The 57,671-nt window shown below is 68.6% G+C and carries 50 protein-coding genes and 3 tRNA genes (1 of these 53 only partly in view); 28 read left to right on the forward strand and 25 right to left on the reverse strand.

Annotated features, from left to right (window positions below; all coding sequences use genetic code 11):
- Positions 1-419 precede the first annotated feature (419 nt).
- The 8 genes from WA675_RS13425 to WA675_RS13460 all read left to right on the forward strand — a co-directional run bounded on the left by WA675_RS13425 (position 420) and on the right by WA675_RS13460 (position 13,206).
- Positions 420-875: an NUDIX hydrolase gene (locus tag WA675_RS13425; protein ID WP_336084593.1), complete on the forward strand. Its 456-nt coding sequence runs from the start codon at positions 420-422 to the stop codon at positions 873-875.
- Positions 872-3,376, forward strand: a complete 2,505-nt coding sequence (locus tag WA675_RS13430) for a DUF6049 family protein (RefSeq protein WP_336084594.1) — start codon at positions 872-874, stop codon at positions 3,374-3,376. Before WA675_RS13425 ends, WA675_RS13430 begins: the two co-directional genes overlap by 4 nt.
- A gap of 1,499 nt (positions 3,377-4,875) precedes the next feature.
- Positions 4,876-8,661, forward strand: coding sequence for a murein biosynthesis integral membrane protein MurJ (locus WA675_RS13435; protein WP_336084595.1), 3,786 nt, complete (start codon positions 4,876-4,878; stop codon positions 8,659-8,661).
- Between the two features lie 306 nt (positions 8,662-8,967).
- Positions 8,968-9,552, forward strand: coding sequence for an RNA polymerase sigma factor SigM (gene sigM / locus WA675_RS13440; RefSeq protein WP_336084946.1), 585 nt, complete (start codon positions 8,968-8,970; stop codon positions 9,550-9,552).
- A gap of 84 nt (positions 9,553-9,636) precedes the next feature.
- Positions 9,637-10,446, forward strand: a complete 810-nt coding sequence (locus WA675_RS13445; protein ID WP_336084596.1) for a hypothetical protein — start codon at positions 9,637-9,639, stop codon at positions 10,444-10,446.
- A gap of 95 nt (positions 10,447-10,541) precedes the next feature.
- Positions 10,542-11,516: a thioredoxin-disulfide reductase gene (trxB, locus tag WA675_RS13450; RefSeq protein WP_336084597.1), complete on the forward strand. Its 975-nt coding sequence runs from the start codon at positions 10,542-10,544 to the stop codon at positions 11,514-11,516.
- 25 nt (positions 11,517-11,541) lie between these two features.
- Positions 11,542-11,874 (forward strand): thioredoxin, encoded by a 333-nt coding sequence (gene trxA / locus WA675_RS13455; RefSeq protein ID WP_336084598.1) that lies wholly within the window; start codon positions 11,542-11,544, stop codon positions 11,872-11,874.
- Between the two features lie 138 nt (positions 11,875-12,012).
- Positions 12,013-13,206 (forward strand): N-acetylmuramoyl-L-alanine amidase, encoded by a 1,194-nt coding sequence (locus tag WA675_RS13460; RefSeq protein ID WP_336084599.1) that lies wholly within the window; start codon positions 12,013-12,015, stop codon positions 13,204-13,206.
- A 63-nt stretch (positions 13,207-13,269) separates the two neighbouring features.
- On the opposite strand, the gene WA675_RS13465 is transcribed toward WA675_RS13460, so the two are convergent.
- From WA675_RS13465 to rpmH, 9 genes are all read right to left on the reverse strand, one after another.
- Positions 13,270-13,992, reverse strand: coding sequence for a GNAT family N-acetyltransferase (locus WA675_RS13465; protein ID WP_336084600.1), 723 nt, complete (start codon positions 13,990-13,992; stop codon positions 13,270-13,272).
- A 78-nt stretch (positions 13,993-14,070) separates the two neighbouring features.
- Positions 14,071-15,114 (reverse strand): ParB/RepB/Spo0J family partition protein, encoded by a 1,044-nt coding sequence (locus WA675_RS13470; RefSeq protein ID WP_336084601.1) that lies wholly within the window; start codon positions 15,112-15,114, stop codon positions 14,071-14,073.
- A 32-nt stretch (positions 15,115-15,146) separates the two neighbouring features.
- On the reverse strand, positions 15,147-16,142 hold the full coding sequence (locus tag WA675_RS13475; protein WP_336084602.1) for a ParA family protein: 996 nt from the start codon (positions 16,140-16,142) through the stop codon (positions 15,147-15,149).
- Positions 16,143-16,598: 456 nt separating this feature from the next.
- Positions 16,599-17,354: a 16S rRNA (guanine(527)-N(7))-methyltransferase RsmG gene (gene rsmG / locus WA675_RS13480; RefSeq protein WP_336084603.1), complete on the reverse strand. Its 756-nt coding sequence runs from the start codon at positions 17,352-17,354 to the stop codon at positions 16,599-16,601.
- A gap of 91 nt (positions 17,355-17,445) precedes the next feature.
- Positions 17,446-17,979: a Jag family protein gene (locus WA675_RS13485; protein WP_336084604.1), complete on the reverse strand. Its 534-nt coding sequence runs from the start codon at positions 17,977-17,979 to the stop codon at positions 17,446-17,448.
- A 24-nt stretch (positions 17,980-18,003) separates the two neighbouring features.
- Entirely contained in the window at positions 18,004-19,077 is a 1,074-nt protein-coding gene (gene yidC / locus WA675_RS13490) for a membrane protein insertase YidC (RefSeq protein ID WP_336084605.1), read from the reverse strand.
- A 4-nt stretch (positions 19,078-19,081) separates the two neighbouring features.
- Entirely contained in the window at positions 19,082-19,381 is a 300-nt protein-coding gene (yidD, locus tag WA675_RS13495) for a membrane protein insertion efficiency factor YidD (RefSeq protein ID WP_336084606.1), read from the reverse strand.
- Positions 19,381-19,797, reverse strand: a complete 417-nt coding sequence (gene rnpA / locus WA675_RS13500; RefSeq protein ID WP_336084607.1) for a ribonuclease P protein component — start codon at positions 19,795-19,797, stop codon at positions 19,381-19,383. The genes yidD and rnpA overlap by 1 nt, the downstream gene beginning before the upstream one ends.
- A 22-nt stretch (positions 19,798-19,819) precedes the next feature.
- Positions 19,820-19,963: a 50S ribosomal protein L34 gene (rpmH, locus tag WA675_RS13505; RefSeq protein ID WP_005516618.1), complete on the reverse strand. Its 144-nt coding sequence runs from the start codon at positions 19,961-19,963 to the stop codon at positions 19,820-19,822.
- A 499-nt stretch (positions 19,964-20,462) separates the two neighbouring features.
- Between rpmH and dnaA the strand changes: the two genes are divergently transcribed.
- From dnaA to WA675_RS13560, 11 genes are all read left to right on the forward strand, one after another.
- The gene (gene dnaA / locus WA675_RS13510) at positions 20,463-22,637 is read left to right on the forward strand and encodes a chromosomal replication initiator protein DnaA (protein WP_336084608.1); all 2,175 of its coding nucleotides are present in this window, start codon (positions 20,463-20,465) and stop codon (positions 22,635-22,637) included.
- 783 nt (positions 22,638-23,420) lie between these two features.
- Positions 23,421-24,590 (forward strand): DNA polymerase III subunit beta, encoded by a 1,170-nt coding sequence (dnaN, locus tag WA675_RS13515; protein WP_336084609.1) that lies wholly within the window; start codon positions 23,421-23,423, stop codon positions 24,588-24,590.
- A 24-nt stretch (positions 24,591-24,614) separates the two neighbouring features.
- Positions 24,615-25,811 carry a DNA replication/repair protein RecF gene (gene recF, locus WA675_RS13520; protein WP_336084610.1) on the forward strand — a complete coding sequence of 399 codons (1,197 nt, stop codon included), beginning with the start codon at positions 24,615-24,617 and terminating at the stop codon, positions 25,809-25,811.
- 139 nt (positions 25,812-25,950) lie between these two features.
- Entirely contained in the window at positions 25,951-26,487 is a 537-nt protein-coding gene (locus tag WA675_RS13525) for a DUF721 family protein (RefSeq protein ID WP_336084611.1), read from the forward strand.
- Positions 26,488-26,903: 416 nt separating this feature from the next.
- On the forward strand, positions 26,904-28,937 hold the full coding sequence (gyrB, locus tag WA675_RS13530; RefSeq protein WP_336084612.1) for a DNA topoisomerase (ATP-hydrolyzing) subunit B: 2,034 nt from the start codon (positions 26,904-26,906) through the stop codon (positions 28,935-28,937).
- Between the two features lie 88 nt (positions 28,938-29,025).
- Positions 29,026-31,536 carry a DNA gyrase subunit A gene (gene gyrA / locus WA675_RS13535; RefSeq protein ID WP_336084613.1) on the forward strand — a complete coding sequence of 837 codons (2,511 nt, stop codon included), beginning with the start codon at positions 29,026-29,028 and terminating at the stop codon, positions 31,534-31,536.
- Positions 31,537-31,575: 39 nt separating this feature from the next.
- Positions 31,576-32,559: a DUF3566 domain-containing protein gene (locus WA675_RS13540; protein ID WP_336084614.1), complete on the forward strand. Its 984-nt coding sequence runs from the start codon at positions 31,576-31,578 to the stop codon at positions 32,557-32,559.
- Positions 32,560-32,695: 136 nt separating this feature from the next.
- Positions 32,696-32,769, forward strand: a tRNA-Ile gene (locus tag WA675_RS13545).
- 29 nt (positions 32,770-32,798) lie between these two features.
- Entirely contained in the window at positions 32,799-32,906 is a 108-nt protein-coding gene (locus tag WA675_RS13550; RefSeq protein ID WP_278260913.1) for a DLW-39 family protein, read from the forward strand.
- A 31-nt stretch (positions 32,907-32,937) separates the two neighbouring features.
- Positions 32,938-33,010, forward strand: a tRNA-Ala gene (locus tag WA675_RS13555).
- A 5-nt stretch (positions 33,011-33,015) separates the two neighbouring features.
- Positions 33,016-33,915 carry an acyl-CoA dehydrogenase family protein gene (locus WA675_RS13560; protein ID WP_336084615.1) on the forward strand — a complete coding sequence of 300 codons (900 nt, stop codon included), beginning with the start codon at positions 33,016-33,018 and terminating at the stop codon, positions 33,913-33,915.
- Here WA675_RS13560 and WA675_RS13565 read toward each other — a convergent pair whose 3' ends face one another.
- Positions 33,916-35,490, reverse strand: coding sequence for a serine hydrolase (locus WA675_RS13565; RefSeq protein ID WP_442945621.1), 1,575 nt, complete (start codon positions 35,488-35,490; stop codon positions 33,916-33,918).
- A 615-nt stretch (positions 35,491-36,105) separates the two neighbouring features.
- On the opposite strand from WA675_RS13565, the gene WA675_RS13570 reads away from it, so the two are divergent.
- Positions 36,106-37,107, forward strand: coding sequence for an ATP-binding cassette domain-containing protein (locus WA675_RS13570; protein WP_336084616.1), 1,002 nt, complete (start codon positions 36,106-36,108; stop codon positions 37,105-37,107).
- 56 nt (positions 37,108-37,163) lie between these two features.
- Entirely contained in the window at positions 37,164-37,958 is a 795-nt protein-coding gene (locus WA675_RS13575; protein WP_336084950.1) for an ABC transporter permease, read from the forward strand.
- A gap of 4 nt (positions 37,959-37,962) precedes the next feature.
- Here the strand turns inward: WA675_RS13575 and WA675_RS13580 are convergent, their stop codons facing one another.
- Positions 37,963-38,139, reverse strand: coding sequence for a hypothetical protein (locus WA675_RS13580; protein ID WP_336084617.1), 177 nt, complete (start codon positions 38,137-38,139; stop codon positions 37,963-37,965).
- A 69-nt stretch (positions 38,140-38,208) separates the two neighbouring features.
- On the opposite strand from WA675_RS13580, the gene WA675_RS13585 reads away from it, so the two are divergent.
- The gene (locus tag WA675_RS13585; RefSeq protein WP_336084618.1) at positions 38,209-38,736 is read left to right on the forward strand and encodes a peptidylprolyl isomerase; all 528 of its coding nucleotides are present in this window, start codon (positions 38,209-38,211) and stop codon (positions 38,734-38,736) included.
- A 71-nt stretch (positions 38,737-38,807) separates the two neighbouring features.
- Here WA675_RS13585 and WA675_RS13590 read toward each other — a convergent pair whose 3' ends face one another.
- Both WA675_RS13590 and crgA read right to left on the reverse strand, forming a co-directional pair.
- Positions 38,808-39,263 carry a PH domain-containing protein gene (locus tag WA675_RS13590; RefSeq protein ID WP_336084619.1) on the reverse strand — a complete coding sequence of 152 codons (456 nt, stop codon included), beginning with the start codon at positions 39,261-39,263 and terminating at the stop codon, positions 38,808-38,810.
- A 94-nt stretch (positions 39,264-39,357) separates the two neighbouring features.
- On the reverse strand, positions 39,358-39,624 hold the full coding sequence (gene crgA / locus WA675_RS13595; RefSeq protein WP_336084620.1) for a cell division protein CrgA: 267 nt from the start codon (positions 39,622-39,624) through the stop codon (positions 39,358-39,360).
- Between the two features lie 93 nt (positions 39,625-39,717).
- Here crgA and WA675_RS13600 point away from each other — a divergent pair, with 93 nt between their 5' ends.
- The 3 genes from WA675_RS13600 (at position 39,718) to WA675_RS13610 (ending at position 41,784) form a co-directional block, all read left to right on the forward strand.
- Positions 39,718-40,380, forward strand: coding sequence for an aminodeoxychorismate/anthranilate synthase component II (locus tag WA675_RS13600; protein WP_336084621.1), 663 nt, complete (start codon positions 39,718-39,720; stop codon positions 40,378-40,380).
- A gap of 112 nt (positions 40,381-40,492) precedes the next feature.
- The gene (locus WA675_RS13605; protein WP_336084622.1) at positions 40,493-41,182 is read left to right on the forward strand and encodes a RibD family protein; all 690 of its coding nucleotides are present in this window, start codon (positions 40,493-40,495) and stop codon (positions 41,180-41,182) included.
- Positions 41,183-41,325: 143 nt separating this feature from the next.
- A complete protein-coding gene (locus tag WA675_RS13610; protein WP_336084624.1) occupies positions 41,326-41,784 on the forward strand; it encodes a deaminase in 459 nt (152 codons plus the stop codon).
- Between the two features lie 21 nt (positions 41,785-41,805).
- Here WA675_RS13610 and WA675_RS13615 read toward each other — a convergent pair whose 3' ends face one another.
- The 9 genes from WA675_RS13615 to WA675_RS13655 all read right to left on the reverse strand — a co-directional run bounded on the left by WA675_RS13615 (position 41,806) and on the right by WA675_RS13655 (position 52,623).
- Complete coding sequence (locus tag WA675_RS13615; protein WP_278260902.1) at positions 41,806-42,225, reverse strand: CBS domain-containing protein; 420 nt, start codon at positions 42,223-42,225, stop codon at positions 41,806-41,808.
- Between the two features lie 142 nt (positions 42,226-42,367).
- Entirely contained in the window at positions 42,368-42,607 is a 240-nt protein-coding gene (locus tag WA675_RS13620) for a hypothetical protein (RefSeq protein ID WP_336084625.1), read from the reverse strand.
- Positions 42,608-42,684: 77 nt separating this feature from the next.
- Positions 42,685-44,589, reverse strand: a complete 1,905-nt coding sequence (gene pknB / locus WA675_RS13625; protein ID WP_336084626.1) for a Stk1 family PASTA domain-containing Ser/Thr kinase — start codon at positions 44,587-44,589, stop codon at positions 42,685-42,687.
- Positions 44,586-46,094: a protein kinase domain-containing protein gene (locus WA675_RS13630; protein WP_336084627.1), complete on the reverse strand. Its 1,509-nt coding sequence runs from the start codon at positions 46,092-46,094 to the stop codon at positions 44,586-44,588. The genes pknB and WA675_RS13630 overlap by 4 nt, the downstream gene beginning before the upstream one ends.
- A gap of 37 nt (positions 46,095-46,131) precedes the next feature.
- Complete coding sequence (locus WA675_RS13635) at positions 46,132-47,598, reverse strand: peptidoglycan D,D-transpeptidase FtsI family protein (RefSeq protein ID WP_336084628.1); 1,467 nt, start codon at positions 47,596-47,598, stop codon at positions 46,132-46,134.
- A complete protein-coding gene (locus WA675_RS13640; RefSeq protein ID WP_336084630.1) occupies positions 47,595-49,064 on the reverse strand; it encodes an FtsW/RodA/SpoVE family cell cycle protein in 1,470 nt (489 codons plus the stop codon). Before WA675_RS13640 ends, WA675_RS13635 begins: the two co-directional genes overlap by 4 nt.
- Complete coding sequence (locus tag WA675_RS13645) at positions 49,064-50,518, reverse strand: PP2C family protein-serine/threonine phosphatase (RefSeq protein WP_336084632.1); 1,455 nt, start codon at positions 50,516-50,518, stop codon at positions 49,064-49,066. Before WA675_RS13645 ends, WA675_RS13640 begins: the two co-directional genes overlap by 1 nt.
- Entirely contained in the window at positions 50,515-50,991 is a 477-nt protein-coding gene (locus tag WA675_RS13650) for an FHA domain-containing protein FhaB/FipA (protein WP_278260896.1), read from the reverse strand. Before WA675_RS13650 ends, WA675_RS13645 begins: the two co-directional genes overlap by 4 nt.
- Positions 50,992-51,159: 168 nt before the next feature.
- Entirely contained in the window at positions 51,160-52,623 is a 1,464-nt protein-coding gene (locus WA675_RS13655) for a DUF3662 and FHA domain-containing protein (protein ID WP_336084635.1), read from the reverse strand.
- 218 nt (positions 52,624-52,841) lie between these two features.
- Between WA675_RS13655 and WA675_RS13660 the strand changes: the two genes are divergently transcribed.
- Positions 52,842-52,924: transfer RNA gene (locus WA675_RS13660), tRNA-Leu, on the forward strand.
- Between the two features lie 208 nt (positions 52,925-53,132).
- On the opposite strand, the gene WA675_RS13665 is transcribed toward WA675_RS13660, so the two are convergent.
- Complete coding sequence (locus WA675_RS13665; protein ID WP_336084636.1) at positions 53,133-54,968, reverse strand: hypothetical protein; 1,836 nt, start codon at positions 54,966-54,968, stop codon at positions 53,133-53,135.
- A complete protein-coding gene (locus WA675_RS13670; protein WP_336084637.1) occupies positions 54,965-55,858 on the reverse strand; it encodes a hypothetical protein in 894 nt (297 codons plus the stop codon). The genes WA675_RS13665 and WA675_RS13670 overlap by 4 nt, the downstream gene beginning before the upstream one ends.
- Before the next feature lie 102 nt (positions 55,859-55,960).
- Between WA675_RS13670 and WA675_RS13675 the strand changes: the two genes are divergently transcribed.
- Complete coding sequence (locus WA675_RS13675; RefSeq protein WP_336084638.1) at positions 55,961-56,290, forward strand: helix-turn-helix domain-containing protein; 330 nt, start codon at positions 55,961-55,963, stop codon at positions 56,288-56,290.
- Between the two features lie 210 nt (positions 56,291-56,500).
- Here the strand turns inward: WA675_RS13675 and WA675_RS13680 are convergent, their stop codons facing one another.
- On the reverse strand, positions 56,501-57,208 hold the full coding sequence (locus WA675_RS13680) for a hypothetical protein (protein WP_336084639.1): 708 nt from the start codon (positions 57,206-57,208) through the stop codon (positions 56,501-56,503).
- 353 nt (positions 57,209-57,561) lie between these two features.
- On the opposite strand from WA675_RS13680, the gene WA675_RS13685 reads away from it, so the two are divergent.
- A protein-coding gene (locus WA675_RS13685; protein ID WP_336084640.1) for a DUF3800 domain-containing protein crosses the window boundary here: on the forward strand, positions 57,562-57,671 show its beginning. 655 nt of this gene lie beyond the right edge of the window; only the first 110 of its 765 coding nucleotides appear in the window; it begins with the start codon at positions 57,562-57,564; the stop codon falls past the right edge of the window.

Here is a 57,671-nt window from a genome sequence, read left to right on the forward strand (position 1 = left end):
AAGCTTACTGTCCCGCCACAACCACATTCCCAGCCCCGCACCCGCGCCCCCGAGGAGCGCCCGCGCACAGCCCCGTCCGCCACCACGACACCACCGACAAACAACAAGCCCGAACCACACACCAACCACCCCGAAGAAAACCGCCATGACCGCACTCCCAACCCCGCACCCGCGACCCCGAGGAGCGGCGGCGCGCAGCGCCGGTCGCGGCCGGGTCGCCGGTCAGCGCTCGAAGCGCATGCGCCGCAGGCGCGAGTCTCGAGCGCTGACCGGCGGCCCTTAGGGGCCGCGACTCGAGCGCGCCAGCGCTCCAACAACACAGCTAAGCTTGCTTGGTGTCTCCTCCGGCCGATCGCGCGAACAGTCGACGCCGCCAGCCGCGGCGCCGCGGGTCGGCGGGCAATGGCGGTAAGCCGCGCATGCGTACGGTGCGCGAGACCTCGGCGGGCGGACTCGTCGTCGACGGGCTCGACGGGCCCCGTGAGCTGCGCTGCGCCGCGCTGATCGGGCGTACCGACCGGCGCGGACGGCTGCTGTGGTCGCTGCCCAAAGGCCATATCGAACAGGGCGAGACCTCCGAGCAGACCGCCATGCGCGAGGTCGCCGAGGAGACCGGGATCAACGGCGAGGTGGTCGCCGAACTGGGCAGTATCGATTACTGGTTCGTGACCGAGGGCAGACGGGTACACAAGACCGTGCACCATTTCCTGCTGCGCTCGCTCGGCGGTGAACTCTCCGATGCCGACGTGGAAGTCACCCAGGTTGCGTGGGTCCCGTTGAGCGAGTTGGATTCCCGATTGGCCTACGCCGACGAACGGCGGCTGGCCGAAGTGGCGAACCGATTGATCGACCGGATGGAGACCGGCAAGCGATGACGGGTGGACTGTTCCGGCTGATCACGGCGGTCCTGACCATCCTTGGTTCGGTATCGCTGCTCCCTGCGGCCGCGCACGGCCAGGTCAGCGGGTCGATGCCGCAGTTCCTCAAGCTGACCCTGGACGCGGTGGCGCCGGGCACGGTCACCACCACCAGCGACTCGATCCTCACCGTCTCGGGCACGGTCACCAATATCGGCGACCGCGATGTCGACGACGTGAGCGTGCGGATCCAGCGCGCCGCGCCGGTGAGCTCACCGAGCGGGCTGCGCAGCGCGCTGCGGCTGGATCAGGTGAACTACGAGGTCACCGGGCCGTTCCAGGATGTGGCCGAGCGGTTGAGCCCCGGCCAGCGCAAGCAGTTCTCGGTGCGGATCGCGCTGCGGGCGGGCGGCGACGGCGCCTCGCTCGGGCTGACCGATCCGGGCGTGTATCCGCTGCTGCTCAATGTCAACGGCGAGCCCGCCTACGGCACCCAGGCCCGCCTCGACGACGCCCGGTTCCTGCTGCCGGTGCTCGGCCTGCCGCCGGTCGGCACCGCGACCAGCGGACCGGAGTCCGAGCCGGTCGCCGCGCCGCCGGAGGCCTCGCCGGTGGCGACCACGCTGCTGTGGCCGCTGGCCGACCGTCCGCGCATGGTGGCGGGCAGGCCCGGCTCGGTGCACGGGCAGGTGGAACTGCTCGACGACGAGCTGGCGGTGTCGCTGGGCAAGGGCGGACGGCTCGAACAGCTGGTCGCGGCCCTGGAGACGGTGGCGCCCAAACCTGGAAAGGACAAAGGGGTCGGGAGCGCGGTGTGCATCGCCATCGACCCCGACCTGGTCTCCACCGTGCAGACCATGACGCGCGGCTACCGCGTGCTGGCCAGCCCCTCCGACCCCGGCGGCGCGACCAGGGAGGGCACCGGCGCGGCCAACGCGCAGGCCTGGCTGGACCGGTTGCGGGCGCTGGCGTCGTCGATGTGCACGGTGGCGTTGCCGTACGCGCAGGTCGACCTGTCGGCGCTGGCCGCGGTGAACGATCCGGGACTCTCGGCGCGCGCGCTGCTCGCCCCGGCCGATGTGGTCGACGCGATCCTGGGCACCCGCTCGGTGCGCGGAGTCGGCCTGCCCGACGCGGGCAGCATCGACGACCCCGCCGGGCAGCTGCTGCGCGGACACGGCTACACCACCGCGGTGCTGGCGGGTACGGCGGTGACCACCGACGGCCTGCCCGTCGACGCCGAGGACACGCTCACCTCGGCCCCGGCCGAACAGACGCCGGACATGGTGGTCGGCGGCGAGCATGCCGTGCCGGACCTGGTGCGGGTGCCGACGGTGAGCACCGAACCGCCCGCGACCACCGGCTCCGCGACCACCGACCCCGCGGCGGCCGCGCCACCGGTGGACCCGGCCCTGCATGTGGCGACCTATGACATCTGGACCGCGACCGCGCTGGCCGCCGTCGGCTCCAATCCGCCGACGCCGTCGTTCACCCCGGCCAAGGTGCGCTTCGACGTCACCTACGACTCGCGCACCGCCCGATTGCAGGACGCGCTCGGCGCGCTGGCCTGGACCTCGCTCAACCCCTCGCCCGAGCGCTCGCGCTCGCAGCTGTTGGTGCCGCCGCAGCAGTGGGGCGCCAACAAGGAAGAGGGCGTGGCGCTCCTCGAGCAGGTCGAGCTGATGACGCGCAACAATCTCACCAGCCTGCGCCCGTTCACCGAGCTACTGAACCAGGCGCCCGACCCGCGCCCGTTCACCCTCGACTATCTGCCGCGCGCGGCCCAGGACGCGGTGCCCGAGCACTTCCTCGCGCCGGTGCGCGATCAGGGCGCGCGGGTCACCGAGCTGATGCGCGCGCTGGTTGAGCTGCCCGAGGCCGAGCTCACCCCGCACGCGTTCATGACACCGGTCCGCGAGGACCTGCTGCGCGCGCTGAGCCTGTCCGACCGCAGGGCCGACAACACCACGCTGGCCGATCAATACGCCCAGCGGCGGGTGGAACAGGCCACCGAGGAACTGGACACCATGTTCGCCTCGGTCTCGGTGCTGCCGCCGGGCGGGGCGTACACGCTGGCCTCCGAGCAGAGCCCGTTGCTGCTGGTGGCGCGCAATGAACTGCCGGTCGCCATCCGGGTGATGTTCCGGATCGAGGCGCCCGCCGAGACGAACATCACCGATATCGGCGAACAGCTGCTTCCGCCGTCCGGGACGCGGTCGTTCCAGATCCCGACCGAGGTGAGCGACAGCCGTAAGCTGGTCATTCCGATCGCCCTTACCACTCCGGACGGGATCGCGCTAGGCGAGGCGACCTCGGTGTCGGTGCGCTCGAATGCCTACGGCCAGGCCTTGGCCATAATTACCGCATGTGCCGGAATATTGCTGCTGCTGTTGGCCGGGCGCCGACTGCTGCGGCGCTTCCGCGGACAACCCGACCCCGCCGACGAAGGGTTCACCCCCGAGACGGTGGAGCGGGCCGGGCGGCTGCGCCGGGCGCGGCAACGCCTGCAAGGGCAGTGAACGCCCGCGCCTGACGCGGCGGCGGGGCACCATGGCAGAGAAAGAACGGACAGTGGCACGGGTGAGCGAAACGCTCATCGGACCGGCGGGATCCGCGGGTCGCGCCGGGTACAGGAGGCATGATGGGCGACGATGAATCCGCTCATCGGCACGATCACGACGACCGACGCGACGACCCGCAGGCCCCCCGCCGCGCGGCCGCCGCGCCCTGGGAGCGTGGCATGACCGGCGGCGACCACGACAGCACCGTGCCCCCCGTCGACCACCCCGCCGACCGCCGCACACCCCCCACCAACGGCCCCCACCCCGCCCACCCCGGCGCGGGCCAGCGCCCCGGCACACCCCCGAGCGAGAACCACCGCGCCGAACAGCCCCCCGTCGGCCGCCGCCCAGCCGACCCGGGCACCCCCCACCGCCCCCCGGGCTCGCCCGCACCGGGCGCCAACCCGCCCCCCTCCGGGTACCGCGCTCCCGCCGACCTCCACGCCCCGCAACAGCGGGCCGACCACCGCCCCGGCTTCGCCGCGCCCGCACCCCCCGATGACTTCCGGCCCGCTTCCACCGACCCAGGCGCGGCCCGAACTCCCGGCGGATACCGCCCGAACTCCCTCGATCCCGACCGTCCACCCGCCGGACCAGGCAGCTTCGCCGACCCCAGCGCGTCGTCGCAGGCCGGTGCGGCCGGACGAGGAACGCCCCAGCCACCGGCTGGGTACAGGCCGGATTCCGCTGACCCTGCCGCACTGCGAGCGCCCCGCGGATACGGCTCGGGTCCCGCCGACCCCGCCGCACCTCAGGCACCCCGCGGATACCGCCCGGGAGCCGCCGACCCCGGCGCCCCGCAGCCGCCGTCGGCCTACCGCAATCTCCCCAACGGGGATGCGCGTCGTCAGCCGGGCCCCGCGAACCGCTCCGGCGAGATGCCCCGCGTCCCCGGCCCACCGTCGGGGGAGTTCCCCCAGCAGCGCCCAGCGCCCGGCCGCCCGGGCATGCCACCGCAGTACGGGCCCGGCGATCCCCACCGCCCCGGCGCCCCCGACCAAGGCGGCCGCCCCGGCGCAGCCCCCAACCGACCACCGCACCGCCCGGGCGAGCCGGACCCCGGCCGCCCCGGCTACCCCGACCGCTCGGGTGCCCCGCCACAGGGTCGCGGACCCGCACGCCCGCTCGGCCTGCCCTCGGGTGAGTTCCCGCAGCAGCAGCGGCCGGACTCGCGGGTGTTGCCCGGCGAGCCCAGGCAGCGGCATGAGGCGCGGGGTCTGCCCGCGGAGCCGCGGCCGCCTGTGGCGCGCGGTGCGCAGTCGGGTGAGATGCCGCGGCAGCGGCCGGGTGACGTGCCTCCTCGGGGTGCCCAGTCGGGGGCGATTCCCCGGCAGCAGCGGCCCGATGTGGACGCGGGCCGGGCGCGTGGCGAGCACGCGGGGCCCGATCGGCGTCCGCCCGCGAAGGTGGAACCGCCTCGGGGGCGGCGGACTGTGCCGCCTCCTTCCTATCCGGGGATGCCGGGTACGCCCGCCGGTGCCGAGGCCGAGCGGCCCCGGCAGGGGATGCGCAAGCCGGTCGAGGACAACGCCTCCGCCAAGACGCAGCGGATCGCGCGGCCCGCGAAGGTGCAAACGACGCCGGACAAGCCGGAGACCGCGCAGAGCGCCAATGCCAAGCTGCTCAAGGATTCCGGGTCGATCGCCGTCGCGACGCTGATCAGCCGGATCACCGGGTTCGCCAAGCAACTGTTGCTGCTGACCGTGCTCGGCCCGGCCATCGCCTCGGCCTTCACCTCGGCCAACCTGATCCCGAACATGATCGCCGAGCTGGTGCTGGGCGCCGTGCTCACCGCGATCGTGGTGCCCACGCTCATCCGCGCCGAGCAGGAGGACGCCGACAACGGCGCCGCCTTCGTGCGCAGGCTGGTGACGGCCGCGTTCACCGTGCTCTTCGCCGCCACCGTGCTGACCATGGCCGCGACCCCGATCCTGGCCACCCATGTGTTCGTCGCCGCCGACGGCAAGGTGAACACCGAGCTCACCACCGCGCTCACCTATCTGCTGGTGCCCGCGATCCTCTTCTACGGCATGTCCGCGCTGTTCACGGCCATCCTCAACACCAGACAGGCGTTCAAACCCGGCGCCTGGGCGCCGGTGCTGAACAACCTCGTGGTGCTGGTGGTGCTGGCCGTCTACGCGCTGACCCCGGGCGAGATCAGCCTCGACCCGGTCAAGATGGGCGACCCGAAACTGCTGGTCCTCGGCATCGGCATCACCGCCGGTGTCGCCACCCAGGCGCTGAGCCTGCTGCCCGCCATCCGCCGCCACGGCATCAATCTGCGACCGCTGTGGGGCGTCGACGCGCGCCTCAAGCAGTTCGGCAAGATGGGCGGCGCGATCATCCTGTACGTCCTGATCAGCCAGGTCGGCCTGGTGGTGGCCAACCACATCGCCTCCTCGGCCGACGAGGCGGGCCCGGCGATCTTCCAGAACGCCTGGCTGCTGCTGCAGCTGCCCTATGGCGTGCTCGGCGTGACCCTGCTGACCGCGATCATGCCGCGCCTGAGCCGCAACGCGGCCGCCGACGACACCCCGGCCGTGGTCGACGACCTCTCGGTCGCCACCCGCCTGACCATGATCGCCCTGATCCCGGTGGTCACCTTCCTGACCCTGGCGGGCCCGCAGGTCGGCGAGGCGCTCTACGGCTACGCCCGCTTCGCCGGCGACGCCGAACGCCTCGGCGCGGCCGTGAGCTGGTCGGCCTTCTCGCTCATCCCGTACTCGCTGGTGCTGATCCACCTGCGCGTGTTCTACGCCCGCGAACAGGCCTGGACGCCGACCTGGATCATCCTCGGCATCACCGCCGTGAAGATCGTGTTCTCGGCGCTGGCCCCGATCCTGGCCCGCGACAGCGACGACGTGGTGATCATCCTCGGCGTCGCCACCGGCCTCGGTTTCACCGCGGGCGCGGTGATCGGCGGCATGCTGCTGCACCGCAGCCTGGGCGATCTGCGAATGGCCAATGTCGGCCGCACGGTGACCCGGGTGCTGCTGGCCTCGGTGGCCGGTGGCGCGGTGATGCTCATCGTCGACACCGTGACGAGGATGGATCAGCTCGGCGGCGGCCTCGCCGCGCTGCTGCGGGTCTCGGTCGGCGCGCTGGTGATGTTCACGGTGGCCTTCGCGCTCATGCGCCTGGCCGGGATTCCCGAGGTCGTGGCCATCACCGTGGCCATCTCGCGCAGGCTCGGCATCACCCCGCCCGCGCCCGATCTCGGCCTGGACGACACCCCGTCCGACGACATCTACGCGACCACCGTCCTGCGCAGGCCCGACACCTACGGCTTCCCGTCCTACGAGCATTCGATGGACACCCAGACCATGGTGTTGCCCATCATCCGGCCGGGTGCTGTTGACATCACCGGTCAGGCGCAGTTCCCGTACGCTGTTCGGCAGACCGATACGGGTGGCGAATTCGCCATAACCTCGAAAGATCAGCTCGAAGGAGGACCGAGGGTGAGCGATGACGCGGTGGGCGGCGACCCGGCCGCTGATTCTGCGGCGCGCGCAGCGGGAGGAATGTCCACCGATGTCGATTCCGCCGCGTCCGATGCCACGGGATCCGACCACGCCGACACGCCCGACGAGGCCGAATCGCCGCATAACAACTCGGCGAGTCCCCAGGCCATCCCCCCGCACGACCCGACCCACGACACCGGCATGCTGCCGATCCCGGTTCCGCCCGCCGATGCCCGGCGCGCGCAGCGGGGACCCAAGCTCATGCCGGGCGCGTCCGTCGCGGGCGGTCGCTACCGGCTGCTGGCGGGCCACGGCGGTGCCCGCGGCCTGAAGTTCTGGCAGGCCCTCGACATCAAACTCGACCGCGAGGTCGCCCTCACCTTCGTCGACGCCGATCAGAAGTCCGGCGAGAACTCCGGCCAGGACGGCCCGCAGGCCATCCTGTCGCGCACGCTGCGCCTGGGCCGGATCAACTCGCCCGGCCTGGCCCGGGTGCTCGACGTGGTCCGCGGCAGCTCCGGCGGCATCGTCGTGGCGGAGTGGACCCCCGGTCGCTCGCTGCGGGAGATGGCCGAGACGGTGCCCTCGCCGATCGGCGCCGCCCGCGCCATCCGCGCGCTGGCCTCGGCGGCCGAGCTGGCCCATCGCGGCGGCGGCTCGCTCTCGATCGACCACCCCGACCGCATCCGCATCAGCGCCTCCGGTGACGCCGTGCTCGCCTTCCCCGGCACGCTCGGCGATTCCGACGCCCAGGCCGACGTGCGCGGACTCGGCGCCATGCTCTACGCCCTGATCACCGCGCGCTGGCCGATCCGGGTCGGCGGGGTCACCGGCACCGCGGCCACCATCGGCGGCCTGCGGCTGGCCGATTTCGGCCCCGACGGCACCCCGGTCGAGCCGCGGCAGATCCGGCCCGAGGTGCCCTTCGAGATCTCCGCGGTCGCGGTGCGCTCGCTGGAGTCCAACAAGGGCGTGCGGACCGCGGCCACCGTGCAGCACGTGCTCGAGCAGGCCTCGGTGGTCGACCAGAAGACAGATTTCATCCCGGTGCTGCGGCTGGGGCAGCGGGCGGTGGCCTCCGGCCCCGATTCGCTGGCCGATCCGGAACTGCTCGCCGCCGAGCGGGAACGCTCGAAACGGATGATGTGGATCATGGTCGGCCTCGGCGTGCTGGCCGCGCTGGTCGTCGGCATCCTGATCTGGTGGATGGTGAGTATCTTCGCGCCCGGCGCGTCGGACAAGCCGCTGGACCAGCAGATCAATATCGGGCTCACCTCGAGCGTGCCGCCGCCCGCCGCGGCGCCTGCCGCCGAGGAGAAGGACGAGCCCAAGCCCGCGGCGGGTGTGCCGGTGCCGATCGCGGGCGCGGCGGTGTTCTCCCCGGAGGGCACCCCCGACGGCGCGGCCTCGGCGGGCGCGGTGCTGGATCAGAACCCCACCACGCTGTGGCGCACCGACCAGTACTTCCAGCAGTTCCCGGCGCTCAAGAAGGGCGTCGGCCTGCTGGCCACCCTGCCCACCCCGGCCAAGCTCACCAATGTCTCGATCACCTCGCCCAGCGCGGGAAGCACCGTCGAGATCCGCACCTCGCCGACCGAGACGCCCACGCTCGACCAGACCCAGCTGATCGGCTCGGCCCAGCTCGGTGACGGGGTCACCGATATCGCCGTGGAAACCGACCAGGCTGCTCGTTTCGTGCTCGTATGGATCACCGGACTGGCGAATTCGGGGGGTCAGTTCCAGACCGCCATCGCCGACATCCGCTTCGACGCCGCGCCCTGATCGCGCGCCGCGTTTCCCGCCGTCACCGCCATCTGTGCAGGTAAGCGCATGTTTCCAAATCGAGAGCCCGCGGTAATCGAACAGCGGTCCGGTTGGTGCGCGATTGTTATCGGCGATATGATCACCACCGCGCTCCCGTAGGGAGCTACCCAGGATCTGTCGACGTCGATCCTGGACGTTGCGTGTAGTCAGGTGATGGTTCGGCCTCGTTCGCCGACGTGAAGTCGCCGTAATGAGCGCTGTCCAAGGGGTCAGGTGTTGTCGCCGGAAGTCAACGAGCAAGTCCGCGGGGGGAGAACGCGGTCGATCGCGCCCGGCGATCGCTCGTTCCTCGAGAACAGCAGTGACAAGCAGCTGCTGGCCGCGCATGTGGCCGGTGCGCCACCACACGCCTTCGCCGAGCTGCTGCGCAGGCACAAGGACCATCTCTGGCAGACCGCGCTGCGCACCTCCTACAGCCGCGAGGACGCCGCCGACTCACTCCAGGACGCCCTGCTCTCCGCGCACCGCACCGCGGGCTCGTTCCGCGCCGAGGCCGAGGTGCGCAGCTGGCTGCACGCCATCGTCGTCAACGCCTGCCTGGACCGGATCCGGCGCAACAAGACCCGCCGCGCCTTCTCCATCACCCCCGACACCATGCCCGAGGCCGTCGAGCCGCGCGACGAGTTCGCCGAGTACGAGCTGTCCACGGTGGTCGCCGAGGCACTGTTCACCCTGCCCGAGGACCAGCGGCTGGCGCTGGTGATGACCGAGATGGAAGGCCGCAGTGTGGCCGAGACCGCCGCGGCGCTCGGCGTGGCGGAGGGCACGATCAAGAGCAGATGCTCCCGAGCGCGCGTACGTTTGCAAGAACGTTTGGAATTTTTCCGGGATCCAGGGAACCGGATCTAGTCGGGATGCGTCATTAACAGTGACGAACAAGTCAGCGATGTAAATCCTGCGATCCGATATCGACAGAACAGGGGAGGTGCGAGGGTGGCCCGATCCGTGCCGCAGCCGCCGTTCCCGTCGGAACTGCTGGCCGATCTCCATGCCGACAATCTCGCTCCCGAACTCCGCGAGCAACTGTGGCCCCAGGTCAGCACCGACCCCGACGCGCTGCGCTACCTGAACGACCTGGACGAGGTGAACGCGCACCTGCGCGCCCTGGGCTCCGACGACCGGGTGTTACACCGCATGCCCGACGACGTGGCCGACCGCATGTTCCGCTTCGTCGCCGAGCTCGACGCGGGGGAGGGCCCCACCGAACGGCTCACCGCCGCACTCGCCGCCGAACCAGACGACGGTCCGACCGAGCGGCTCACCACCGCCGGGCCGAGTCCGGCGCCACAACCGGCACCGCCCGAGGCCCCCGTCTCGCTGGCGCAGTATCGATCCCGCTCCCGGCGCCGGATGGGTCTGCTGGCCGCCGCTGCCGCCGTGGTGGTCGCGGTGGGCGGAGCGGGCGCGGTGTTCAGCACCCTGGACACCACCGACGGCACCCCCACCGCCGCACCGGCCCCCGATCCGGCCGGTGACGAACTCACCACCGCCGCCGCGCTCAGCGCGCTCGGCAAACGCGATGTGCGCGGCCCGCTGGCCGACGAGGCGGCGCTGACCCGCTGTGTCCAGGCCAACGGGATCGATCGCGGGGTGCTCGGTGCGTCGAGCATCACCTTCCGTGGTGGCGAGGCGGTGCTGGTGCTGGTGCAGGGTCCGGCCGCGCCCACCATTACCGCGCTGGTCGTCGGCCCGGGCTGTGGTACCGGCGCGCCCGAGCGGCTGGCCGTGCGCGACATCGGCTGATCCGGCGGGTCGCGGGAGCCCCGTCGCGCCGGGAACAACACCGTTTAGGCTGTTGTTGACCGACACGTCCCCAGCTCGTCTTTCGGAAGGCCCCCATGAGCACGCCAGTTCGCGACCTGATCATCGTCGGATCGGGCCCCGCCGGCTACACGGCCGCCGTCTACGCCGCCCGCGCCGAACTGGCGCCCCTGGTGTTCGAGGGCACCCAGTTCGGTGGCGCCCTGATGACCACCACCGAGGTGGAGAACTTCCCCGGCTTCCGCGAGGGCATCATGGGCCCCGACCTGATGGAGCAGATGCGTGAACAGGCCAAGCGTTTCGGCGCCGACCTGCGCACCGAGGACGTCGACGCGATCGACCTGTCCGGCCCGATCAAGAAGGTCACCGTGGGGGAGGAGACCTTCGAGGCCTACGCCGTCATCCTCGCGATGGGTTCGGCCGCACGCTATCTGAACGTCCCGGGCGAGCAGGATCTGCTCGGCCGCGGCGTGAGCGCCTGCGCCACCTGCGACGGCTTCTTCTTCAAGGGCCAGGACATCGTGGTGGTCGGCGGCGGTGACTCCGCGATGGAGGAGGCGACCTTCCTCACCAAGTTCGCGTCGAGCGTCACCGTGGTGCACCGCCGCGAGGAGTTCCGCGCCTCGCGGATCATGCTCGAGCGTGCCAAGGCCAACGAGAAGATCAAGTTCGTACTCAACGCCGAGGTCGTGAAGGTCAACGGCGAGAACAGCGTCAGCAGCCTGACCCTGCGCGACACCCGCACCGGCGAGGAGTCCGAGCTCGCCGCCACCGGCCTGTTCGTCGCCATCGGCCACGACCCGCGCAGCGAACTGGTCAAGGGCCAGGTCACGCTGGACGCGGAAGGCTATGTGCAGGTGCGCGATCCGGGTACCGCCACCGATGTGGCCGGTGTCTTCGCCGCGGGCGACCTGGTCGACCACACCTACCGGCAGGCGATCACCGCCGCGGGCACCGGCTGCCGCGCCGCGATCGACGCCGAGCGCTGGCTCGCCGAGCAGGGTGACATCACCGCGAACACCCTCGCCAACGCCGACGGCTCGGCAAACTAGTTCCACCCCCAGCAAGGAGAACCCCATGGCCGACAGCGCCAACACCATCACCGTGACCGACCAGTCCTTCGCCGACGATGTGCTGCTCAGCGAAAAGCCGGTCCTGGTGGACTTCTGGGCCGACTGGTGCGGCCCGTGCAAGATGGTCGCCCCCGTGCTGGAGGAGATCGCGGGCACCCACGCCGAGAAGCTGACGATCGCCAAGATCGACACCGAGGCCAACCCCGGCACCGCGCGCGACTACCAGATCCTGTCGTTGCCGACGATGATCCTGTTCCAGGGCGGCAAGCCGGTGAAGCAGATCGTCGGCGCCAAGGGCAAGGCGGCGCTGCTGCGCGAGCTCGAGGGCCTCATCTGAGCGCCTGACGGCATCTGACAAAAGCACCTCCTACCGGCCGACGCGCCGTAGGATGCCTGGACCCGGGGATTCCCGTTATAGTCCCCGGGTCTGAGACAATCGAGGCGACGCTCCGGCCGAAGGAAAGGGCTATCACGCATGCACCGACTTCGTCACGGCGATTCAGGACCAGCCGTCGCAGAGGTTCGGAGCACCCTCGCCAGCCTCGGTTTCCTGCATTCGCCGCACGGTGACTCCTGGAAGGACACCGACGCGGTGTTCGACCGCCCGCTCGATTCGTCGGTGCGCGCGTTCCAGCAGCAGCGCGGCCTGCTCGTCGACGGCGTGGTCGGTCCGGCCACCTATCGCGCGCTGAAGGAAGCTTCCTACCGCCTGGGTGCCCGCACGCTGATCTACCAGCTGTCCGCCCCGCTCTACGGTGACGACGTGGCCACCCTGCAGCGCAAGCTGCAGGACCTCGGCTTCTACGTCTACCGGGTCGACGGCTATTTCGGCCCGCACACCCACGAGGGGCTCAGCGCCTTCCAGCGCGAGATCGGCCTGTCCGCCGACGGCATCTGCGGGCCCGACACGCTGCGCTCGCTGGATCTGCTCGGCGCGCGCGTCACCGGCGGCAACCCGCACCGCATCGCCGAGGAAGAGGTGGTGCACCGGGCGGGGCCGCAGCTCACCGGCAAGCGGATCGTCATCGATCCCGGATTCGGCGGCGCCGACAAGGGTTTCGCGGTGCCGACGGAGTTCGGTGATGTCTACGAGTCGGAGATCCTGTGGGATCTGGCCTCCCGGCTGGAGGGCCGGATGGCCGCCACCGGCATGGAGACCTTCCTGTCCCGGCCCTGGGGCGCCAACCCCACCGACGCCGAGCGCGCCGACACCTCCAACGCCTTCGACGCCGACCTGATGATCTCGCTGCGCTGCGCCACCAGCGACAACCCGTCCGCCAAGGGCGTGGCCGGGTTCTACTTCGGCAACTCGCACGGCTCGGTGTCGATGATCGGCCAGGTGCTGGCCGGGTTCATCCAGCGCGAGGTCGTCGCCCGCACCTCGGTGCAGGACTGCCGGACCCATCAGCGCACCTGGGATCTGCTGCGGCTCACCAAGATGCCGACCGTGCAGGTCGACCTGGGCTACCTCACCAACGAGTACGACGCCTCGGTGCTCACCAACCCGCGCATGCGCGATGTGATCGCCGAAGCCATCCTCATCTCGGTCAAGCGGCTCTACCTGCTCGGCCAAGACGACCAGCCCACCGGCACCTACACCTTCGCCGAGCTGCTCGCCGAGGAGTTGGCCGCCGCGGAAACCGGCAACGTCCCGGCCCCGCGCGTCTGACGTTCTCCGACTACGAAGAAGGGCCCCCGCGGAATTTCCCGCGGGGGCCCTTCTTTCTGATTCCTAGGATTGCCCGGTTGTCACCAGTCGCAGCTGTGCCTGGGCGAGGAGCTGGTCCAGCGCGTGCTCGACGTCTTCCTTCCAGCCGTGGTCGGAATCGAGTTCGAGCCGCAGCCGGGGGAAGCGGTGGTGCGGTGCCACCACCTCGAAGCCGACATCGGTGAGGAAATCGGCGTCGATCATGCAGGTTTCGGGCGTGCACTGGGTGGCGGCGGCCGGGTCGCGCAGCGGTGCCGCGATCCGTTCCATCAACCGCATCGACGAGCCGAGGCCGCGATCGGCCAGCGAGCTGGTCGGCGGGCCGCTGCGAATCCCGAACGCCTCCAGCGCCCGCACGCCACGACGCACCAGATCGGCCACCACGGCCTGAACCAGCCGGTGGGCTACATCGGCCTCGTCGTAGGGGAATTCGGCCTGCAGCGTGGTCAGCAGGACCGCGTCCGGGCTCACGGGGGAGGTGGGGAACAGCGACGACCGCGGCACCGCGCTCGGCGGCGAGTACAGCGCGCAACCGGCGATATTGTTGTCGACCTGCGCCACCTGGCCGCACGAGCCCCACTCGAGCATGACCGTCGAGAGCCAGGCTTCCTTTTCGAACACCGGATCACTGAAAGCGTGCGAGTCGGCCGCGACGGCCGGATCGAGCTCCCAGAACACACACCGCCGGGTGTGTGCCGGGAGCCGATCGAGTCCGTCGAGGGTCAATGCCGTGACGCTGGTCGACACTGCTCTGCTCAGCCTCCAGCTATCCGATTCGTCCACGCTCACGCCACATCACTATCCACAGTAATGCCGTCTCTCTCGTCACAGTGACGTTTCAGGGCCTGCTTGCTCCATCAGCGCCACAATGCGCTCGAGATCTTCGACGGAGCCGAACTCCACTACGATCTTGCCCTTACGCTTACCGAGGCTGACGGTGACGCGAGTGTCGTAGGAACCCGACAGCCGCTCGGCCACTTCCTGCAGACCCGGCATGTGAATCGGCTTGCGCTTCGGCGTCGGGGGAGCGACGTCCGAGGGGTTGCGGTTGGCGAGCGTCACCGCTTCTTCGGTGGCTCGCACCGATAGTCCCTCGGCGACGATCCGCGCCGCCAACACTTCCTGTGCGTCGGCTCCGGCATCCAGCCCCAGCAGCGCCCGGGCATGACCGGCCGAGAGAACTCCGGCCGCCACCCGACGCTGCACCGGAATCGGCAGCTTCAGCAGTCGAATCATATTCGTCACGACGGGTCGGGAGCGGCCGATTCGCGAAGCCAGTTCCTCATGCGTGACATCGAATTCGTCGAGCAGCTGCTGATAGGCGGCCGCCTCTTCGAGCGGGTTCAGCTGCACGCGGTGGATGTTCTCGAGCAGCGCGTCGCGCAGCATCGAGCCGTCGGCGGTGTCGCGGATGATCGCCGGGATGGTCTCCAGCCCGGCTTCCTGGCAGGCGCGCCAGCGCCGCTCGCCCATGACCAACTGGAACTTGTCGACACCCGGATCGACGCGCCGCACCACGATCGGCTGCATGAGCCCGAACTCGCGGATGGAGTGCACCAGCTCGGCCAGCGCCTCTTCCTCGAAGACCGTGCGCGGCTGCTTCGGGTTCGGCACGATCTGGTCGGCCGGGATCTCGCGGTAGACGGCGTCGCCGGGGGAGACCAGCTCGGCCTCCGGCTCGGTGGCGGCCTCCGGCTCCGGTTCGGCATCCGGGACGCGATGCAGGAATGCCTCCGCGGGCTGCGGACCGATCGGGTTGATGCCGATCACGCTCGCCGCGGCACTGCTGAGCCCCGGCGTCGAGGCCGGACCCGTCGGGATCAGTGCGGCCAACCCGCGACCGAGACCGCCCTTTTTCGCCTGACTCATCGGCTACCGATCCCTTCCTCGTTCCAACACAACTACGACGCGTCTTGCGCGAGCTGAGCGCGGCTCGCCAATTCGCGACCCGCGTCCATGTAGCTCATGGCGCCGCGAGAACCCGGATCGTAATCGAGCACGGTCATCCCGTAGCCCGGCGCCTCCGAAACCTTCACACTGCGCGGGATCATCGACTTCAGCACCACGTCGCCGAAGTGGTTGCGCACCTCTTCGGCGACCTGGTCGGCCAGCTTGGTGCGGCCGTCGTACATGGTGAGCAGCACGGTCGACACGTGGAGTTCGGGGTTGAGATGCGACTGCACCAGCCCGATATTGCGGAGCAACTGGCCGACACCCTCCAGCGCGTAGTACTCGCACTGGATCGGGATCAGCACCTCCTTGGCCGCCACGAGCGCGTTGACGGTGAGCAGGCCGAGGGAGGGCGGGCAGTCGATCAGGACGTAATCGATGTCGTAGCCAGCGATGGCCGCCTCGTGGATCGCCGTCTTCAACCGGCCCTCGCGGGCGACCATCGACACCAGTTCGATCTCGGCACCGGCGAGGTCGATGGTGGCGGGCACACACAGCAGCCGCTCACTGTGCGGGCTCTGCTGGATCGCGTCCTTGACCTTCACCTCACCGATCAGCAACTCGTAACTGGACGGCACACCGGAGTGGTGCGCGACGCCCAGCGCCGTACTCGCGTTGCCCTGCGGATCGAGATCGACGACGAGGACCGTCATGCCCTGATGCGCTAGCGCAGCGGCGAGATTGACCGTCGTCGTCGTCTTACCGACGCCGCCCTTCTGGTTGGCGATGGTGATGATCCGTTGCTCGCGGGGTTTCGGCACAGTGACCTTTCCTGGATGCAGAATCTGGCTGGCGCGTTGCGCTTCCGCCGCGATCGGGGTCTCGGCCGGGGAGATGTTCCCGAAAGGAGTGTTCCCGAACGTCTCCGCGTCGAAGCTGCTGGAATCCAGCATCCCCGGGACCCGCGACGCTGTTTCCCGTGAAACATTCGCCGGACCGCTCGACATAGACAGCTCCTAACCCGAGAAACTTCAGATCACGAACCCGACCGAGCGTCGGCGCCGTGTCATCACAAACGTTCGGCGCGGCATCGTCCACATCACCGTGGGGCAGACGCTCACGCCCGACTGTGAACAGCTTGCCAGCACTACGACAGTTAGGAAAGCTGAATCGCGGCACGGCGAGAAGGACACGCCCAACTGTGTCGAATTCCGCTTTCCGGAGCGTTGTTTCACGGGAAACAGGGGGACGGGGTCGGCACGAATTCGGTGCACACCGGACGCGCGTTCCACGTGAAACACGAGCGACCCGCATCCGGAAACCGTTCACGGAGCACCGGTCTCACGGACGCCTTACGACTCCCCGGCTCATCAACCAAATTTCGCGATGCAGCGGCCTAGGCAACCACCCTCGGGAGATTTTGTCACGTTACGAAAATGGCGAATCCGCGAGCACGAGGGAAATCAGTCGGTTCCCGACTCCCGACCCTTGCGCGCCTTCTTCTCGGCCCCGGCCGCCTTACGTCCCGCGCGACGCGTCGGACGCTCGGCGCGGGGGAGTAGCTCCGCGCTGATCACCAGGGTCGGGATCTCGACGATCCCCGCGCCGCACCCGACCACGCGCAGATCGGTCGCGCCGTCCCGGATCAGCTCGGCGCCATCGCGTTCGAGTTCTTCGGCGGCACTGGTTCCCTTGAGCGCGAGCATCCGGCCGTGGTCCCGGAGCAGGGGGAGCGACCAGTGCGCGAGCTTGGCCAGCGGAGCCACCGCGCGCGAGGTGACGACATCCGCGCCACCCGCTTCCTTGATCACCCCGGACTGCTCGGCGCGCCCACGGACCACTCGCACCTCGAGACCCGCGTCCTCGATGAACTCGCTGAGGAACACAGTGCGGCGCAGCAGCGGTTCGACCAGAGTGATCCGCAGATCCGGGCGGGCGATGGCGAGGGGGATACCGGGCAGCCCGGCACCGCTGCCGATGTCGACGACCGACGCACCCTCGTCGATCAGCTCCCCGACGACCGCACAGTTGAGAATGTGGCGCTCCCACAGGCGAGGCACCTCGCGGGGGCCGATCAGCCCGCGCTCCACCCCGGCGGTGGCCAGCGCCGCGCAGTAGCGGCGCGCGAGGTCCAGGCGGTCGCCGAACACCCGGGCGGCAACGGCGGGCGGTTCCAGTTCGGCGGACAGCGCACCCAGTTCTCGTTCCACGTGAAACATCCTTCCGAGTGGAGCATCGGGCATGAATAAGGCCCCCGGTCCGAGACCGGAGGCCCTACCCACAGCAATCGTGGTCGCGGCGGAAGTCAGCCTACTCGGGCACGACCACCACGTGACGATTCGGCTCCACGCCTTCGCTCTCGCTGGCGACGCCCTCGATATCGGCGACGGCGTCGTGCACGATCTTGCGCTCGAACGGGGTCATGGCCGACAGCGCCTCGGGCTTGCCCGACTCCAGCACCCGCTTGGCCGCGGCCACGCCGAGCGCGCTCAGGTCGGCGCGACGCTGCGCGCGCCACCCGGCCACATCGAGCATCAGGCGGCTGCGCACGCCGGTCGCCTGCTGCACGGCCAGCCGGGTCAGCTCCTGCAACGCGTCGAGCACCTCGCCGTTGCGGCCGACGAGCTTGGTCAGATCACGGCCGCCGTCGATGCTCACGATGGCGCGATCGCCCTCGACATCGAGGTCGATATCGCCGTCGAAGTCGAGCACGTCCAGCAGCTGCTCGAGGTAGTCGCCGGCGATCTCGCCCTCTTCGATCAACGCTTCTTCGGCGTCGTTCACGACGTCAACACTCGTCGCCACAGTGGCGTCCCCTCCGTCGGTCTCGGTCTCAACAGTCATTGGATTCCTCTATCTGGTCGCCACTCAGCGCTTACGCTTCTGGTTCGCGCGGCCGCGGTTGCCCGGCCGCTTCTGCCCGCCGGGCCTGCGCTGGCCGCCCTGCTTGGCCGACTGCTTGGGGGTGCCGTTGGTCGCGGCACTGCCGTTCGCCGAGGAGTCGTCGGCGACCGCGGCGTCCTGCTTCTTGCGGACGTCGACCGGCTTCACGCCGGGCTTGGGCGCGTTCTGCGCCCGCTGCTCCAGCTTCTTGGCCTTCTTCTCGGCCTCTTCCTTCTCCATCCGGCCGAACACCAAATGCTGCTGACCGTAGGTCCAGATGTTGTTGGCCACCCAGTAGATCAGGATGCCGATCATCAGGAACGGACCACCGACCATGACGCCGAGCGGGAAGACCCACAGCGACAGCTTGTTCATGATGGCGGCCTGCGGGTTGGCCGCGGCCTCCGGCGTCTGGCGCTGCACCGAGGCGCGCGCGTTGAAGTGGGTCGCCACACCGGCGATGATCATCAGCGGAATCGCGACGAGCGCGATGCTCAGCCGGGTGGGCGTGCCGCCCCACTCCGCGAAGGCCGCCAGCTCGTTGGTCGGCGCGGTGATGAACGCGGCGATCGGCGCGCCGAAGATGCGGGCGCTCAGGAAGGACTGGACGTCGGTCGCCGAGAAGATGTAGTTGCCGATATTGGCGTTTTCCTCCGCCGAGAGGCCGAGCTGACCGAATCCGTGACCGGTGCGGTTGAACGAACGCAGCACGTGGAACAGACCGAGGAAGACCGGCACCTGCACCAGCACCGGCAGACAGCCCATCAGCGGGTTGAAGCCGTGCTCCTTCTGGAGCTTCTGCATCTCCCGCGCCATGGTCTCGCGGTCGTTCTTGTACTTCTTCTGCAGCTCCTTGATCTGGGGCTGCAGCTCCTGCATCTGCTTGGTGGTCCGCACCTGCTTGACGAACGGCTTGTACAGCACGAGCCGCAGCGTGAAGACCAGGAAGACGATGGCAAGGGTCCAGGCCACTCCGCTATCGGCTCCGAACACGAAGCCGAAGGCCTTGTGCCAGAACCACAGAATCGCGGATACCGGCCAATAGATGATGTCGAGCACGGCTCTAGGTACTCCCGTCGTTCGTATCGCCGATCAGCGCGGGCGATGACTTGGTGAAGGCATTCGACCCGCGCTCCGGCACGGGATCCCACCCTCCAGGGTGCCAGGGTGCGCATTTGGCCAGGCGCACGACCGTCAGTACCGATCCGACCAGCAGGCCGCGCGTCCGCAGAGCGGTGACCGCGTACTCGCTGCAGGTGGGGGTGAAGCGGCAGATCGGCATCCGGGTGGGGGAGACATAGGTCCGGTACAGCTCGATCAGGAAGATCAGCGCGTTGGCGGGTAGCCGGGTGAGGGTGCGCATCACCGCGCACCGGCCGAGGTGCGTCCGAGCGCGGGCTCCGGCGCCTGCCGCAAGCCCAGCTTGCGCAGTCCGGTGCGCAGCTGGCGCAGCAACTCGGTGGAATCGGCGGTGGCCGCACCGGGCAGTGCCCGGATCACCACATCCGTGCCAGCCGGGATCTCGTCGACCACCTGGCCACACATATGACGCAGGCGGCGGGCCACCCGGTGGCGAACCACCGCGTTACCCACCGCCTTGCTGACAATCAGCCCGAACCGCGGACCGCCTACGCGGACCAGGGAATCGGCATCGGCGATCTCGTCGTACGTATGCGTGAACGCGTGTACGACGAGATCTCGCCTCCCGATTCGCTGACCGCGGCGCACCGTGCGGGAGAATTCGGCACGGTGGTGCAACCGATACGGCTCAGGCAACACCCGAGCGTCCGACTACGCGCGATCAGGCAGTCAGTTCGGCACGGCCCTTACGGCGGCGCGCCGAAACGATGGCGCGACCCGCACGGGTGCGCATCCGGAGGCGGAAGCCGTGCACGCGCGCCCGACGACGGTTGTTCGGCTGGAACGTCCGCTTGCCCTTGGCCACGGTCAACACTCCTCGAGTTGGTGGGCACCGGTCAGGCACCCGAAGTTTTCGGTGATTCGGATCTCTGCGCAGCGGACCGCGGTCTACGCGCAGATTGCCTTGGCGATCGACGTGCAGCACAGAGCCGCCACCGCGCCAAGGGGTGACTGTCTGAGGGTACTGATACCGCTACACCGGGTCAAACTCGGCCCCCAGTGCCCCGCGCCCGGCCCGACCTCGGCTGTTCGCCACGCTGCGGCGCTCGACACGCCCGGCGGAAACGGCGCATCCGCGACACTTTTCGTGAGTTCTTCCACACCTCTGGCCTTCTGCGCCTTGGCCAGCTAGCCTCTGTAGCCGGGCGATTGCTGCAGAACCGCAGGTCCAGCCCCATTCACTGCCACACGCTGGCAGATTCCCCCTATCCCCAGGTTTGTCCACATCTGTGGATAATTGTGTGGATAAACGGCCGGAGTGGCATATTCGGTGCTCCAACGAACCGGTCCGGGGAGGACTCCGCATGGATGACGAGCAGAACGTGCTGGCCACAGTATGGCCGGAAGTTGTTGCCGAACTCACCACCGGTTCGGCCGACGGCGCCATTCCCGCGGTCAGTCGCGCCCAGCAGGCGTGGCTGAAACTGGTCAAGCCGCTGACCGTCGCCCAGGGTTTCGCGTTGCTGTCGGTTCCCTCCTCACTGGCCCAGGAAGCGATCGAGCGCGATCTGCGCGAACCCATCCTGCGCTCGCTGGGCCGCAGGCTCGGCCCGCAGGTGGAAGGACTCGGCGTGCGCATCGCCGCACCGATCCCGACCGCGGGGGAGCGGTCGGGCAGTTCGCCCCGGCACGCCAGGATGACCAGCAGGCCCGAGCGCCCGCGCGAGCAGACCCGCCCGCCCGCTGGCTACCCCGGCCCGGATTTCAGCGTTCCCGATTACGCCGCGCGCGGGGAGTACGGCAGGCCGCGCTACGGGACGAGCGAGTTCGAGTATCAGTCCGCGCCCGAATATCCCCAGGGCGGCGACTACGCCACCGGCTACGGCGGCCGCGGCGAGTACCCCGGCCAGGCCGCCGAGTACGGCGAGCGCCAGGACTACCCGGGGCATCGCGAGTACCCGGCCGAATCGGAGTACCAGCAGCAGCCGGACTACCAGCAGAGCGAGTACCAGCAGGGCGAATACCAGCCGCAGCAGGACTATCAGCAGGCCGCGGACTACAAGGGCGGCGAATATCCGGCCGAGCGCGGGGAGTTCCCCGGCACCGACTACGAGCCGACCGCGCCCTATCCCGTTCCCGACTTCGCCGGTGGCGAGTTCGGTGGACGCGGGGAGTTCCGTGGCGGGCGCCCCGAACAGCGGGTCGCCGAACCCGCGGCGCCCGCGCGCCGCGAGCAGGGTGGTTCGCCGCGCCGCGAGCACATCCCGCCCGGCCAGGAGTCGCTGTTCACCCCGGATCCGCCGCCGCAGCGCGCGCCTGCCCGCGCCCGCCCGGCCGAGGAGCCGGTCAGCGCGCGGGTCGAGGACGCGCCCGTCGAGGCCGTGCCGGATACCCCGTTCCCCGGTCAGCCCGGCGCCGAGCCCACCGACGACGAGCCGGTGGTCGACGCCCGCAACAACTGGCCGACCTATTTCAGCAAGTCGCCCGAGGCGCCGCCGCAGCCCTCGTCCTCGGCCAGCCTGAACGCCAAGTACACCTTCGAGACCTTCGTCATCGGCGCGTCCAACCGCTTCGCGCATGCCGCCGCGGTGGCCATCGCCGAGGCACCCGCGCGCGCCTACAACCCACTGTTCGTCTGGGGCGCTTCGGGATTGGGCAAGACGCACCTGCTGCACGCGGCCGGGCACTACGCCCAGCGGCTGTTTCCCGGGATGCGGGTGAAGTACGTCTCCACCGAGGAGTTCACCAACGACTTCATCAACAGCCTGCGCGACGACCGCAAGGTCGCGTTCAAGCGCCGCTACCGCGAGACCGACATCCTGCTGGTCGACGACATCCAGTTCATCGAGGGCAAGGAAGGCATCCAGGAGGAGTTCTTCCACACCTTCAACACCCTGCACAACGCCAACAAGCAGATCGTGGTGTCCTCCGATCGCCCGCCCAAGCAGCTGGCCACGCTGGAGGAACGCCTGCGCACCCGCTTCGAGTGGGGCCTGATCACCGATGTGCAGCCGCCCGAGCTGGAGACCCGCATCGCGATTCTGCGCAAGAAGGCGCGGATGGACCGGCTCGACGTGCCGCACGACGTGCTCGAGCTCATCGCCAGCCGGGTCGAGCGCAATATCCGCGAGCTCGAGGGCGCGCTCATCCGGGTGACGGCCTTCGCCTCGCTCAACGGTCAGCCGCTGGATCTGTCGCTGGCCGAGGTGGTGCTGCGCGATCTCATGCCCGACACCGCGGCGCTCGAGATCAACGCGGCCACGATCATGGCCGTCACCGCCGAGTACTTCAACACCACGCTCGAGGAGCTCACCGGCCCCGGTAAAGCGCGGCCGCTGGCGCAGGCCCGGCAGATCGCCATGTACCTGTGCCGCGAGCTCACCGATCTGTCGCTGCCCAAGATCGGCCAGGCCTTCGGCCGCGACCACACCACGGTGATGTACGCGGAGAAGAAGGTGCGCAAGGAGATGACCGAGCGGCGCCGGGTCTACGACCAGGTCCAAGAACTCACAGCCCGGATCAAGCAGCGCTCGCGCTGATTTCATCCACACCCGTGAACACCGCCCTGACCTGGGGCGGTGTTCTTTTTTGCCCTGTGGATTCCTCGAGGAATCCCTGTGGAATCCTCGAGGAATCCACCGGTTGTGCACCGGTTCACACACAGGGCCTGGGGATGACGTGGGGAGAATCCACCCACAGGGAGTTGTCCACATCGTGCACAGGTCGCTCCGCTCACAGGCTCACCAGCGCGCTGACCTGCGCGGCAGCCGAATCAGCCCTGGGGATTCCTCGAGGAATCCCTGTGGAGTCCTCGAGGAATCCACGGGGTTGCCACCAGCCTGCCCCCGCATGTGAACAACAGGGTGAATCCGGTGGAACAACTCGAGGACAACTCGAGGATGGATCTGGGACAACTTTCGCCGTCCACAGGCGGCTCCGATTCATCCTCGAGTCACTCCACGGCCATCCCCATCCCGACGTGCCGTCTGACCTGGGGATTCGGCGGAAGTCCACAGATTCCACAGTGCCTATTACTACTTCAGTTCTCATTCTTAGAGAGATCTCTTGAAAACAGGGTGTGTGGAAACTCGGATCGGGAAGCTCGGCTCGGTCGGTGCTCCACTCACAGGCAGGCAAGGAGGAGAGGGGTGGCCGGACGGGCCGGGATCCGCCGGGAGGGTCGGTGCGGACTTCACGCGTTGTCCGGGTACCGTTTGGTTGTCGGCCGGTTGTGCGAGACTCAGTGCGCGGTCGACGCAGCACCTCAACTCCGCTGATACACCCGCACACGGATTCGACACTCGGAGAGGACACATCGGGCGATGGAGCTTGCGAGCATGAAGTTTCGGGTCGCCCGAGAGGATTTCGCCGAGTCGGTGGCCTGGGTGGCACGCAGCCTCCCGTCCCGGCCCCCGGTGCCCGTCCTCGGCGGTGTGCTGCTGGTGGCCGACGAGAACGGCCTGACGGTCTCCGGCTTCGACTACGAGGTCTCCGCGCAGATGCGGGTGGCCGCCGAGGTCGCCGGTCCCGGCCAGGTGCTGGTCTCGGGCCGCCTGCTCGCCGACATCACCAAGGCGCTGTCGAACAAGCCGGTGGACGTCTCCGTCGACGGCACCCGCGTGCTCATCGCCTGCGGTAGTGCCAAGTTCTCCCTGCCGACCATGCCGGTCGAGGATTATCCCCAGCTGCCCGAGGTTCCCCAGCAGACCGGGGAACTGGGTGTGGATGTCTTCGGCGAGGCGGTCGGCCAGGTCGCGGTCGCCGCCGGTCGCGACGACACCCTGCCCATGCTCACCGGTATCCGGGTGGAGATCGAGGGCAACGACGTGGTGCTGGCCGCCACCGACCGCTTCCGCCTGGCCGTGCGTCACCTGCAGTGGCAGCCCACCCGCCCCGATATCGAGACCGCGGTGCTCATCCCCGCGCGCACGCTGTCGGAGGCCGCCAAGACCCTCGGTGCCGCCGAGGCGCCCGTGCAGCTGTCGCTGGGCAGTGGCGGCGACGGACTGCTCGGCATCGTCAACGCGGGCAGGCGCACCACCACGCGCCTGCTGGACGCCGAATTCCCCAAGTTCCGCCAGTTGCTCCCCAAGGAGCACACCTCGATCGCCACGCTGCCCGTTGCGGCGCTGTCGGAGGCCATCAAGCGCGTGGCCCTGGTGGCCGAGCGCGGTGCCCAGGTGCGCCTGGAGTTCTCCACAGACGGCGTGCTGCTGTCGGCGGGTGGGGACGACGCGGGCCGCGCCGAGGAATGGCTGGAGGCCGATTTCCGCGGCGAGCCGCTGACCATCGCGTTCAACCCCGGCTACCTGACCGAGGGCCTGTCCGCGCTGCACGCCGAGCGGGTCACCTTCGGGTTCACCACCCCCAGCCGTCCCGCTGTGCTGCTGCCCGCCTCTGACGAGGAGCCCAAGGTGCTCGAGTCCGGGGCGTTCGCGGCGCTGGAGAGCCAGTACATCTACCTGTTGATGCCGGTCCGGCTGCCCGGCTGACCCGGCCCGCCCGCGTAACCCGGCATGTTCATCCGTGCGCTGTCGGTCCGTGATTTCCGGTCGTGGGAGCACGCCGAACTGGAGTTGTCCCCAGGGCGCACGGTGCTGCTGGGGTCCAACGGCAACGGCAAGACCAACCTGCTCGAGGCGGTCGGCTACCTGGCCACCCTCGGCTCGCACCGCGTCTCCGCCGATGCCCCGCTGATCCGGATGGGCGCCACCCAGGCGCGGATCGGGGCCACCGTGGTGAACCTGGGCCGCGAGCTGCGGGTGGATGTGGAGCTCAAGGCGGGCAGCGCCAATCGCGCGCAGATCAATCGCTCGCCGGTGCGCCGGTCCAGGGAGATCCTCGGGATTCTGCAGACCGTGCTGTTCGCGCCGGAGGATCTGGCGCTGGTGCGCGGCGACCCGGGGGAGCGGCGGCGCTTCCTCGATGAGTTGTGCACAGCCCGGCTGCCCAGGCTGGCCGGGGTGCGCGCCGACTACGACAAGGTGCTGCGCCAGCGCTCTGCCCTGTTGAAAACCGCTGGGCGCCAGCTGCGTTCGCGTGCCGATCTGAGCACCCTGGATGTGTGGGACGGGCATCTGGCCGAGCACGCCGCGGTGTTGCTGGCCCAGCGGCTGCGGCTGGTGCACGACCTGTATCCCTTTCTGGCGCAGTCGTATCGGTCGATCGCGCCCGAATCACGGCCCGCCGCAATCGTTTACCGCTCGGGGTATCTGCCGCCGGATCTGCTCGATCCCGCGCGCGTGCCAGAGGACGACGACGTGACCCGCCTGCACGCGATCGTGCTCAGCGAACTGGCCGCCGCCCGGAGCAAGGAACTCGATCGCGGGGTGTGCCTGGTCGGCCCGCACCGCGACGACCTGGACCTCCTGCTTGGCAGCGCGCCTGCCAAGGGCTTCGCCAGCCACGGCGAGTCCTGGTCGTTCGCGCTGGCGCTGCGGCTGGCTTCGTTCGAACTGCTGCGCAGCGCGGGCACCGAGCCGGTGCTACTGCTCGACGACGTGTTCGCCGAACTGGACCGGCGCAGGCGTACCGCGCTGGCCGAGGTGGCCGCCGGGGCCGAGCAGGTGCTGATCACGGCCGCGGTTGCCGAGGATGTGCCACCGGAGCTGGCCGCCGAGCCGCTGCGGGTGCAGACCACCGGCGAGGCCGATCAACGGGTGTCACGGATCGTCACCGAGCCGGTCACCGAGCCAGAAGATATGCACAGGTAACGATAGTTATCAACAAGGCCTGTGGAAAACCGGCAACATCCTGGACATATGCCGCGTCGGCGCACACCGGTCGCTGTCGGTGCCCCGGCGTAGACTCTGTGCACACTCGGCCCCCAGCGACCCGGAAGGCGGACAACCCGTGCACGACGAACCGGCCCCGGAGCTGCGCGGGATCGATCTGGCGCGCCGGGCACTGGAGGAGGCCAGGGCCGCGGCCAAGGCCAACGGCAAGTCGGTCGGGCAGGGGCGGGCCTCGCCGGTGCGCAAGCTGCGCGCGGGCGGACGGCGGCGCAGCGGCTGGTCCGGCGCCGGTCCCGATCCGCGTGATCCCCAGCTGCTGTCCGCGCTCACCGGCTCGATCGCGAAGAGTCGTGGCTGGTCGGGCAAGGTGGCCGAGGGCATGGTGTTCGGCCGCTGGGCCGGGGTGGTCGGGGAGGACATCGCCGCGCACGCCACGCCGGTGACGCTGGAGGGCGGGGTTCTCAAGATCGCCGCCGAGTCCACCGCATGGGCCACCCAGTTGCGGATGCTGCAGGGCCAGATCCTGGCCAAGATCGCTGCCGCGGTCGGTCAGGGCGTGGTCACCCAGCTGCGCATCACCGGTCCGGCCGCGCCGAGCTGGCGCAAAGGTGAACGCCACATCAAGGGCCGTGGCCCGCGCGACACCTACGGGTAGCCGATCGGTGACCGTCCCGAGATCCTTTGCGCGAGCACGACTCTCGGCTCACAACCCTGTGGACATGTGAACAAACCTGTGGATAGACCCGCCGGTCGGAGCGGCCTTCCGGCTGCGCGCGCACCGGCACGGACGCGGTGGGGTGGCCGGGTCGGCAACGGGCGCCTCCGCGGCGAGGTCCGGACGCGACCCTATTCGCTCCCACGACCGGCAAAATCCTCTGAGTGGCGGAAACATCCCGGCGTGGATCGATTTCTTGCATTCACGGCGTCGTCAGGGGTGTCGTAGGTGCACTGTAAGTTGGGCTTACCAGTAGGATGGTGACGTAACCAGCGGCGAACCCTCGGCGCGTGCTGTGCAGCCGCTCGTGTGCTGCCCGGCGCCAGGGATCAGCAAGTAAGGAGAGCTACCGACAAGTGGCTGCCAACGATTCCAACGCATCGGGCGACAAGCAGGGCTACGGTGCCTCCTCCATCACGGTCCTCGAAGGTCTCGAGGCGGTACGCAAACGCCCCGGTATGTACATCGGTTCCACCGGCGAGCGCGGTCTGCACCACCTCATCTGGGAGGTTGTGGACAACTCGGTCGACGAGGCGATGGCGGGCTACGCCAGCCGCGTCGATGTGACCCTGCTGGCCGACGGTGGCGTGGAGGTCGTCGACGACGGCCGCGGTATCCCCACCGGGATGCACGCCCAGGGCATCCCGACCGTCGAGGTCGTCATGACCCAGCTGCACGCGGGCGGCAAGTTCGACTCCGACTCCTACGCCGTCTCCGGTGGTCTGCACGGTGTCGGTATCTCGGTGGTCAACGCGCTGTCGAGCAAGCTGGAAGCCGAGATCGACAACGACGGCTACCACTGGACCCAGGTCTACAAGGACGCCAAGCCGGGCAAGCTCATCCAGGGCGAGCCGACCAAGCGCACCGGTACCACCATCCGGTTCTGGGCCGATCCGGACATCTTCGAGACCACCACCTACAACTTCGAGACGGTCGCGCGCCGCCTGCAGGAGATGGCCTTCCTCAACAAGGGCCTGACCATCACCCTCACCGACGAGCGGGTCAGCGAATCCGACGTCACCGACGAGGTCGTCAGCGAGACCGCCGAGGCGCCCAAGCACGCCGAGGACGGCGTCGAGGCCCCGGCCGAGCCGAAGGTCAAGACCCGCACCTACCACTACCCGGGTGGCCTGGTCGACTTCGTGCGCCACATCAACCGCACCAAGACCGCCATCCACAACTCGGTGGTCGGCTTCACCGGCAAGGGCACCGGCCACGAGCTCGAGGTCGCGATGCAGTGGAACTCGGGCTACTCCGAGTCGGTGCACACCTTCGCCAACACCATCAACACCCACGAGGGCGGCACCCACGAAGAGGGCTTCCGCGCGGCGCTGACCACGGTGGTCAACAAGTACGCCAAGGAGAAGAAGCTCCTCAAGGAGAAGGACGGCAACCTCACCGGTGACGACATTCGCGAGGGCCTGGCCGCCATCGTGAGCGTCAAGGTCGGCGAGCCGCAGTTCGAGGGCCAGACCAAGACCAAGCTGGGCAACACCGAGGTCAAGTCGTTCGTGCAGCGCGCCTGCAACGAGCACCTGACGCACTGGTTCGAGGCCAACCCGGCCGACGCCAAGACCATCGTGCAGAAGGCGGTGTCCTCCGCGCAGGCCCGCGTGGCCGCGCGCAAGGCGCGTGAGCTGGTGCGCCGCAAGTCGGCCACCGACCTGGGCGGGCTGCCGGGCAAGCTGGCCGACTGCCGGTCCAAGGACCCGAGCAAGTCCGAGATCTACATCGTCGAGGGTGACTCCGCCGGTGGCTCGGCCAAGTCCGGCCGCGACTCGATGTACCAGGCGATCCTGCCGCTGCGCGGCAAGATCATCAACGTCGAGAAGGCCCGCATCGATCGCGTCCTCAAGAACAACGAGGTCCAGTCGATCATCACCGCCTTCGGCACCGGCATCCACGACGAGTTCGACATCGCCAAGCTGCGGTATCACAAGATCGTGCTGATGGCCGACGCCGACGTCGACGGCCAGCACATCTCCACCCTGCTGCTCACGCTGCTGTTCCGGTTCATGCGCCCGCTCATCGAGCACGGCCACGTGTACCTGGCCCAGCCGCCGCTCTACAAGCTCAAGTGGCAGCGCAGCGAGCCGGAGTTCGCCTACTCCGACCGCGAGCGCGACGGCCTGCTCGAGGCCGGTCTGGCCGCGGGCAAGAAGATCAACAAGGACGACGGCGTCCAGCGCTACAAGGGTCTGGGCGAGATGAACGCCAAGGAGCTGTGGGAAACCACCATGGACCCGTCGGTGCGGGTGCTTCGTCAGGTGACGCTCGACGACGCCGCCGCGGCCGACGAGCTGTTCTCGGTGCTGATGGGCGAGGACGTCGAGGCGCGTCGCAGCTTCATCACCCGCAATGCCAAGGACGTCCGCTTCCTCGACGTTTAGCCGGCGAAGTGGGGGTTAGGGGAATCGAACCCCTAACCCCTGCCCGCCACCGCAGCTGCCCCCCGAGCCTTTTTACGGAGACCCCTTCATGACTGAGACCACACTGCCCCCGAACGGCGGCGCAGGCGACCGGATCGAACCGGTCGACATCCAGAACGAAATGCAGTCCAGCTACATCGATTACGCGATGAGCGTGATCGTCGGCCGCGCGCTGCCCGACGTGCGTGACGGCCTCAAGCCGGTGCACCGCCGCGTGCTCTACGCGATGTACGACAACGGCTACCGTCCCGACCGCGGTTACGTGAAGTCGGCGCGCCCGGTCGCCGAGACCATGGGTAACTACCACCCGCACGGTGACTCGTCGATCTACGACACCCTCGTGCGCATGGCCCAGCCCTGGTCGCTGCGCTATCCGCTGGTCGACGGCCAGGGCAACTTCGGTTCGCGCGGCAACGACGGCGCGGCCGCCATGCGCTACACCGAGTGCCGCCTGACCCCGCTGGCGATGGAGATGCTGCGCGAGATCGACCACGAGACGGTCGATTTCGTCCCCAACTACGACGGTCGCTCGCAGGAGCCGACCGTGCTGCCCGCGCGCGTGCCCGCGCTGCTGATGAACGGCAGCAACGGCATCGCGGTCGGCATGGCCACCAATATCCCGCCGCACAACCTCAATGAGCTGGCCGAGGCCATCTACTGGGCGCTGGAGAACTTCGACGCCGACGAGGAATCCACGCTGGCCGCCTGCATGGAGCGGGTCAAGGGCCCGGACTTCCCGACGCACGGCCTGATCGTGGGCAGCCAGGGCATCCACGACGCCTACACCACCGGCCGCGGTTCCATCCGCATGCGCGGTGTGGTGGAGATCGAGGAGGGCAGCCGGGGGCAGACCCAGATCGTCATCACCGAGCTGCCCTACCAGGTCAATACCGACAACTTCATCAACTCCATCGCGGAGCAGGTGAAGGACGGCAAGATCGCGGGCATCTCCGATATCCACGACGAGTCCTCGGACCGCGCGGGCATGCGCATCGTGGTGACGGTCAAGCGCGACGCGGTCGCCAAGGTCGTGCTGAACAACCTGTACAAGCACACCCAGCTGCAGACCAGCTTCGGCGCCAACATGCTCTCGATCGTCGACGGGGTGCCGCGCACGCTGCGCCTGGATCAGATGATCCGCTACTACGTCGAGCACCAGTTGGACGTCATCGTGCGGCGCACCCGCTACCTGCTGCGCAAGGCCGAGGAGCGGGCCCACATCCTGCGCGGCCTGGTCAAGGCGCTGGACATGCTCGACGAGGTCATCGCGCTGATCCGCCGCTCGGCCAACACCGACACCGCGCGCACCGGCCTGATGGACCTGCTCGACATCGACGAGATCCAGTCCACCGCCATCCTGGACATGCAGCTGCGCCGCCTCTCGGCGCTGGAGCGGCAGAAGATCGTCGACGATCTGGCCAAGATCGAGCTCGAGATCGCCGATTACAAGGACATCCTGGAGAAGCCGGAGCGGCAGCGCGCGATCGTGCGTGACGAGCTGGCCGAGATCGTCGAGAAGTACGGCGACGACCGGCGCACCCGGATCATCGCCGCCGACGGCGACGTGGCCGACGAGGACCTGATCGCCCGCGAGGACGTGGTCGTCACGATCACCGAGACCGGCTACGCCAAGCGCACCAAGACCGACCTGTACCGCTCGCAGAAGCGCGGCGGCAAGGGCGTGATGGGCGCGGGGCTCAAGCAGGACGACATCGTCAAGCACTTCTTCGTCTCCTCCACCCACGACTGGCTGCTGTTCTTCACCAACAAGGGCCGGGTCTACCGGGCCAAGGCCTACGAGCTGCCCGAGGCCAACCGCACCGCGCGCGGCCAGCACGTGGCCAACCTGCTGGCCTTCCAGCCGGATGAGAAGATCGCCCAGATCATCCAGCTCAAGACCTACGAGGACGCGCCGTACCTGGTGCTCGCGACACGCGCGGGCCTGGTGAAGAAATCCAAGCTCACCGATTTCGACTCGAACCGTTCCGGCGGCATCGTCGCGGTGAACCTGCGCGATGACGACGAGCTGGTCGGCGCGGTGCTGTGCTCGGCCGACGACGACCTGCTGCTGGTCTCGGCGCACGGCCAGTCCATCCGCTTCGCGGCCACCGACGAGGCGCTGCGGCCGATGGGCCGGGCCACCTCCGGTGTGCAGGGCATGCGGTTCAACGCCGACGACGAGCTGCTCTCGCTCAATGTCGTGCGCGAGGGCACCTATCTGCTGGTCGCGACCGCGGGCGGCTACGCCAAGCGCACCGCGATCGAGGAGTACACCGCTCAGGGCCGGGGTGGAAAAGGCGTATTGACAATCCAATACGATCCCAAGCGTGGCAGCCTGGTGGGAGCGCTCATCGTCGACGACGAGGACGAGTTGTACGCGATCACATCCAGTGGTGGCGTCATCCGCACCGCTGCCAAGCAAGTCCGGAAAGCTGGACGCCAGACCAAGGGCGTGCGATTGATGAACCTCGCGGATGGCGATACCTTGCTAGCGATCGCGCGCAACGCCGACGAGCCCGATCCCGACCAGCTCTCCGGCGACGCGGCTTCGGAGCAATAACCCAACCAGCGGCGGCAACGAACGGATCTGAGGATTCCATTGACCACACCGAATCAGTCGAACGACGATCGGAACCAGACCAACGGCGTCACCGAGCGGGTCGCCTCGTCTCCGATCCAGCCGCGGCCGATCCCACGCCAGGGCGGCCAGGGCGAAGGCGCCCCGGCGCCGGAGTCCGGTGCCGCCGGTGGCGAATCGTTCGACAACGGGAAGGGCAGCAAATCGCCCTACCAGGACGGGTGGGCCCAGCTGCCGCAGCGTGAGCCGCAGTCCAACCTGTACCGGCCCGGCGAGTCGCCGAGCCAGGGCAGGCCGTCCTCGCCCGCGCCCGCGTCCTCGGGCGGCGGTGGCCTCAAGGGCAGCGGCGCCTCCAACGCCCGCACCACCGCCGACCTGGCGGCCAAGGCGGCGCGCAAGGAAGCGGCGATGGTGAAGTCGGTCGGGATCGACGGGCCGACCCGCAGCATCGCGCGGCCCGAGCTGGTCAAGGACATGCCGGACCTGTCCGAGGTGCGCCATCCCACCCCGGACGCGCCGCCCGTGCCCGCGGGGCTGCCGATGGCCCAGGTGCCGTCCCAGCCGGGGCCCAGCGCCAGGGTCGCGGCCGCGGGTTCGGTCTCCCCGGCGGCGCCGGTGGCCATCGCGGCCGCCGCGTCGGGCGAGCCGCTACGCGCGACCGTGCAGATCCGCCGGATCGACCCGTGGTCGACGCTGAAGATCACCCTGGTGATCAGCGTGGCGCTGTTCTTCGTGTGGATGGTCGCGGTCGGCCTGCTCTACATCGTGCTGGCCGGTATGGGCGTGTGGGACAACCTCGACAACTCGCTGGGCGAGATGCTCAACTCCGAGGGCAGCAGCTCGTCGAGCCTGATCGACGCGGGCACCATCTTCGGCTACGCCGGGGTGATCGGCCTGATCAACGTGGTGCTGTTCACCGCGCTGGCCACGGTCGGGGTGTTCATCTACAACCAGTGCTGCGATCTGGTCGGCGGCATCCAGGTGACCCTGGCCGATCCGGACTAGTCACCGCTTCGCCGCACACGGCCGGTCAGGCCCGGGAAACCGGGTTTGACCGGCCGTTTTGGTACTCGGTGGGGCAGTGGGGTAGTCTCGTTTCTCGTTGCGGTTCACTGCTCCGGCAGGGGGTCGGAACGTGTTCGGGCCTATAGCTCAGGCGGTTAGAGCGCTTCGCTGATAACGAAGAGGTCGGAGGTTCAAGTCCTCCTAGGCCCACTCCCGAACATCACAGTAGGGTGGGAATCATGAAGATTGTCCTCACGGTCGGTGTTGTGATCGCGGTTCTCATCGGTATCACCAAATTCCGCAAGCGCGATGACGCTGACCTCTGGAAAGAGGTCACCACCCGCTGATTCGGGTGTGCCAACTGGTTGACGCCAGCAAGGGGCCTTAGCTCAATTGGCAGAGCACTGCCTTTGCAAGGCAGGGGTTAGGGGTTCGATTCCCCTAGGCTCCACTTCTGTGAATTCCTCGGTTTTCGATTTCCTGGTCTCCGCCGTTCCCGGCGAATCCACCGCGCTCGATGTGCCCGCCGCCCTGGCCCGGCACCGCGCCATGGCCGCCGATTTCCCGAATACCCTCGATCGCGCCGCGATCGCCGGATTCGACAGCGCGGGAACAGGATCGGCCTTCCTCGGTGGGTATCAAGAGGCGCTGCGCGCGCTGGTGCCCACGCTCGACCCCGCCGACCTGGTGTCGATGTGTGCCACCGAGACCGGCGGCGGGCGCCCCTCGGCCATCGCCACCACGGTGAGCGCGGACGGTCTTGTCACCGGCACCAAATCCTTCGCCACGCTCGGGACCTTCGCGACCCGGTTCCTGGTGATCGCGCGCGCGGGCGAACAGGCCGACGGCAGGCCGCTATTGCGGGCGGTGCTCGTCGACGCGGGTGCCGCGGCCGTGGTGACCCCGCTACCGGAGCTGCCCTTCGCGCCCGAGATCCCGCACGCGAGCGTCGAGTTCACCGCCGCGCCGGGCGAGCTGCTGCCCGGTGACGGTTACACCGAGTACCTCAAGCCGTTCCGGACCGTCGAGGACGTCCACGTGGTCGCCGCTGTGCTCGGTCAGCTGCTGCGGGTGGCCCGCACGTCCGGATGGCCCGCCGAGGCCGTAGAACAGCTGCTGGCGCTGTTTGCGGCCGTGCGTGGGCTCGGGGCTGAGAATCCCGGCTCGCCGGGCGTGCACATCGCGCTCGGCGGCGTGTTCGATCGGCTCACCCGGCTGCGCGCCGAACAGGAATCCCTGTGGGACACCGTCGACCCGGAGGTCCGGAGCCGGTGGGAGCGGGACGCGCCGCTGCTCGGGGTGGCGGGCAAGGTCAGGGCCGCGCGGTTGCGGGCGGCCTGGGAGTCGCTGGGGTGATCAGCCGCCCTCGGTGAAGGTGCCCAGGCCGTCGGCGTCGAAGAAGTCGATGGTGACGGTGTCGCCGGTGAAGACCACCGAGGAGCGGCTGCCGGTCGGGGCGTTCTCGCCGGTGGGGACGAAGGCGAAGGTGTCGCCGTCCCAGTGCGTCAGCGGGTAGGTCTGGCCCGCCGGGCCGATGCTCAACGTCAGGCCCTGCGGGGTCTCGGTGATGGTGGCCGGGCCCCAGTACTCGTTGGCGTAGGTGCCGGTGTAGCTCGGCAGCGGTTGGGCGGGTGCGGGATTCGCCGGGGCCGGTTGGCCCGCCAGGTCGCCTTCGGGATCGCCGAGCGGGGCGATGACGTCGTGGTACAGCGTGCGCCAGTCCTCACGGATCTCGCCGAACTGCACCAGATCGGCGAACTCGGCGGTGAGCGCCTCCGGTACGCCGATCGGGGCGGCGTTGGTGAGCGCGACGATGGCCACGTCGGCCGACGGGATCACCAGGAAGTTGGTGGCCGCGCCCAGCGCGAACGCGCCGGAGTGGCTGTAGGTGGTGCGGCCTGCCGGGGAGGTCGAGGCGTTGAAGCCGTAGCCGTAGTTGCCCGCGCGGGCGGTGGGAGCGGTCGCGGGGGCGGAGATCACCTGCGGGGTGATCGCGGGCAGCAGCGCGTCGGCGGGGGCGATGGGGGCGCCGTCGGCGAGCAGCATGGTCAGCCAGCGGGCCATGTCCTCGATCGAGGAACTCACGCCGCCCGCCGGGGATTGGGCGTCGGGATCGCGCACCGAGCGCGCGACCCACTCGCCGTCGATGTTCACGTGTCCCACGGCGCGATTGGGCCTGGCCTGGAAATCGGCGAAGCGGGAACTGGTCGAGGTCATGCCCAGCGGGCCGTAGACGGCGTCGGCCGAGAGCTGGGCCCAGTCGGTACCCGCCGCCGCGGCCACCGCCTCGGCGCCCGCGGTGAAGCCGAAATTGGTGTACTCGTAGGTGATCCGGAACGGGGCCAGCGGTTCCAGACGCAGCTTGTCCAGGATGGCGGCCTGGTCGTAGCCGATGTCCTCCAGCCGGTCGCCCGCGTGATCGGGCAGGCCGCTGCGGTGCGCGAGCAGATCGCCGACGGTGAGCTCGGCGGTGGTGGCCGGGTCGGCCAGCGCGAAACCGGGCAGGTGCTCGACGACAGGCGTGGTCCAGTCGACCCGGCCCGCGCCGACCTGGCTGGCGACCACGGTCGCGGCGACCGACTTCGACACCGAGGCCAGCTGGAAGACGGTATCGGTGTCGACCTTGTCCGGCGCGCCCTCCTGGCGGACGCCGAAACCCTTGGCGTACACCGTCTTCCCGCCGTGCACGACGGCCACCGCCATGCCGGGGATGTGGGTGTCGTCCATCAGCGAGGCGACCAGGTCGTCGAGCTCGTCGACGGCGTCGTCGACCGCGTCGTGCGGCAGGTCGACACCGGCCACCTGATTCGGCGGCAGCGCCGTGGTGGTCGTGGGGCTCGCGGTGTGCTCGTCGTCGGTGGAATCGGCGCAGCCCATCAGGATCGTCAGCGAGACGACCACCGCCGCGATCGCGCCACGGGCAGGCACCATGGGGCGACGATAGTCCCGGTTGCCGGGCGATCGCGGGATCGTGGCTGGACTGTGACGGGGCAGGGAGCCGGGACGCCGTCGTCGACGGCCCGAGCTGCAACCTTGCCGGAAAATGGGGAGCGGGCCTCGGCGAAGGGGGGGAGTTAGCCGAGGCCCGCGTAGGGTCGGCCCGGGGGGGAGGGGCCGACGTGAACGATCCTACGCGATATGTGCGGAATTCGTGTACGCGCAACGAACCAGTTTCCGATATTTTTCGGCGCGCGCCGGTGGTGGATGTTCATCCGGGGTGCCCGGTGCGCCCCCGCGGTGCCGGTGGGTCGCCCGACGGTTGCTTTACGACGATCCGAAAGAGCTGGTACGCAAGGTTTTACGACGGAATCACGGTGAACATGTTCCTGTCGGTCCGCGCCGGTGGCGACCAGGTCGGCGGATGCCGCGTTGTCGTGGGAGACGAAAAATCAGTCCGATTCGCCGCGTGTCGCGACCCCTCGGCATGTCGAACATCGGTGTACACCTGGCACCGGGACGCCACCGGAAAAGGGGGATGCGACTTGTCGGTGGGTCCCGCAATACTGAGGCGAGCATCACGCGACACCTACGACACCAGGGAGAATCATGCCCGACGCAATCGTCGCCGAGGGTTTGGTCAAACGGTACGGGCAGCTCACTGCCCTGGACGGACTCGACCTGTCCGTCCCGGAAGGTACCGTCACCGCGCTACTCGGCCCGAACGGCGCGGGGAAGACCACGACCGTTCGCGTACTCACCACCCTGCTCGTCCCCGACGAAGGCCGCGCCACCGTGGCGGGCATCGACGTCATCAACAATCCCCAGGCCCTGCGCTCGCACATCGGCGCCTCCGGCCAGTACGCCGCGGTCGACGAGTACCTCACCGGCTTCGAGAACCTCGAGATGGTCGGCAGGCTCTACCACCTGGGCACCCAGCGCAGTAAGGAACGCGCCCGCGAACTGCTCGACCGGTTCCGCCTCAGCGACGCCGCCGACCGCCCGGTGAAGGGCTACTCCGGCGGCATGCGCAGGCGCCTGGACCTGGCGGGCGCCCTGGTGGCCAACCCGCCGGTGCTGTTCCTCGACGAACCGACCACCGGCCTGGACCCGCGCGCCCGGCTCGATCTCTGGGACGTCATCGAGGAACTCGTCGCGGGCGGCACCACCCTGCTGCTCACCACCCAGTACATGGACGAGGCCGACCGCCTCGCCGATTCCATCGCGGTGATCGACCACGGCACGGTCATCGCCCGCGGCACCTCCGACGAACTCAAGGCCCTCGTCGGCGGCGACCGCATCGAACTCACCGTCGCCGACACCGACCAGCTGGCCGTCGCCCAGCAGGTGCTCGTCGGCCTCGCCGACGGCGAGATCCACCTCGAACCCGGCCTGCGCAAGCTCATCGTCCCGGTCGCCGACGGCTCCCAGGACCTGGTGACCGCCATCGGCAGGCTCACCGAACACAAGGTCACCATCAACGACGTCGCCCTGCGCCGACCCTCGCTCGACGACGTATTCCTCACCCTCACCGGGCACGAGGCCGAGGACCTGATCAACGGTGGCGCCGAGGTGCAGACCGCGGGTGCCACGGAAGGACGGAACCGATGAGCGTCTCGACCGACACCGCGCAGGTGACACCGCCCGGGCTGGGGGAGCGGCTGACCATGGTGGTCAGCGACAGCGTGACCATCGCCAAGCGCAATGTCATCAAGATCAAGCGCGTGCCCGACGTGCTGATCTTCACCACGCTCTCGCCGATCATGTTCGTGCTGCTGTTCGCCTACATCTTCGGCTCGGCGATCAAGGTGCCCGGCATGGAGGGCGGCTACCGCGAATTCCTCATCGCGGGCATCTTCGTGCAGACGGTGGTGTTCGGCGCCTCGTTCACCGGCGCGGGCCTGGCCGAGGACATGCAGAAGGGCATCATCGACCGCTTTCGCTCGCTGCCGATGGCGCCCTCGGCGGTGCTGGTCGGCCGCACGATCAGCGATGTGGTGATCAATATCGTGAGCCTGGTGGTGATGTCGCTGACCGGTCTGGTGGTCGGCTGGCGCATCCGCGGCTCGTTCCTCGACGCGGTGCTGGCGTATGTGCTGATGCTGCTGTTCGCCTACGCGCTGTCGTGGATGATGGCGGTGGTCGGGCTGTTGGTGCGGGCACCGGAGGTGTTCAACAACGCCAGCTTCATGGTGATCTTCCCGCTGACGTTCCTGTCCAACGCCTTCGTCCCGATCCAGGACCTGCCCGGTCCGCTGAAGGTGTTCGCCGAATGGAATCCCATGTCGGCGCTCACCCAGGCGGTCCGCGATCTGTTCGGCAACACCAGCCCGGTGGTGCCACCCTCGGACGCGTGGCCGATGCAGCATCCGGTGGTGACGTCGCTGGTGTGGATCGTGGTGATCCTGGTGGTGTTCGTACCGCTGGCGCAGCTGCAGTACAAGAAGTCGGTGAGCCGCTGACGGCTCAGTGCGCGCCGGTCTCCACCCCGGGGGCCGGCGCGGAGCCGTTGCGGGAGTAGCCGAGGCGCGGGGGTTCGGCGGCGGGCTCGGGGAGCTGGGGGCGCTTGCTGCGGGCGAACCAGGCCAGCGCGCCCGCGCCGGCGATCGCGAGCGAGGCGATGAGCGGGTTACGAAGCTTCATGCGACCACTGTACGAGACGCTCCCGCGCGGGTTCCCGGTCTCGCGCCGTCCCGGTGGCACCATAACTGCGTGACCTCACCCAACCAGACGGCCGTGGCGACGCTGCACACCGACCACGGTGACATCAAGATCGCGCTCTTCGGTAATCACGCGCCGAACACGGTGCGCAACTTCCTCGCCCTGGTCGATGGCACCGCCCCGTACACCACCAGCAACGCGGGGGGCACGGAATCGGGTCCGTTCTACGACGGTGCCGTCTTCCACCGGGTGATCCCGGGATTCATGATCCAGGGCGGCGATCCCACCGGTAGCGGGCGCGGTGGGCCCGGCTACGAATTCGACGACGAGTTCCATCCCGAACTGAGTTTCGATCGCGGCTATCTGCTGGCCATGGCCAACGGCGGGCCAGGGACCAACGGCTCGCAGTTCTTCATCACGGTCGCCCCGCAGCCGCATCTGAACAGCAAGAACACCATCTTCGGCGAGCTGGTCGATGAGGATTCGCGCAAGGTCGTCGACGCGATCGGCTCGGTGAAAACCGACCGCAACGACCGCCCGGAAGACCCAGTGATCATCTCCGGCATCACTATCGACTGAGGCCCGAACGAAGAACTCCCCGTCGCGTGAACGCGGCGGGGAGTTCTTTGCTTCACGTGAAACCTTTGCGCTCAGTCGCTCACCGAGGCGAAGCCGTTGACGACGAGGGCGTCGTACACATCGTGGGGGTTGGTGCCCAGGTCCCAGCGGCCGAAGATCAGCAGGCGCTCGGTGTCGTTGTGCTGGACGTCGACCTCGAGCATGGCGCTCTTGCGGCCGAGGCGGCGGTAGGAGACCATCCGGATCCGGTCGATGCGGTCCAGTGGGTATTCCTGGGGGCCGGTGAGCGTGCCGACGACCAGGCGCGGGGCCGGGCCGGGGATCATGGTCAGCCGGGGGCGTTGCCGGACGCCGAGCACGGTCATGGCCAGCACCGCGAACGCGGCGAGGCCGACGAGCAGCCTGCTCGGCCCGTCGGAGGCGAGGATCGCCGCCACGACCAGCAGGATTCCACCGCCCGCGACGGCGAGCAGACCGCCCAGCGGCGTGGTCCACGACGTGCTGGCGGCGGGCTGGCCTGTGCTCACGCGGCGTGTCTCCCCATTACTCCTCGAGTTGTCCACAGCTTCATCCACAGGTGTGCATGAATTACACAGGTGTAATCCGCAGCCTGGGGACCGCTCAGCGCCATCGCATGGTCATGATCAGGCCGACCACCATCAGGCCGAAACCGATCAGGAAGTTCCAGGCGCCGAGGTCGTACATCCAGCCGATGTGCTCCTGCGCCAGGTAGTAGATGATGAGCCACGCCAGGCCGGCGAGCATGAAGCCAAGCATGATCGCGACGTACCAGACCGGCGACGGACCCACGGCTTTCACCTTGACCGGCGTGCGGCTGGCGGGGCTCGGGGTGTAATCGGCCTTCTTGCGGACCTTGGACTTGGGCATGACGTCCTCGAATTCGGCGTATAAGTAACCTCTAGGCTATCCCACCAGGTAATGGATGCGACGACCTACGGGGTCGGCACGTACCCTCGACGCATGCGTGTATTGGTCGTCGACAACTACGACAGCTTCGTATTCAACCTGGTGCAGTACCTCGGCCAGCTTGGGGCCGAGGCCGTGGTCTGGCGCAACGACGACCCGCGCCTGGCCGATCTGGACACCCTGCTCACCCGCGGTGACGAGGGCGGCGCCTTCGACGGCGTACTCGTGAGCCCCGGCCCCGGCAGCCCCGACCGCGCGGGCGCGAGCATCCCGCTGGTCCACGCCGCCGCGAAGCACAACACGCCACTGCTCGGCGTGTGCCTGGGGCATCAGGCCATCGGCGAGGCGTTCGGCGGCACCGTCGACCGGGCACCGGAACTGCTGCACGGCAAGACCAGCTCGGTATACCACCTGGGCTCCGGCGTGCTGGCCGGGCTGCCCGACCCTTTCACCGCCACCCGCTACCACTCGCTGACCGTGCTCCCGGAGACCATGCCCGAGGAACTCGAGGTGGTCGGCCACACCGAGAGCGGCATCGTGATGGCCATGCGCCACCGCACCCTGCCGATTCACGGCGTGCAGTTCCACCCGGAGTCCGTGCTCACCCAGGGCGGGCACCGGATGCTGGCCAACTGGCTCGAGGTGTGCGGCGAGCGGCCGTCCGAGGCACTGGTCTCGGCACTTGAGGCGGAGGTCGCGGCGCTGGTCACGACGTAGCGGCCGCCTCGATTCTGGACTGACAGAGAGAAGGAGCGCAGCGACTGAACGGCGGAGGGAAGAATCGAGGCCCACAGGGCCGCGGAGTGCGGCGCCAGCCGCTGATGACACAGTGAGTAAGCCGTGGGTGTTGTTGTCGGTGGCGGCAAGCCTCGACGGCTACATCGATGATGCGAGCGCCCAACGGCTACTGCTGTCCAACAGCGCCGATTTCGACCGGGTCGACCAGGTGCGGGCCGAATCGGACGCGATCCTGGTCGGTGCCAAGACCCTGCGCGCCGACAATCCCCGCCTGCTGGTGAACAGCGCCGAGCGGCGGGCCGAGCGGGTCGCGGCGGGCAAGCCGGAGTATCCGGTGAAGGTGACCGTCACCGAGTCCGGCGATCTCGATCCCGAACTCCGGTTCTGGCACACCGGCGGCGCGAAGCTGGTCTACACCGGCGCGGCGGGCGCGGCCCGGCTCGGTGACCGGCTGGCCGGGCTGGCCGAGGTGATCCCGCTCGGCGGGCGGCTCGCCCTGCCCGCCCTGCTCGACGACCTCGCCGCGCGCGGCATCCACCGGCTCATGGTCGAGGGCGGCACCGGGATGCATACCGGCTTCCTCGCCGCCGACCTCGTCGACGAGATCCGCCTGGCCGTCGCCCCGATCCTGGTCGGTGACCCGGCGGCCCCGCGCTTCGTCGGCCCCGCCCGGTTCCCCGGTGGTGCACAGCGCAGGCTGCGGCTGGCGGGTGTGGAACAACTTGGGGATGTCGCTGTGCTGAACTACCTGGTCGGCCCTGGGGAAAACGCCGTCGACTAACCGGTTCTGTGGGTGAATTACCAGGGTTCACCTGCGGATATAGCGGTATTCACACGTTGTCGGCCAGATCTCTGCACACCTGAACATGACAGAATCCACATCTGCCGATAGCTGTGGATAACTTCGACCAGCAGGGGATTCGGATGAGCGACGAGGACACCGACCACCGCTTCATGCACAGGGCCATCGAGCTCGCGCGGCGGTGCCCGCCCAGCTCGACGGCCTATTCGGTGGGCGCGGTCATCGTCGCCGACGGGGTGGAGATCGCCTGGGGATACTCGCGCGAGACCGACGAGAAGGTGCACGCCGAGGAATCGGCGCTCAACAAGCTCGACGCCGACGACCCCCGTCTGACCAGGGCGACCATCTACAGCACCCTCGAACCGTGCTCCACCCGCGCCACCGCGACCCGCCTGCCGTGCACCGACCGCATCCTGGCCGCGGGCATCCCCACCGTGGTGATCGCCTGGCGCGAGCCCAGCCTGTTCGTCGCCGCCTGCGAGGGTGTGGATAAATTGCGCGAGCACGGCGTGCGGGTGGTGGAGTTGACCGACCTGGCCGCCGAGGCCAGGTCGATGAACTCCCATCTGGATCTGCGCTGAGGTTCTGGATCTGCGCTGTGGTCAGGGCCGCCCGTAGATGGCCGTCACGAACTCGCCGAGCTGGTTGTCGTCGAGGTGGCGGGCCAGATCGGCCTCGCTGATCATGCCGACCAGCCGCTTGTTCTCGATCACCGGCATCCGCTTGACCCGGTGCCCTTCCATCTGATCGAGCACCTCTTCCACATCCGCGTCCGCGCTGACCCAGCGCGGCGTCGACTCACACAGTTCGGCCGCGGTCGTGGTCTCGGGGGACAGGCCGAGCGCGACGCACTTCACCACGATGTCGCGATCGGTGATGATGCCGCACATGCGCTCGTTGTCGTCGGCGACGACCAGCGAGCCCACGCCGAGATCGGCCATCGCCGCCGCGGCGGTTGCCACGGTGTCGCCGCGGGTGATCCACTGCGCGCCCGGCTTCATGATGTCCCTGGCCATGGTCATGGGGCTACCTCCTCTGTCAGCGTTGCTGGGTGGGATGAGCAGCCTCATTCTGCGCCGGTCGCGGCCCGGCAGACAGGTTCTCCACGCAATCGAGACCTCCCGCACTAGCGCGGGTCGGTGATGTAATGCGGGAGTCCCGACCTCAGTCGATGATCACCGCGTACCGGAAGTACCAGCCGTCCCGACCCGCGATCTGGTAGCACTCGGTCGTTGGGTTCCGTCCGTTCGAGTTGAGATTTGCCGCAGCAGTCTGACAGGCGGCCTCTGTCGGCCAAGGCCCGTTGAGGCTGTCATAGTCGGTCATGTCAGCGGATGCGAACCCCTGGCCACCGATTGCCAGCATCGCAAAAGCCGCGCCGGTGGTGAATGCCTTGCGGTACATGTTCCTCCCCCATTCAGTTGCTTGCCGCCGCAGTCTACGGGCGAGAAGTGTTCTGATTCAAGAGGATTCGAACGCCGCTATCGGCCACCGAGGGTCTCGGCGATCGTGATCGCGATCGTATCGGTAATTCTCGCTGTCGATCCCGCGCGCGGGGACTGGCTGACCGTTTTCCCGTTCTGGGAGCCGTCCAGGGTGAGAATCTTCACGACATTGAGCTGACCGGTCCATCCTAGGGCTTTGAGCGTGGACTGGGCTTCGGTCGCCGTCTGTCCGGTCAGGTCCGGAATCGTGATGGTGTCACCTGCCGAGACCTGCACCGTCACCATGGAGCCCTTGTCTGCGGACGTTCCGGCGGGCGGATCGGTGCTCACTACCGTGCCTTTCGGCTGAGTGCTCGGAATCTCGACGACCTCGATCTTGAAGCCCGCGGTCTTGGTCAGGTTCGGTTCTGCGGCACTGATCAGCTGACCGACTACATACGGAACCGGGACCTGCTCGGGACCGCTGCCGATGATCAGCGTGATCGGCAGATCGATGCTCACCCAGGTGCCCACCCGCGGTTCGGTCTCGATCACCTTGTCGGTCTCGGCGATGCTGGAGGCTTTGCGCTGGATCTGCGGGTCGATGCTCAGGCCGATCGCGTTGAGCGACTGCTCGGCGCGCTCCTGGGTCATGCCCTCTAGCTTGGGGACCTGCACCTGCGCGGGGCCGGTGGAGATCTGCAGGGTGACGGTGCTGCCCTCGTCGATGCGCGAACCGCCCAGCGGCTGGGTCGCGATGACATTGCCGGGGATCACCCGGCTGTCGGGCTTGTCCTCGGTGGCCACGTGGAAACCGGCCTTGACCAGCGCGGACTGCGCCTGCTGCTTGGACTGCCCGGATACATCGGGCACGGCGATCTGGTCGGGCTTGCTGCCCGGCCCGACCAGCACCCAGAACAGCCCGAACGCCACCGCCAGCGCGGCGGCCACGCCGAGCGCGATCAGCCCGGTGCGGTTGCGGCCCTCGGCGGGCGGGGCGATGGCGGCCTGCTCGGAGGTGTCGTCACGCCGGTCCCGGAAACCGCGCGGGGCGGGCTCGTCGTCGTAATCCATGATGGTGGTGCGATCTTCGTCGTTCATCACCATCGGCGCGCTCGGCTTCTGCCCGCCGAGCACCCGGATCAGATCGGCGCGCATCTCCGCGGCGGTCTGGTAGCGGTTGGCCGGGTTCTTGGCCATCGCCTTGAGGATCACCGAATCCAGTTCGCGCGGCACGCCGGGATTCACCGACGACGGCAGCGGCGGATCCTCCTTGACGTGCTGATACGCCACCGCGACCGGGGAGTCGCCGGTGAACGGCGGCTGCCCGGTGAGGATCTCGAAGAGCACGCAGCCCACCGAGTACACATCCGAGCGCGCGTCCACTGTCTCGCCGCGCGCCTGCTCGGGCGAGAGGTACTGCGCGGTGCCGATCACCGCGGCGGTCTGGGTCATCGGGTTGGAGCTGTCGGCGATCGCGCGGGCGATACCGAAGTCCATCACCTTCACCGCACCGGCGCGGTTGATCATGATGTTGGCGGGCTTCATATCGCGGTGCACGATCCCGGCCTTATGGCTGAAATCGAGCGCGGCGCACACGTCGGCCACGATCTCCATCGCCTTGCGCGGCGCGAGCGGGCCCTTGCCGCGCACGATGTCGCGCAGGGTGTCGCCCTCGACGTACTCCATCACGATGTAGGGCAGCGGGCCGCCGTCGACGGTGGCCTCGCCGGTGTCGTAGACGGCCACGATCGCCGGGTGGTTCAGCGCGGCCGCGTTCTGCGCCTCGCGCTTGAAGCGCAGGTAGAACGTGGGGTCGCGGGCCAGGTCGGCGCGCAGCACCTTGATCGCGACATCGCGGGACAGCCGCACGTCACGAGCCTTGTGCACCTCCGACATGCCACCGAATCCGATGATCTCGCCCAGCTCGTACCGCGAGGAGAGATTCTTCGGGGTGGTCATGGCTGTCCTATGTTCGGGCCCACGACGTTGTCGTCGTCCGGGAAGGGCAAGTCGAAGGTGGGCAGGCGGGGCGGCCGACGGGTGGTGGTGAGGTCGGAGGCGGGCTCGGTGGTCGTGGTCGGCGCTTGCGAGGTGGTGGTTTTGGGAGTGGTGGTCGTCGGCTTGGGTTTGGTGGTCGTCGTCGGTTCCGGGGTGGTCGTCGTCGGTTCCGGTGTCGTCGTGGTCGGTTCCGGGGTGGTCGTCGTCGGTTCCGGCGGCGCGGTGGTGGTCGGCGCCTCCGACGGCGGGATGATCACCTGCGGAGCCGACGTGGTGGTCGCGGGCGGGGGCAGCGGCTGGGTGGTCTGCACTGTCGGGGTGGTACTGCCCCGGTTGGGTTCGCCGCCGAACAGCAACCACAACACACCGCCGCCGAGCAGCAGCGCGCCGATACCGAGCGCGATCAGCCACTTCTGGTTGTTGCGACGGTCGTGCGTGGGCGCGGCCGCCGCCGCGGCGGCACCCGCGGCCTGGGTCGGCGGGCCGCCGTAACCACCGGCGGGCTGGTTGCCGAAACGCATGGTGGCGCCGTCGTAGTCGGCACCGGTCGCGGGGATGGCCATGGTGGGGCCGGGCGGCAGCACCCGGGTCGCGCCGGTCATCGGCTGCGCGGCACCCGAGGGCGGCGGCGGCATGTGCCCGGCGCGCACGGCGGCCACCGCGTCGGCGAACTCGCCGCCGCTGCTGTAGCGCTGCGCGGGGTCCTTGGCCATGGTGATGGCGATGAGCTCGTGCACGTTCGACGGCAGGTCGGCGGGCATCGGCGGCGGGGCGTCGCGCACGTGCTTCATCGCGACGGTGATCGCGCCCTCACCGGTGAACGGGCGCATCCCGGCCAGCGCCTCGTAGCCGACGATGCCGAGGGAGTAGACGTCGCTGGCCGCGGTGGCGTCCTCGCCGACGGCCTGCTCCGGCGCGATGTACTGCGCGGTGCCCATCACCATGCCGGTCTTGGTCACCGGCGAGGCGTCGACCGCCTTGGCGATGCCGAAGTCGGTGATCTTCACCTGGCCGGTCGGGGTGACGAGGATATTGCCCGGCTTCACGTCACGGTGCACCACGCCCGCGGCGTGGGCCACCTCGAGCGCGCGACCGGTCTGCTCGAGCATGTCCAGACCCTGGACCACCGAGAGCCTGCCCATCCGGTTGAGCACCGCGTTGAGCGGCTCGCCCTGGACCAGCTCCATCACCAGGTAGGCGGTCTCGCCGCCGGAGGGGTCGGTGGTCTCGCCGTAGTCGTAGATGCCCGCGATGCCGGAGTGGTTGAGCTGCGCGGTGGTGCGCGCCTCGGTCCGGAATCGCTGACGGAACGTCGGGTCGGCCGAGAACTCGGTCTTGAGGACCTTGACCGCCACCCGGCGGTCGAGCCGGGTGTCCATCGCTTCCCACACCTGACCCATGCCGCCGGTGGCGATGAGCCGTTGCAGGCGGTAGCGGTCAGCGATCATGGCGCCGTTGTTCAGCATCGGGGCCCCCGTGTTGTCACTCGCACACTCATTTCGTTCAGCCCCCTGCCAGGCCCGCGTCCAGTACCGACCTGGCGATCGGAGCGGCCACCGAGCCGCCGGTCGCCGCCAGTGCCCGGTCGCCGCCGTTCTCGACGATCACCGCGATGGCGATCTTCGGGTTCTGCGCGGGCGCGAAGGCCATGTACCAGGCGTGTGGCGGGGTGTTACGGGGATTGCTGCCGTGTTCGGCCGTACCGGTCTTGGACGCGATCTGGTACGCCGAGCGGCCACCGCCCGCGGTATTGCTCTCCGAGGCGATCATCAGGTCTTTCAGGGTCGACGCTACCGGCCCGGTCACCGCTTGTCCGACCGAGACCGGTTCGGTCTTGCTCAGCTCGGACAGATCAGGGGCCTGGGTGGAATCGACCAGATACGGCTGCATCCGGGTGCCGCCGTTGGCGATGGTCGCCGCGATCACCGCGACGTCGAGCGGGGTCACCGCGACATCGCGCTGGCCGATGCTGGACTGGCCAAGCGCGGCGTTGTCGGGGATCGAGCCGACGGTCGACTCGGCGACCGGGATCGGCACCCCGCGGTGCGGGCCGATGCCGAAGGCGGCGGCCTCGTCCTTGAGCTTGGACGCGCCGACCTTCACCCCCAGCTCCACGAACGCGGTGTTGCACGAGCGCCGGAACGCCTCGTAGAGGCTGGCGGTCGGCTGGTCGCCGCAGGTGCTGCCGTTGTAGTTCTCCAGCGTGGTGCTGGTGCCGGGCAGGGTGATGTTGGGCGCGGCGGTGAACTGGTCGTTCGGCCCGGCCACCCCGTTGGACAGCGCGGCCGCGGTGACCACGGTCTTGAACGTCGAGCCCGGCGGGTAGGTCTGCGAGACCGCGCGATTGAGCATCGGCTGGGTCTCGTCGGTGCTCAGCTGCTCCCAGGCCGCCCGGCCCGCCGCGCCGTCGTGGCCGGAGAGCTGGTTGGGGTCGTAGCTGGGGGTGGACACCATGGTCAGGATCTTGCCGGTGCTCGGCTCGATCGCGACGACCGCGCCGGTGTAGCCCTTGGAGGTCATCTGCTCGTAGGCGACCTGCTGCATCAGCGGATTCAGCGTGGTCAGCACATTGGCGCCGCGCGGGTCGCGCCCGGAGAACATGTCGATCAGGCGGGTGCCGAACAGGCTCGAGTCGTTGCCCGAGAGCAGCGGGTCCTCGGCCAGCTCGAGCCCGGTCTTGCCGTACTGCATCGAGTAGAAGCCGGTGACCGGCGCGTACGCCTCGGGCAGCGAGGGGTACTGGCGCAGATACTTGTACCGGTCGTCGGTGGCGACCGAGCTGGCCAGCACGGTGCCGCCCGCGGAGATCTGGCCGCGCTGGCGCGAGTACTCGTCGAGCAGCACCCGCGAGTTACGCGGATCGCTGCGCAGATCGTCGGCCTTGACCACCTGCAGGTAGGTGGCGTTGACCAGCAACGCGACCACCATCACCATCACGGCGACGGCGACCCGGCGAAGCGGAGTGTTCATTCGCTGGCCCTGCCTTCCCGTCGGAACATCTCAGTGGCCGCGTCGGCGATCGGGGCGGGCGCGCGCTTACGGGCGGGCGCCGGTGCGCGCGCGGCGTCGGAGATCTTGATCAGCAGCGCGAGCAGCGCGTAGTTGGCCAGCAGCGACGAACCGCCGTAGGAGATGAAGGGCGTGGTCAGGCCGGTCAGCGGGATCAGCTTGGTGACGCCGCCGACCACCACGAAGATCTGGATCGCGATCGTGAACGACAGGCCAGCCGCCAGCAGCTTGCCGAAGCTGTCGCGCACGGCCAGCGCGGTGCGCAGGCCGCGCACGATGAAGATCAGGAACAGCATCAGCACCGCGGTCAGGCCGATCAGCCCGAGCTCCTCGCCGATGGTGGTGACGATGAAGTCGGTCTTGGCGAAGGGCACCTGCTGCGGACGCCCACTGCCCAGCCCGGTCCCGGCCAGCCCGCCGGTCGCGAAGCCGAACATCGACTGCGAGATCTGGTAGCCGGTGTTGTGGTAGTCGTCGAACGGGTGCAGCCAGGTGTCCACGCGCACCCGCACGTGCCCGAACAGCTGGTAGGCGAACACGAAGCCCAGCGCCAGCAGGCCGCCGCCGATGATCAGCCAGCCCACCCGCTCGGTGGCGATGTAGATCATCACCAGCACCGTGCCGAAGATCAGCAGCGAGGTGCCCAGGTCCTTCTCCAGCACCAGCACGCCGATGCAGACGACCCACACGATGAGCACCGGGCCCATATCGCGCGGGCGCGGGAACTCCATGCCGAGGAAGTGCTTGCCCGCCGCGGTGAACAGGTCACGCTTGGCCACCAGCACCCCGGCGAAGAACACGATCAGCAGGATCTTGGCGAATTCGCCCGGCTGCACACTGAATCCGGGCAGCCGGATCCAGATCTTGGCGCCGTTGACCTCGGAGAACCGGCTCGGCAGCAAGGCCGGGATGGCCAGCGCGATCAGCCCGACCAGGCCCAGGGTGTAGGTGTAGCGCGCCAGCGTGCGGTAATCACGCAACACGATCAGCAGGCTGATGAACACCACGATGCCCAGACCGGTCCACATGATCTGCTGGTTGGCGTCGGGGGAGGGGATCGGGCTCGAGTCGTAGATCGCCTTCTCGGCGTCGGCCAGGTCGAGGCGGTGGATCAGCACCAGGCCGAGACCGTTGAGCAGCGCCACGATCGGCAGCAGCAGCGGGTCGGCGAAGGGCGCGAACCGGCGCACCGCCAGATGGGCGATGCCGAACAGGGCGAGAAAGGCCAGGCCGTACTTGGCGATATCCCAGGTGACCGACTGCTCCTGGCTCGCCTCCACGATGAACAGCGACACCGTCGTGATTCCCGCGGCACCCGCCAGCAACAGCAACTCCTGGTTGCGTCGCGTCGACGGGGGCGGCGCTGGCGCGAATCCGCCAGGGGGGCTGGGGAACGCCCCAGCCGACGGCGGTGCCGGTGCGGACATCAGTCCGTCACCCGGCAGTTCTCCCCTGAGATCTGCGGTGTCGTCGGCGGGGCAGGGGTGGTGGTGGTCGGCGGCGGCGGAGTGGTGGTGGTCGGCGTCGCGGGCTGATCGGGACCGGGGGTGGGCGTGCCCGGCGTCACCGGGGGCACCTCGGGCGGCAGCACACCGGGCTGCGGCACCGATTCCTTCTTCGGGCACGGCGGCAGCAGTTCCTTGGCGGCCAGCACCTTCATGCTGTCGCGCGCCTTGTCCAGCGAGTCCGGCGGCAGGCCCTTCTGCACCTGATCGCGACCGGTCTGCTTGAGATCGCTGACCATGAGCTTCTTGCAGCCCGCGGGCGGGGTGGCGCCCGCGTCGACGAGGGTGAGCTCGCCCTTGCTGTTGACGCAGCCGGTGAGCTCCACATCGTGGATCGAGTAGCCCAGAATCGAGCCGGGCAGCCCGCGCATCACCACGACCTGGTCGTGATCGGCGCCCACGTAGTAGTTGCTGCGAATCATCTTGTAGCCCACCACGAGACCGACCGCGACCGCGGCGATCAGCGCCACCGACAGCAGCAGCCAGCGCAGCTTGTGCGACTTGGTCTCCGGCGGCGGGGGCGCGGCGGCGGCGCGCCGCGGCTGGGCGCGCGGCGGGCGCATGGCGGCGGCCCGGCCCGCGGCGGTGTTGGGCGGCGGGGTGTCCTCTTCCTCCTCGGTGGAGGCGGCACCCGCGACGATCGGATGACTCTGGCCGTAGTCGAGATCGATCACGTCGGCGACCACGACGGTGACGTTGTCGGGCCCGCCGCTGCGCAGCGCCAGCTCGATCAGCCGGTCGGCGCACTCGTCGGTATTGCCCTCGCGCATGGTGTTGCCGATGGTCTCGTCGCTCACCACGTCCGAAAGGCCGTCGGAGCACAGCAGATACCGGTCACCGGCGCGCGCCTCGCGCATGATCAGCGTCGGCTCGATCTCGTTGCCGGTGAGGGCGCGCATGATCAGCGAACGCTGCGGATGGGTGTGCGCCTGCTCGGGGGTGATCCGGCCCTCGTCGACCAGCGACTGCACGAAGGTGTCGTCGCGGGTGATCTGGGTGAGTTCGCCGTCGCGCAGCATGTAGGCGCGCGAATCGCCGATGTGCACCATGCCGAGCTTGCCGCCCGCGAACAGGATGGCGGTGAGCGTGGTGCCCATGCCGTCGAGTTCGGGCTCGGCCTCGACGTGATCGGCGATGGCGGCGTTGCCGGAACGGGTGGCGCGATCGAGCTTGCCGAGGATGTCCTGGCCGGGCTCGTCGTCGTCTAGGTGCGCCAGCGCGGCGATCATCAACTGGGAGGCGACTTCACCGGCGGCGTGTCCGCCCATCCCGTCGGCCAGGGCCAGCAGGCGCGCGCCCGCGTAGACCGAATCCTCGTTGTTGCCCCGGACGAGTCCGCGGTCGCTTCGCGCTGTATAGCGCAGAACAAGTGTCACGATCGCAGCTCGATCACTGTTTTGCCGACTCGCACCGGAGTGCCGAGCGGAACACGGACGGCGGTGGTGACTTTCGCGCGGTCGAGATACGTGCCATTGGTGGAACCGAGGTCCTCCACGTACCAGTCGTCACCACGCTGAGACAGTCGCGCGTGCCTGGTCGAGGCGTAGTCGTCGGTGAGTACCAGCGTCGAATCGTCGGCGCGTCCGATCAGGACCGGTTGCGTGCCGAGGGTGATCCGTGTGCCGGCGAGTGAACCATGAGTCACCACTAGATACTTGGCGCCCTTCTGGCCTCGGCTGAAGGAGGGCAGTCCCATGGACCCGCGTGCGCCGCGAGTGGCCCTGGGCTGTATCCGTATGCCGGATGCCGCGTAGATATCGCTGCGCAAGGTCCGCAGAACGGCCCAGACGAACAACCAGAGCAGCAGCAGGAACCCCGCGCGGGTCAATTGCAGGATCAATCCCTGCACGGCGTTCCACCTCCTGTTCGCCCGGGTACGTCGGTACGGCAGGTGCGGGGCGAACCACCCCCACCGGCGTGCTGGCTTGCGGGCCCCGAGGTCGGGGCCGTGCGTGTGATGGCAGCATCATAGAGCCGACACCGTCGACTCGTGACCTGCACCGCGCAGCTTACGGGATCAGACGATCCGGATCAGGATCTCGGAATGTCCGGCCCGGATGACGTCGCCGTCGGCGAGCTGCCAATCCTGTACCGGCGAGCCGTTGACCAGCGTGCCATTGGTGGAACCGAGGTCCGACAGCATCGCGGTCTGGCCGTCCCAGCGCACCTCGATGTGGCGCCGCGACACACCGGTGTCGGGCAGCCGGAAGTGCGCGTCCTGGCCGCGGCCGATGATGTTGGAACCCTCGCGCAGCTGGTAGGTGCGGCCGCTGCCGTCGTCGAGCTGGAGGGTCGCCGAGTAGCTGGACTGGGCGGGCGCGCCGTAGCCAGCGCCGCCTGCCTGCTGGCCGTACCCGCCCTGCTGCTGGCCGTAGCCCGCCTGCTGGCCGTAGCCGCCCTGCTCCTCCTGGCCGTAGCCCTGATCGGCATAGCCCTGCTGCTGGCCGCCGCCGTAGCCGCCCTGCTGGTCGTAGCCCGGTTCGGCGTAGGCCTGCTGGCCGTAGCCCGCCTGCTGACCGTAGCCACCCTGCTGACCGTAGCCACCCTGCTGGTCGTAGCCGCCCTGCTGGCCGTAACCGCCCTGCTGCTGGTCGTAGCCCTGGTCGGAGTACGCCTGCTGGCCGTAGCCACCTTGCTGGTCGTAGCCGCCTTGCTGGCCGTACCCGCCCTGCTCGTCGTAACCCGGTTCGGCGTAGCCCTGCTGGCCGCCGCCGTAGCCGCCCTGCTGGCTGTAGGCCTGCTGGCCGTATCCGCCCTGCTGGTCGTAGCCGCCTTGCTGGCCGTAGCCACCCTGCTGGCCGTACCCGCCCTGGTCGTAGCCGTTCTGGTACTCGCCACCCTGCTGGCCGTACGCGGCGTCGCCGTAGCCCTGCTGGGCGTCGGGCGCGCTGTACCCGCCCTGCTGACCGTATTCGTCGGGGTAGGCGCCCCCTGGAGCTGCCCCACGGCCTGCGGGCGGCGGCGCGTACCCGCGATTGCGTGGATCGGACTCCGCGGGCTCTCGGCTCGGCTCGTAGCCTGAGTTGTGCGTCATGGGGCCAGCTCCTGGTTGCGGGTGTGCGGGTCGTTGTGGCTGTCCGGGGCGAGGTGGGGCCGTCCCACGACCGGCGTCGGGGTCGACGTGGCCGCTCGCTCTGAACTGTCCGGTGTGCAGCGTAGGTGATGCCTCGAACGCCACGTGTACTTCGCCGTAGGTCTGCCAGCCCTGCTCGCGGATGTAATCCTGCAGATGTTTGGCGAACGCCTTGGTCGTGAGGTCGTGATCGGCGTCGAGCTTGCCGTGATCGGAGGCGTTGATGGTGATCACATAATTGTTGGGCGCGAGCTGATGCCCGCCGCCCAGATCCTGGATGTGATCAGCGGCTTCGCGCTGCAGCGCGGCCTCCACCTCCTGGGGCACGACGCTGCCGCCGAACACCCGCGCGAACACATCACCGACGGCGCCCTGCAGGCGACGTTCGAATCTCGACACGATGCCCATCACAGCCCTCCCTTCGGTGCGCGTGCCCAGCCGGTGGACACGCTGGTTACGGCGTGTCCGGACGCGACCACGTTCCTTGCATGATATCCACGATCCTCCAACCCTGTAACTCCCGGCGAACCGCCCCGGTTCCCGGGCCGTGTGCGCTCACAACGCCGCAGGTCAGCGGCGCGATTTTATTTTTGCCCACCGGGCATGTTAAGTTTTTCGAGTCGCTCGGGCGAGTGGCGGAATGGCAGACGCGCTGGCTTCAGGTGCCAGTGTCCGTAAGGACGTGGGGGTTCAAGTCCCCCTTCGCCCACAAAGGGCTGTTTGCGATACCGGCCTGATCAGGTTTGCGAAACCTGATCGCTGGTGCAGTGAGTAGCTGGAGAGATTGCAGAAGACCCGATCCGCATGATGTGGATCGGGTCTTTTGGTATTTCCTGTGACGTCGGCGACGGTCGGTGCGGTTCGTTTCGTGAGTTGGGCGTGTTGACGCCGCAGCCGGTTGCGAACGGCTGATGGGGTCAGCGGCGTGGTCCTGCTGAGGGTCCGATTGCGGGTGGGGCGTTCTGGGGTGGCAGGTGGGTAGTCAAGCTGCTCGGGTGTCTCCGCTGATCACGGCGAGTGATCGGGCGTTCGGGCCGTTGGTTGATGGCTCGCTGTTGGTGCAAGAATGTGCGTATCTTGCGGATGTTGGCCGCGGTGGTGGTGAGAGCGACGGCGAGCAGTTGGGCGGTGTAGCCGCGGATGCGTCGGCGGCCGGGTTCGGCGAGGTTGCCATAGGCGGGGTCTTTGACGAACCCGTTGAATCCTTCGATGGTGTTGCGGGCGGTGGCGTAGCGGCCGCGCCAGGCGGGGGTGCCGTACTGCAGGGTCTGACCGTACTTGGCGCCGTCCTCGGGTCCGAAAGTCACCGACTCGCGGTTGGTGCAGATTTTCGGTGGCATCGGTGGTGGTTGCAGGACGGTCGGCATGTCGAGGTTGATTGTGCCCCTGGGCTTTATCGGGCATACCACAGTCGGCGATGGTCCGGCGGCTGGGCAGCGCATCGGACGGTATCCGTCGCTGTCGGCGCTGGCTTTCGGAGTGAGCAGGTAGTTGCTGCGGCGGGTGATGCGTTGGGTGTAAGTGTCGTGGTCGATGTGTTTGTCGCGGTACTCGGCGGTGGCCTCGATGAGTCCGCGGGGCATCGCTGGGCAGTACCAGTTGCCTTCGACTTGGATCGCACCGTGGCGTGAGGTCATGACGCCGAGCTGGTCTCGCCGGTAGTCGAAGACCAGTTCGTAGCCGAGTGATCGTGCTGGTAGCTGTAGTTTTTCGGGTTTGGAGTTCGGGAAGTAGGCGCGATCAGCGACGAGGAAGCGGCGCGGCATCGCCCGATCCCGTAGTGATGCCAGGCAGGCGGTGGCGTTCTCGGCTACGCGTTGGCCTGGAGAGTCGAGGGTGACCGCGACGGCGAGCAGTGGATAGTCGGGTCGCTGTCCGGGTTCATCGGCGGCCATGATCGCGAAGGTCGCCTCGAAGGCCCAGATCGTTTTCGAGTCGCGGCCGCCGGAGCGGTCTCGGTGATCGCCCTCGCGGGTGTACCAGCCGGCGTCGATATCGGGGCTGCATCCGGCACCGGGGTCATCAGCGGTGCGTGCCGGTGTGCCGCGTTTGCCCCACACCGGGATCGGGGTCGCGTCGATGCAGATATCACCAGCCCAGCTGTGGCGATGCGTTTCGGGAACCATCAGGTATGTGGCGTGCAGGAGCCGGTTGGCCACCCATGCGCACCGGCGCTGCTTCTCCCCGCACACGTCGGGGTCGCGGGCTGCTCGGATGGCTTGGATCTGGGTCGAAGTCAGTCTGCGTCCTGGTGTGCCGGGGGCGGGGTCGATCACCTCGAGGAGCCTGTGGAAGGCCCGCCAGAGCACGAAGTAGAGCCGATCCCGGTGCGCGCCGCTCCCGCCGTTTCGCTGCGGATCGACACCGAGTAGCCGCCGGGACTTGGTGTTGAGCCGCGATCGTAGGACCTCTGTTGCTCGCGAGATCAGCAGTGGTTCTTCTGCCGATGCCAGCAACAGCAGCACGACGAGCACGACGCGGTCGCGATCAGGAATAACCGGTGGCCGCCCTCCTGGGGAGCGTTGTGCGGGCTGGTCGAGTTCGCGCCACTGGGCCAATTGCTGCACGAGCCCCGACGCATCGATGATCTCCACAGCCTCGACAACCGATTTCGTGGGGAATATCGGTCGAGGGCAATAGTTTTCGCCGGAGTACGCGGGTATCAGCAGCAACCTCGCCATGCGGTCAGCCAGTTCGGCTTCCTCATGGTTAGGGATGTGCTGGGCGTGATCCGGCGTGTGCCGGCGGGTCACCGATGAGACCGACTGCCGCGCAGCATCTCTCGTACTCGAGCACTGTCCACAGCGGCGAAGTGCGCGGTGTAGCGGGTCAGGCCCTGAACGGTGTCCACCCCGGAGGCGGCCATCAGTGCCGACAGGGGAACCGCCGCGCTGAGGTGCCCGACAATCCACGTTGTGCGCATCCGGTAGCTGTTGGGTCCAGGCTCCTGCCCAGGGCGTCGCGCGAATCCCGTGATCAGGTTCTTGGACCGTCGACGGTGCGGGAGGAACGCGGGCGACTCCGGGGACAGCTCCTGCCCGACGAGGTCGATCAACGGTTGCTCCCAGACCGCCAGGACCGGCACCACTCTCGGGCGCTCACCGCGCACCCTGATCAGCACGCCGCAGTTGTCGACGGTGAGGTCTGCGACGAGGGTGCTAGCGATCTCCGCTCCGGTCAGACCCGCGCCCAGACCGAGCGACATCAGTACTCGTGCGTTGACCCGGCGCAGCGCGCTGGGCTGCCCGTACCCCCAGGCGACCAGTGACGCGATTTCGGCAACCGAGTAGGGGGCTGCCGGGTCGACGCGTCCAGGCCCGTCGACACGCCGCACAGCGTGCTGCGGCAGTAGACGGTCAGCGCAGATCGAGAGCAGTCGCCGGAGATTGGCGACCGAGCGCGGTTTGAGGTCGGGGCATCCGTTGGCGAGAAACTCGGCGACGGTCGCTGGATGGAACACGAGGCTGCGTTCGAGGTCGAGACCGGCGGTGCGCCAACACCACCGCACGAAGCGCGTGCACGCCCACAGCAGGTCCCGGGTCGCGGTGGTGCCGGCCGGTGCGCAATCTCGTACAGCCGTGCGGACGAAGCTGCCGATGACAGACCATTCCCGCTCGGGAATGTCGGGAATGTAGCTGTCCACCAACTCTTCTCGCGCCTCACTGCCGCCAACCTTGTCGCTTTCTAGCGACAGTAGCGGGTTCGGTGTGCGGTGTCCTGTCGATGGTGGGCCTACCCTGGTGCGGTGCCGCGTCCGCATCGGCTCCGCCCCCGCGACTTCACCGCCGACTGGCCCTCGGCTCCAGCCACCACCGCCATCGCCGAGGCGGTGCGCCTGCTCGCGACCAACCTGCGCACCGTCCTGGGTGCGATCAGTGTCCGCGACGCCGCCGTCCGCACCGGCGTCCACCACTCGGTCATCGCCCGAATCCTGGCCGGAACATCGTGGCCCGACGCCGAAACCATCGCCCGCCTCGAAACCGAACTCGGCGTCCCCCTGTGGCCCGTGCTGGCCCGTGGGGCCTATCAACCCCGACACGCGGTGCAGCATTCCACGACCGAACGAAGAAATTAACCCGTTCACGGCGCCCCGATCTCCCGCGTCACCGGTACGCCGTGCGTGCCTCTCCCATATGGGACATACGGCGGGGTACCGTTGAACGCGGGTCGTCTGATGTGACGAACCTTTGTGTGAGGCCCCGCCCGGGAGCCCTACCAAAGCGTCGGGCGGGGTTTACGCATGTCTATGCGGCCTGGTGATACCTCCTGGTGTTGACGAATTTCCTCAATGCGTGCCGGCCGCGGTCATCGCGTAGGCATCGGCAGTCACACCGATCATGGTGGTCGCATCCGGATCCTCCCGGCGAACGAAGAGCTGGCGAATCGGCTCGGCGGTGACATCAACGACCTCACCGCCCGGCCGGGCTGCACCCGGAGACGACGAAGTCGGCGCAGGCTCGTCGTAGCGCCAGAGGCCGGCACCGACCCGCGACACCCCGGACCCTTCCTTGGCTGACAGACGGGTCATCGCTAGATTGATCGAATGACCTGGCCGGATCGGTCGCTCCCAACCACGTTCGACCAGCCAATCGGCCAGATCACGGGCCGCTAGGACCTGTCCCGGGCGTTCCGCGATGATCTGCCGGATCAAGTTCGTCACCGTCCCCGCCGGTGACCGATTGCCAGGGCCGCGCCCGTGCCCGGACTTCACCAAGGACTTCTTCGGAGTCGTCGGCTTGCGGGTTGGCACCGGCTTGGTTGCCGTTGGGCCCGCGACAGGGGCCTCGGGCACATCGACAGCTTCGCGGGTCAGGGATTTGTTGTCGGTGATCCGCAAGGCGGCCAGCCGCTCACACATGGCACGTAGCTCGGCGTCGGGCTCGACAAGGCATTCCATTCGTTGCGCTGCCTCGAAGAACGTGACAACGTCAGCGAGAGCGTCGAGCACCTTCCGCTGCCGCTCTGCGACAGCCGGTCCGATCGCATCGTTCACAGAGCACACACCTCCAGTGGTCGCCGGATCATCACACGGAGAATAGGGCCACTGCGAGTGCGGTGGTGGTGCGACGCGCCCGTGACCAGCGAAAAGGCCCGCTGTGCTGCCAGTGTGCACCCAGTGATGCCACGGCGCCCAGCTCGGCCACAGTGCAGCCCTAGCTTGTGCAAAGTCCCACAAGCAGGCGAATCGTGGTGGACCTATTGTCGGATCTCGATGTCCTTGGCGCACCGTACTATTGGCTGCGACCGACGCTGGGAGTTGACTCCGTGCTAGTTAGCGGTGCGAAGCTGTCGTCGATGCGGCGAGCGGTCAGTTCAACCTGAATCAGTAGAGAAACGAAGGCAGGTATGACTGCTGTTCAAGAACGCCCCATCGAAGCTGAGTTCGCCTACATCGATGAGTCCGGCGACACAGGAGCTGTCGGTAACGGGGGTTCGTCGACCTACACGCTCGGATG

The organism is Nocardia sp. SSK8, assembly GCF_037034205.1.
Taxonomy (GTDB): Bacteria; Actinomycetota; Actinomycetes; order Mycobacteriales; family Mycobacteriaceae; genus Nocardia.

Coding starts and splice junctions, on each gene's coding strand:
- WA675_RS13425 (WP_336084593.1), top strand. CDS start 420: ATGCGTACGGTGCGCGAGACCTCGGCGGGCGGACTCGTCGTCGACGGG.
- WA675_RS13430 (WP_336084594.1), top strand. CDS start 872: ATGACGGGTGGACTGTTCCGGCTGATCACGGCGGTCCTGACCATCCTT.
- WA675_RS13435 (WP_336084595.1), top strand. CDS start 4,876: ATGCCGGGTACGCCCGCCGGTGCCGAGGCCGAGCGGCCCCGGCAGGGG.
- trxB (WP_336084597.1), top strand. CDS start 10,542: ATGAGCACGCCAGTTCGCGACCTGATCATCGTCGGATCGGGCCCCGCC.
- trxA (WP_336084598.1), top strand. CDS start 11,542: ATGGCCGACAGCGCCAACACCATCACCGTGACCGACCAGTCCTTCGCC.
- WA675_RS13460 (WP_336084599.1), top strand. CDS start 12,013: ATGCACCGACTTCGTCACGGCGATTCAGGACCAGCCGTCGCAGAGGTT.
- WA675_RS13470 (WP_336084601.1), bottom strand. CDS start 15,114: ATGAGTCAGGCGAAAAAGGGCGGTCTCGGTCGCGGGTTGGCCGCACTG.
- WA675_RS13475 (WP_336084602.1), bottom strand. CDS start 16,142: ATGTCGAGCGGTCCGGCGAATGTTTCACGGGAAACAGCGTCGCGGGTC.
- rsmG (WP_336084603.1), bottom strand. CDS start 17,354: ATGTTTCACGTGGAACGAGAACTGGGTGCGCTGTCCGCCGAACTGGAA.
- WA675_RS13485 (WP_336084604.1), bottom strand. CDS start 17,979: ATGACTGTTGAGACCGAGACCGACGGAGGGGACGCCACTGTGGCGACG.
- yidD (WP_336084606.1), bottom strand. CDS start 19,381: ATGCGCACCCTCACCCGGCTACCCGCCAACGCGCTGATCTTCCTGATC.
- dnaA (WP_336084608.1), top strand. CDS start 20,463: ATGGATGACGAGCAGAACGTGCTGGCCACAGTATGGCCGGAAGTTGTT.
- dnaN (WP_336084609.1), top strand. CDS start 23,421: ATGGAGCTTGCGAGCATGAAGTTTCGGGTCGCCCGAGAGGATTTCGCC.
- recF (WP_336084610.1), top strand. CDS start 24,615: ATGTTCATCCGTGCGCTGTCGGTCCGTGATTTCCGGTCGTGGGAGCAC.
- gyrA (WP_336084613.1), top strand. CDS start 29,026: ATGACTGAGACCACACTGCCCCCGAACGGCGGCGCAGGCGACCGGATC.
- WA675_RS13550 (WP_278260913.1), top strand. CDS start 32,799: ATGAAGATTGTCCTCACGGTCGGTGTTGTGATCGCGGTTCTCATCGGT.
- WA675_RS13565 (WP_442945621.1), bottom strand. CDS start 35,490: ATGGTGCCTGCCCGTGGCGCGATCGCGGCGGTGGTCGTCTCGCTGACG.
- WA675_RS13570 (WP_336084616.1), top strand. CDS start 36,106: ATGCCCGACGCAATCGTCGCCGAGGGTTTGGTCAAACGGTACGGGCAG.
- WA675_RS13575 (WP_336084950.1), top strand. CDS start 37,164: ATGGTGGTCAGCGACAGCGTGACCATCGCCAAGCGCAATGTCATCAAG.
- WA675_RS13580 (WP_336084617.1), bottom strand. CDS start 38,139: ATGAAGCTTCGTAACCCGCTCATCGCCTCGCTCGCGATCGCCGGCGCG.
- crgA (WP_336084620.1), bottom strand. CDS start 39,624: ATGCCCAAGTCCAAGGTCCGCAAGAAGGCCGATTACACCCCGAGCCCC.
- WA675_RS13600 (WP_336084621.1), top strand. CDS start 39,718: ATGCGTGTATTGGTCGTCGACAACTACGACAGCTTCGTATTCAACCTG.
- WA675_RS13610 (WP_336084624.1), top strand. CDS start 41,326: ATGAGCGACGAGGACACCGACCACCGCTTCATGCACAGGGCCATCGAG.
- WA675_RS13615 (WP_278260902.1), bottom strand. CDS start 42,225: ATGACCATGGCCAGGGACATCATGAAGCCGGGCGCGCAGTGGATCACC.
- WA675_RS13620 (WP_336084625.1), bottom strand. CDS start 42,607: ATGTACCGCAAGGCATTCACCACCGGCGCGGCTTTTGCGATGCTGGCA.
- pknB (WP_336084626.1), bottom strand. CDS start 44,589: ATGACCACCCCGAAGAATCTCTCCTCGCGGTACGAGCTGGGCGAGATC.
- WA675_RS13630 (WP_336084627.1), bottom strand. CDS start 46,094: ATGCTGAACAACGGCGCCATGATCGCTGACCGCTACCGCCTGCAACGG.
- WA675_RS13635 (WP_336084628.1), bottom strand. CDS start 47,598: ATGAACACTCCGCTTCGCCGGGTCGCCGTCGCCGTGATGGTGATGGTG.
- WA675_RS13640 (WP_336084630.1), bottom strand. CDS start 49,064: ATGTCCGCACCGGCACCGCCGTCGGCTGGGGCGTTCCCCAGCCCCCCT.
- WA675_RS13655 (WP_336084635.1), bottom strand. CDS start 52,623: ATGGGCATCGTGTCGAGATTCGAACGTCGCCTGCAGGGCGCCGTCGGT.